At 64.6% G+C, this 57,671-nt stretch carries 49 protein-coding genes, 3 tRNA genes and 2 pseudogenes (1 of these 54 running past the window's edge); 28 read left to right on the top strand and 26 right to left on the bottom strand.

Going from position 1 to position 57,671, the window contains the following annotated elements; translation table 11 throughout:
• Positions 1–182, bottom strand: a pseudogene (locus ACIGKQ_RS13140) (ISL3 family transposase); the annotation flags it as partial.
• 311 nt (positions 183–493) lie between these two features.
• On the opposite strand from ACIGKQ_RS13140, the pseudogene ACIGKQ_RS13145 reads away from it, so the two are divergent.
• Positions 494–1,171: pseudogene (locus ACIGKQ_RS13145) on the top strand (cytochrome P450); the annotation flags it as partial.
• Complete coding sequence (locus tag ACIGKQ_RS13150) at positions 1,096–1,536, top strand: cytochrome P450 (RefSeq protein ID WP_396574054.1); 441 nt, start codon at positions 1,096–1,098, stop codon at positions 1,534–1,536. The pseudogene ACIGKQ_RS13145 and the gene ACIGKQ_RS13150, both read left to right, overlap by 76 nt.
• Positions 1,537–1,811: 275 nt before the next feature.
• Here the strand turns inward: ACIGKQ_RS13150 and ACIGKQ_RS13155 are convergent.
• Positions 1,812–1,897: transfer RNA gene (locus tag ACIGKQ_RS13155), tRNA-Leu, on the bottom strand.
• Positions 1,898–2,361: 464 nt separating this feature from the next.
• Here ACIGKQ_RS13155 and ACIGKQ_RS13160 point away from each other — a divergent pair.
• The 7 genes from ACIGKQ_RS13160 to pknB all read left to right on the top strand — a co-directional run bounded on the left by ACIGKQ_RS13160 (position 2,362) and on the right by pknB (position 12,061).
• Positions 2,362–3,600 carry a DUF3662 and FHA domain-containing protein gene (locus ACIGKQ_RS13160; protein WP_266061916.1) on the top strand — a complete coding sequence of 413 codons (1,239 nt, stop codon included), beginning with the start codon at positions 2,362–2,364 and terminating at the stop codon, positions 3,598–3,600.
• 179 nt (positions 3,601–3,779) lie between these two features.
• Positions 3,780–4,247 carry an FHA domain-containing protein gene (locus ACIGKQ_RS13165; RefSeq protein ID WP_235721503.1) on the top strand — a complete coding sequence of 156 codons (468 nt, stop codon included), beginning with the start codon at positions 3,780–3,782 and terminating at the stop codon, positions 4,245–4,247.
• A complete protein-coding gene (locus ACIGKQ_RS13170) occupies positions 4,244–5,707 on the top strand; it encodes a PP2C family serine/threonine-protein phosphatase (protein ID WP_235721502.1) in 1,464 nt (487 codons plus the stop codon). The genes ACIGKQ_RS13165 and ACIGKQ_RS13170 overlap by 4 nt, the downstream gene beginning before the upstream one ends.
• Complete coding sequence (locus ACIGKQ_RS13175; protein ID WP_235721501.1) at positions 5,708–7,138, top strand: FtsW/RodA/SpoVE family cell cycle protein; 1,431 nt, start codon at positions 5,708–5,710, stop codon at positions 7,136–7,138. It begins immediately after the preceding gene.
• A complete protein-coding gene (locus ACIGKQ_RS13180) occupies positions 7,135–8,640 on the top strand; it encodes a penicillin-binding transpeptidase domain-containing protein (RefSeq protein ID WP_235721500.1) in 1,506 nt (501 codons plus the stop codon). Before ACIGKQ_RS13175 ends, ACIGKQ_RS13180 begins: the two co-directional genes overlap by 4 nt.
• Positions 8,640–10,028 carry a protein kinase gene (locus tag ACIGKQ_RS13185; RefSeq protein ID WP_396573983.1) on the top strand — a complete coding sequence of 463 codons (1,389 nt, stop codon included), beginning with the start codon at positions 8,640–8,642 and terminating at the stop codon, positions 10,026–10,028. Before ACIGKQ_RS13180 ends, ACIGKQ_RS13185 begins: the two co-directional genes overlap by 1 nt.
• A gap of 104 nt (positions 10,029–10,132) precedes the next feature.
• Positions 10,133–12,061 carry a Stk1 family PASTA domain-containing Ser/Thr kinase gene (pknB, locus tag ACIGKQ_RS13190; RefSeq protein ID WP_266061911.1) on the top strand — a complete coding sequence of 643 codons (1,929 nt, stop codon included), beginning with the start codon at positions 10,133–10,135 and terminating at the stop codon, positions 12,059–12,061.
• Positions 12,062–12,075: 14 nt separating this feature from the next.
• Here pknB and ACIGKQ_RS13195 read toward each other — a convergent pair whose 3' ends face one another.
• Positions 12,076–12,759: an aminodeoxychorismate/anthranilate synthase component II gene (locus ACIGKQ_RS13195; RefSeq protein ID WP_287016095.1), complete on the bottom strand. Its 684-nt coding sequence runs from the start codon at positions 12,757–12,759 to the stop codon at positions 12,076–12,078.
• A gap of 210 nt (positions 12,760–12,969) precedes the next feature.
• Here ACIGKQ_RS13195 and crgA point away from each other — a divergent pair, with 210 nt between their 5' ends.
• Together crgA and ACIGKQ_RS13205 are read left to right on the top strand one after the other, a co-directional pair.
• Positions 12,970–13,260, top strand: a complete 291-nt coding sequence (crgA, locus tag ACIGKQ_RS13200; RefSeq protein WP_235721496.1) for a cell division protein CrgA — start codon at positions 12,970–12,972, stop codon at positions 13,258–13,260.
• A gap of 114 nt (positions 13,261–13,374) precedes the next feature.
• Positions 13,375–13,884 carry a PH domain-containing protein gene (locus ACIGKQ_RS13205; protein ID WP_396573985.1) on the top strand — a complete coding sequence of 170 codons (510 nt, stop codon included), beginning with the start codon at positions 13,375–13,377 and terminating at the stop codon, positions 13,882–13,884.
• Positions 13,885–13,905: 21 nt separating this feature from the next.
• On the opposite strand, the gene ACIGKQ_RS13210 is transcribed toward ACIGKQ_RS13205, so the two are convergent.
• Positions 13,906–14,850: a rhomboid family intramembrane serine protease gene (locus tag ACIGKQ_RS13210; RefSeq protein ID WP_372474946.1), complete on the bottom strand. Its 945-nt coding sequence runs from the start codon at positions 14,848–14,850 to the stop codon at positions 13,906–13,908.
• On the bottom strand, positions 14,847–15,368 hold the full coding sequence (locus ACIGKQ_RS13215; protein WP_235721493.1) for a peptidylprolyl isomerase: 522 nt from the start codon (positions 15,366–15,368) through the stop codon (positions 14,847–14,849). Before ACIGKQ_RS13215 ends, ACIGKQ_RS13210 begins: the two co-directional genes overlap by 4 nt.
• A gap of 119 nt (positions 15,369–15,487) precedes the next feature.
• Between ACIGKQ_RS13215 and ACIGKQ_RS13220 the strand changes: the two genes are divergently transcribed.
• Positions 15,488–15,670, top strand: a complete 183-nt coding sequence (locus tag ACIGKQ_RS13220) for a hypothetical protein (RefSeq protein WP_235721492.1) — start codon at positions 15,488–15,490, stop codon at positions 15,668–15,670.
• Here ACIGKQ_RS13220 and ACIGKQ_RS13225 read toward each other — a convergent pair whose 3' ends face one another.
• A complete protein-coding gene (locus tag ACIGKQ_RS13225; protein WP_287016093.1) occupies positions 15,671–15,943 on the bottom strand; it encodes a hypothetical protein in 273 nt (90 codons plus the stop codon).
• A gap of 421 nt (positions 15,944–16,364) precedes the next feature.
• Here ACIGKQ_RS13225 and ACIGKQ_RS13230 point away from each other — a divergent pair, with 421 nt between their 5' ends.
• Entirely contained in the window at positions 16,365–16,916 is a 552-nt protein-coding gene (locus tag ACIGKQ_RS13230) for a DUF4190 domain-containing protein (protein WP_287016092.1), read from the top strand.
• A gap of 39 nt (positions 16,917–16,955) precedes the next feature.
• Here ACIGKQ_RS13230 and ACIGKQ_RS13235 read toward each other — a convergent pair whose 3' ends face one another.
• The 3 genes from ACIGKQ_RS13235 to ACIGKQ_RS13245 all read right to left on the bottom strand — a co-directional run bounded on the left by ACIGKQ_RS13235 (position 16,956) and on the right by ACIGKQ_RS13245 (position 19,994).
• Entirely contained in the window at positions 16,956–17,663 is a 708-nt protein-coding gene (locus ACIGKQ_RS13235; RefSeq protein ID WP_287016091.1) for a hypothetical protein, read from the bottom strand.
• A gap of 120 nt (positions 17,664–17,783) precedes the next feature.
• On the bottom strand, positions 17,784–19,046 hold the full coding sequence (locus ACIGKQ_RS13240) for a hypothetical protein (RefSeq protein ID WP_266061900.1): 1,263 nt from the start codon (positions 19,044–19,046) through the stop codon (positions 17,784–17,786).
• A gap of 81 nt (positions 19,047–19,127) precedes the next feature.
• Positions 19,128–19,994, bottom strand: a complete 867-nt coding sequence (locus ACIGKQ_RS13245) for a hypothetical protein (protein ID WP_287016090.1) — start codon at positions 19,992–19,994, stop codon at positions 19,128–19,130.
• 959 nt (positions 19,995–20,953) lie between these two features.
• Here ACIGKQ_RS13245 and ACIGKQ_RS13250 point away from each other — a divergent pair.
• From ACIGKQ_RS13250 to ACIGKQ_RS13260, 3 genes are all read left to right on the top strand, one after another.
• Positions 20,954–21,385, top strand: coding sequence for an ABZJ_00895 family protein (locus tag ACIGKQ_RS13250; RefSeq protein ID WP_396573989.1), 432 nt, complete (start codon positions 20,954–20,956; stop codon positions 21,383–21,385).
• Between the two features lie 255 nt (positions 21,386–21,640).
• On the top strand, positions 21,641–23,287 hold the full coding sequence (locus tag ACIGKQ_RS13255) for an RNA-binding domain-containing protein (RefSeq protein ID WP_235721485.1): 1,647 nt from the start codon (positions 21,641–21,643) through the stop codon (positions 23,285–23,287).
• Positions 23,288–23,703: 416 nt separating this feature from the next.
• Positions 23,704–23,994, top strand: coding sequence for a hypothetical protein (locus tag ACIGKQ_RS13260; protein WP_287016088.1), 291 nt, complete (start codon positions 23,704–23,706; stop codon positions 23,992–23,994).
• Positions 23,995–24,192: 198 nt separating this feature from the next.
• Here the strand turns inward: ACIGKQ_RS13260 and ACIGKQ_RS13265 are convergent, their stop codons facing one another.
• From ACIGKQ_RS13265 to ACIGKQ_RS13290, 6 genes are all read right to left on the bottom strand, one after another.
• Positions 24,193–24,627 carry a DUF488 family protein gene (locus ACIGKQ_RS13265; protein WP_287016087.1) on the bottom strand — a complete coding sequence of 145 codons (435 nt, stop codon included), beginning with the start codon at positions 24,625–24,627 and terminating at the stop codon, positions 24,193–24,195.
• The gene (locus ACIGKQ_RS13270; RefSeq protein WP_350339593.1) at positions 24,624–25,280 is read right to left on the bottom strand and encodes a DUF488 domain-containing protein; all 657 of its coding nucleotides are present in this window, start codon (positions 25,278–25,280) and stop codon (positions 24,624–24,626) included. The genes ACIGKQ_RS13265 and ACIGKQ_RS13270 overlap by 4 nt, the downstream gene beginning before the upstream one ends.
• Positions 25,222–25,935: a dual OB domain-containing protein gene (locus ACIGKQ_RS13275; RefSeq protein WP_287016086.1), complete on the bottom strand. Its 714-nt coding sequence runs from the start codon at positions 25,933–25,935 to the stop codon at positions 25,222–25,224. Before ACIGKQ_RS13275 ends, ACIGKQ_RS13270 begins: the two co-directional genes overlap by 59 nt.
• Positions 25,932–29,381 carry a DEAD/DEAH box helicase family protein gene (locus ACIGKQ_RS13280; protein ID WP_396573993.1) on the bottom strand — a complete coding sequence of 1,150 codons (3,450 nt, stop codon included), beginning with the start codon at positions 29,379–29,381 and terminating at the stop codon, positions 25,932–25,934. Before ACIGKQ_RS13280 ends, ACIGKQ_RS13275 begins: the two co-directional genes overlap by 4 nt.
• A 303-nt stretch (positions 29,382–29,684) precedes the next feature.
• Positions 29,685–30,860: a restriction endonuclease subunit S gene (locus ACIGKQ_RS13285; RefSeq protein WP_287016084.1), complete on the bottom strand. Its 1,176-nt coding sequence runs from the start codon at positions 30,858–30,860 to the stop codon at positions 29,685–29,687.
• A complete protein-coding gene (locus ACIGKQ_RS13290; RefSeq protein ID WP_287016083.1) occupies positions 30,857–32,380 on the bottom strand; it encodes a class I SAM-dependent DNA methyltransferase in 1,524 nt (507 codons plus the stop codon). The genes ACIGKQ_RS13285 and ACIGKQ_RS13290 overlap by 4 nt, the downstream gene beginning before the upstream one ends.
• Before the next feature lie 385 nt (positions 32,381–32,765).
• Here ACIGKQ_RS13290 and ACIGKQ_RS13295 point away from each other — a divergent pair, with 385 nt between their 5' ends.
• The 3 genes from ACIGKQ_RS13295 (at position 32,766) to ACIGKQ_RS13305 (ending at position 35,739) form a co-directional block, all read left to right on the top strand.
• Positions 32,766–32,960: a hypothetical protein gene (locus ACIGKQ_RS13295; RefSeq protein ID WP_287016082.1), complete on the top strand. Its 195-nt coding sequence runs from the start codon at positions 32,766–32,768 to the stop codon at positions 32,958–32,960.
• A gap of 211 nt (positions 32,961–33,171) precedes the next feature.
• Positions 33,172–34,092 (top strand): hypothetical protein, encoded by a 921-nt coding sequence (locus tag ACIGKQ_RS13300; RefSeq protein WP_287016081.1) that lies wholly within the window; start codon positions 33,172–33,174, stop codon positions 34,090–34,092.
• 141 nt (positions 34,093–34,233) lie between these two features.
• Positions 34,234–35,739, top strand: a complete 1,506-nt coding sequence (locus ACIGKQ_RS13305; RefSeq protein ID WP_287016079.1) for a hypothetical protein — start codon at positions 34,234–34,236, stop codon at positions 35,737–35,739.
• A gap of 245 nt (positions 35,740–35,984) precedes the next feature.
• Here the strand turns inward: ACIGKQ_RS13305 and ACIGKQ_RS13310 are convergent.
• From ACIGKQ_RS13310 to dnaA, 10 genes are all read right to left on the bottom strand, one after another.
• Positions 35,985–36,060: transfer RNA gene (locus ACIGKQ_RS13310), tRNA-Ala, on the bottom strand.
• 59 nt (positions 36,061–36,119) lie between these two features.
• Positions 36,120–36,193, bottom strand: a tRNA-Ile gene (locus ACIGKQ_RS13315).
• Positions 36,194–36,421: 228 nt separating this feature from the next.
• Positions 36,422–37,267, bottom strand: a complete 846-nt coding sequence (locus tag ACIGKQ_RS13320) for a DUF3566 domain-containing protein (protein WP_266061892.1) — start codon at positions 37,265–37,267, stop codon at positions 36,422–36,424.
• Between the two features lie 65 nt (positions 37,268–37,332).
• Positions 37,333–39,837 (bottom strand): DNA gyrase subunit A, encoded by a 2,505-nt coding sequence (gene gyrA / locus ACIGKQ_RS13325; RefSeq protein WP_396573997.1) that lies wholly within the window; start codon positions 39,835–39,837, stop codon positions 37,333–37,335.
• A 100-nt stretch (positions 39,838–39,937) separates the two neighbouring features.
• Positions 39,938–42,013, bottom strand: coding sequence for a DNA topoisomerase (ATP-hydrolyzing) subunit B (gene gyrB / locus ACIGKQ_RS13330; protein ID WP_308191626.1), 2,076 nt, complete (start codon positions 42,011–42,013; stop codon positions 39,938–39,940).
• A 325-nt stretch (positions 42,014–42,338) separates the two neighbouring features.
• On the bottom strand, positions 42,339–42,902 hold the full coding sequence (locus ACIGKQ_RS13335; RefSeq protein WP_235721482.1) for a DUF721 family protein: 564 nt from the start codon (positions 42,900–42,902) through the stop codon (positions 42,339–42,341).
• The gene (gene recF / locus ACIGKQ_RS13340) at positions 42,899–44,092 is read right to left on the bottom strand and encodes a DNA replication/repair protein RecF (RefSeq protein WP_328713912.1); all 1,194 of its coding nucleotides are present in this window, start codon (positions 44,090–44,092) and stop codon (positions 42,899–42,901) included. The genes ACIGKQ_RS13335 and recF overlap by 4 nt, the downstream gene beginning before the upstream one ends.
• A 1-nt stretch (position 44,093) precedes the next feature.
• Complete coding sequence (gene gnd, locus ACIGKQ_RS13345; protein WP_396574056.1) at positions 44,094–45,065, bottom strand: phosphogluconate dehydrogenase (NAD(+)-dependent, decarboxylating); 972 nt, start codon at positions 45,063–45,065, stop codon at positions 44,094–44,096.
• On the bottom strand, positions 45,062–46,225 hold the full coding sequence (dnaN, locus tag ACIGKQ_RS13350) for a DNA polymerase III subunit beta (RefSeq protein ID WP_235721479.1): 1,164 nt from the start codon (positions 46,223–46,225) through the stop codon (positions 45,062–45,064). The genes gnd and dnaN overlap by 4 nt, the downstream gene beginning before the upstream one ends.
• 541 nt (positions 46,226–46,766) lie before the next feature.
• A complete protein-coding gene (dnaA, locus tag ACIGKQ_RS13355; RefSeq protein WP_396574000.1) occupies positions 46,767–48,293 on the bottom strand; it encodes a chromosomal replication initiator protein DnaA in 1,527 nt (508 codons plus the stop codon).
• A gap of 508 nt (positions 48,294–48,801) precedes the next feature.
• On the opposite strand from dnaA, the gene rpmH reads away from it, so the two are divergent.
• From rpmH to ACIGKQ_RS13400, 9 genes are all read left to right on the top strand, one after another.
• The gene (gene rpmH / locus ACIGKQ_RS13360) at positions 48,802–48,945 is read left to right on the top strand and encodes a 50S ribosomal protein L34 (RefSeq protein ID WP_006337454.1); all 144 of its coding nucleotides are present in this window, start codon (positions 48,802–48,804) and stop codon (positions 48,943–48,945) included.
• A 53-nt stretch (positions 48,946–48,998) separates the two neighbouring features.
• Positions 48,999–49,436, top strand: a complete 438-nt coding sequence (gene rnpA / locus ACIGKQ_RS13365) for a ribonuclease P protein component (RefSeq protein WP_396574001.1) — start codon at positions 48,999–49,001, stop codon at positions 49,434–49,436.
• The gene (gene yidD / locus ACIGKQ_RS13370) at positions 49,433–49,813 is read left to right on the top strand and encodes a membrane protein insertion efficiency factor YidD (RefSeq protein WP_372474928.1); all 381 of its coding nucleotides are present in this window, start codon (positions 49,433–49,435) and stop codon (positions 49,811–49,813) included. Before rnpA ends, yidD begins: the two co-directional genes overlap by 4 nt.
• Positions 49,814–49,816: 3 nt before the next feature.
• Entirely contained in the window at positions 49,817–51,166 is a 1,350-nt protein-coding gene (gene yidC / locus ACIGKQ_RS13375) for a membrane protein insertase YidC (RefSeq protein ID WP_396574003.1), read from the top strand.
• A 79-nt stretch (positions 51,167–51,245) separates the two neighbouring features.
• The gene (locus ACIGKQ_RS13380; RefSeq protein WP_287016071.1) at positions 51,246–51,953 is read left to right on the top strand and encodes a R3H domain-containing nucleic acid-binding protein; all 708 of its coding nucleotides are present in this window, start codon (positions 51,246–51,248) and stop codon (positions 51,951–51,953) included.
• Between the two features lie 183 nt (positions 51,954–52,136).
• Positions 52,137–52,883, top strand: coding sequence for a 16S rRNA (guanine(527)-N(7))-methyltransferase RsmG (gene rsmG, locus ACIGKQ_RS13385; protein WP_266061881.1), 747 nt, complete (start codon positions 52,137–52,139; stop codon positions 52,881–52,883).
• Between the two features lie 143 nt (positions 52,884–53,026).
• Positions 53,027–53,974 (top strand): ParA family protein, encoded by a 948-nt coding sequence (locus ACIGKQ_RS13390; RefSeq protein ID WP_328713907.1) that lies wholly within the window; start codon positions 53,027–53,029, stop codon positions 53,972–53,974.
• Between the two features lie 413 nt (positions 53,975–54,387).
• Complete coding sequence (locus ACIGKQ_RS13395) at positions 54,388–55,452, top strand: ParB/RepB/Spo0J family partition protein (protein ID WP_235721472.1); 1,065 nt, start codon at positions 54,388–54,390, stop codon at positions 55,450–55,452.
• Between the two features lie 141 nt (positions 55,453–55,593).
• The gene (locus tag ACIGKQ_RS13400) at positions 55,594–56,424 is read left to right on the top strand and encodes a hypothetical protein (RefSeq protein ID WP_266061877.1); all 831 of its coding nucleotides are present in this window, start codon (positions 55,594–55,596) and stop codon (positions 56,422–56,424) included.
• An 81-nt stretch (positions 56,425–56,505) separates the two neighbouring features.
• Here the strand turns inward: ACIGKQ_RS13400 and ACIGKQ_RS13405 are convergent, their stop codons facing one another.
• Positions 56,506–57,671, bottom strand: the 3' portion of a protein-coding gene (locus ACIGKQ_RS13405) for an N-acetylmuramoyl-L-alanine amidase (protein WP_235721978.1). The gene runs 13 nt beyond the window's last position; 1,166 of the gene's 1,179 nt are visible here — the last part of the coding sequence; its start codon lies off the right edge, out of view — the gene reads right to left on this strand; it ends in the stop codon at positions 56,506–56,508.

Here is a 57,671-nt window from a genome sequence, read left to right on the forward strand (position 1 = left end):
TCACGGTCCACGTGATCACGCAGCCGGCCCGACTGCCCGCAGGCCGGGCAGACGTTGCCAGGCGCCAGCAGTTCGCAAAACAGGTGCGTGCGGTCGGCGGCGTCGATAGCGGCGTCGGTGATCGACACCCCCAACTCGATGGTGCGGCAAATCGTGTCAGCAATCGCGCTACGCTGCGTCATGGGTCCTGTCGGTGTGCGGTTGTTTGTGTAGGAGCTTTCACCCTTACACCGCAGGACCCACCTACCTCTCCAGGCACACCGCCCACATCACGCGATCTTCCTCACCCCACATCTTGTGGTCGCCAGAACCTGTTTCACGCACCGTCAATCAGGAAGAGCCAGATTGCTCTATCACGCGGTCTCGCGCGAGTGAAGATCGTGACGGCACGGTACGGCGCAGTTCGCGGCTCTCTGGGACACTGTGCTGTCGTGACGCCACAGCCGCTGAGCAAACGCCACACCCTGCCGGCCGCATCCCCGTCCTCGGCGACGTGACCTCGGTCGATCGCCACAAGCCCACCCAGCACGAGACCGAATTGACCCGCGAACTGGGACCGATCTTTCAACGCCTGCTGTTGGGTGAGCGGCTGATCGTGGTCGGCGGCGCGAAACTCGCCAATCAGACCCTCGACGAACGAAACTGGGGCCGAGCACTCGTCGGGCCTCTGGCAAAGCTGCGGGAGGTGGCCGGCGCCGGCCTGTTCACGGCGAAGACGAAGGACCCGCTGTGGGGTCAGGCCCGGCGCATCCTCACACCGGGTTTCTCCCAGACTGCGATGCGGACCTATCACGATGCGATGGCCAGCGTTGCAGTCGACCTGTCGGCCCAATGGGAGAAGGAACCTACGGTCGATGTGCATCAGGACATGACCGCCACCACTCTCGAGGTGATCGGCCGAGCCGGGTTCTCCCAACGGATGGGCTTGCTGGGCGACACCGGCCAGGCAGTGACGGGCACAGAGGAGTTCCTCGAGGCGCTCGGCCGCGCACTAACTTGGGCGAGCGAGTCGACCAACGATCTACCCATCATCGGCCCGATCCGGGAGATGCTCAGTGCCCCCGGCCGCCACCGCGACGTGGCGACCGCCCGCCGATATGTGGAAACCATCATCGAGGACAGGCAGCGGGCGGGCGACATCGACACCACCGACCTGCTCGGGCTCATGCTGAGCACTCCCGACCCGAAGACCGGTGCCAGCCTGCCGCTGGACAACGTGCGCGATCAGGTGTCCTATCCCTTGCCGCGCAACGGGACCCGGAGGTATGGGGCGACGACGCCGACACCTTCCGAGCCGACCGGTTCGTCGGCGAGCGGCTCACCGCCAGCTCGGACAAGTACTTCGCGCCATGGGGAACCGGCCCGCGCTCGTGTATCGGCCGCCAATTCGCGTTGCACGAGACGACGTTGCTCATCGCTGCGCTCATCTCGCGGTTCCGGCTGCACCTGGCGGACCCCGCCACGCAACTGTCCATGCGTGAACGGGCCACGCTGCGACCCGAGCCGTTCACCATCGTCGCGACGCGGCGGCGGTGACGGGAAGTACGCGGTTTGACCTGGCTTCTGTTCGGCCGCGTGCAACGTTGGCGTCGAAGCGTAAGCGCTGCAGTTCTTCTCGGGCAATGTGCCGGGGCGGATTCTGCTGTTCGAGTCGTTCACCCGACGCACGAGCAGCGCTTGGGAGCACGCTTGTCACGTTCGGCGGGCTGGTCCGCCCTTTGGCCGTCTCGGACCGGTGGGGCACAGCCAAGGACAAAGCCGCAGTCCCAAGGAACTGCGGCTTCGTATTCTTACTTGCGGTTTCCCGCTCGTGGTGGGCGAAGGGGGACTTGAACCCCCACGTCCCGAAGGACACTGGCACCTGAAGCCAGCGCGTCTGCCATTCCGCCACTCGCCCGTGGCTGTCTGCGTGAGACCCGAGAACGATAGCAAGGTGGGCGGGGCGGAAGCAAAACGCGTCGCGTGAGGACCCAGCCGACGGAAACCAGCGCCCAGTCGACGGGGCGCCCTTCGTGTCACTCGCAAGCTCGCTCCTCAGGGACCAACGACCGCTCGCGAGCTCGCCGGCGCGTACCCACTCAACGGAAAACAGCGCCCAGTCGACGGGAAATGGCGCCCACTCGACGGGGTTTGTGGACGTGGATGTATCGGTTCGTGATCGGAAATACACCCGTATGCGCTGGTCAGCGACGGTACGGCAGGTAGGGTGAACAGCACGACGTCGCTGTTGCTGATGTTGCGAACGTTGCTGCATTGACGTCGACCCAGGCTAAATGGTCAGAATCGGTATCATCTATCAAGGCCATACGCACGGCGACACGCCACGACCGTGTGCAGCAAGCCGCGAAGGGAGGGTCGCCGGTGGGTATTTTGCAGCGTATCGAACGCAAGCTGGAGGGCGCGGTCGACGACAGCTTCGCGCGTGTCTTCGGCGGTCAGGTCGCACCGCAGGAGATCGAGAACGGACTACAGCGCGAGGCGCAGGAGGGTCTGCGCGATCTCGGTGACGGCGCGATCCTGGCCCCCAACAGCTATCGATTGCAGTTCAGTTCCACCGACTTCAAGCACGTGGCGGCCGAGTACGAACTGAACCGCAAGACCTTCTCCAAGCACCTCGAGAACTTCATCTCCGACAACGGCTGGCAAACCTACGGCCGGGTCGTCGTAGAGTTCGACGAGTCCCCGTCATTGCATACCGGTATCTTCCGTGCCCACGGATCGGTGAATCCGGATGCCCGACCCAGACCGATGTCGCCCGGCCGACAAGATCCACCCGCAGCGCAGGCACCGTCGGCGCCGCACGCACCCCAGGCAGAGCAGCACCCCGAAAGTGCACATCGACAAGTAGGAGCCCCACAGATGACCAACAACCCCGGATATGACCAGCGCAGGGGGACCGACCCGGCGTATGACCAGGGTGGCCAGCAGGGTGGCTACGACTACCAGCAGGCCGGCGGCTACCCCCAGGGTTACGGCCAGCAAGGCTACGCCGACCAGGGATACGCACAGCAGGGCTACGGACAGCCCGGATATGACCAGGGCTATCAGCAGGGCTACGACCCGGCCTACGCCCAGCAGGGCGGCTACGACCAGGCCTACGCCGACCAGAACTACGGCCAGGGCTACGCCGACCAGGCCTACGCCCAGCCCGGCTACGAGCAGGGCTACCAGCAGGGTGGTTACGACCAGGGTGGCTACCAGCAGGCCTACGACTACCAGCCGGGTGACTACCAGCAGCAGGGCTACGGTCAGCCCGCCTACGGCTACGGCCAGGGCGGTTACGACCAGGGCTACGGCCGGCCGGGGTACGCGCCCGCGGCGATCACCCTGCTTCTCGAGGACGGCAGCAACCGCACCTTCCAGCTGCGGGAGGGCTCCAACATCATCGGTCGCGGCCAGGACGCCCAGTTCCGGCTGCCCGACACCGGCGTGTCGCGCCGGCATGTGGAGATCCGCTGGGACGGCTCCGTGGCGATGCTGACGGATCTGAACTCCACCAACGGCACCACGGTCAACGACCTGCAGGTCAGCAGCTGGGAACTCGCCGACGGTGACCGTATCCGCGTGGGCCACTCCGACATCACTGTCCGGTTCCAGTAGTCACCACGCATTCACCCGGTCGCTCACCAGGCGACCGGGCGTTGATACTGAACTGTCACATCTCAATGCAGGCGAAAACTCAGTCTGCCCATAAGATGCAGTCGGGTCCGTTTGTACGACCGGCGCCCGGGGTGGAACGCGTGGGCCGAGAAGTGATGGCGCTGGAGGTGAACACTTAGATGCAGGGCTTGGTGCTGCAGCTGACCCGAATCGGGTTCTTGCTGCTGCTCTGGCTGTTCGTGTACGCCGTCATCCGAACCCTGCGCGCCGACATCGCGTCTGCCGGCGGCAGCCGCTTGGCGCGTTACACGCGCGGCGACAAAAGGGATCGGTCGAGCGCGCGCACGGCCCGCGGCTCCGCGCGGTACCTGGTGGTGACCCAGGGCGCGCTGGCCAACACCCGGATCACGCTGGGCACCCAACCGGTGCTGCTCGGACGCGCCGACGACTCGACGCTGGTCCTCACCGACGACTACGCATCCGAACGGCACGCGCGCCTGTCGCGACGCGGCGACGACTGGTACGTCGAAGACCTCGGCTCCACCAACGGCACCTACCTGGACCGCTCCAAGGTCACCACCGCGGTGCGGGTTCCGCTGAGCACGCCGATCAGGATCGGCAAGACCGTGATCGAGTTGCGCCCGTGACCCTGGTACTCCGCTACATCGCGCGAAGCGACCGTGGGCTGGTCCGCTCGAACAACGAGGACTCCGTGTACGCCGGTGCCCGGCTGCTGGCGCTCGCCGACGGCATGGGCGGTCACGCGGCCGGGGAGGTCGCCAGCCAGCTGGTGATCCAGGCGCTGCGCAGCCTCGACGACGACGAGCCCGGCGGCGATCTGCTGGCCCAGCTCGATCGCGCCACCCACAACGGCAACGCGGCCATCGCCGCCCAAGTGGAGCACTCCCCCGAACTCGAGGGCATGGGCACCACCCTCACCGCGATCCTGTTCGCGGGCAGCCGTATCGGCCTGTGCCACATCGGTGACTCCCGCGGCTACCTGTACCGCGACGACCAGCTCACCCAAATCACCCGCGACGACACGTTCGTGCAGACCCTCGTCGACGAGGGCCGCATCACCGCCGAACAGGCCCACACTCACCCGCAGCGTTCGCTGATCATGCGGGCGCTCACCGGTCAGGAGGTGGAGCCGACGCTGACCATCCGGGAAGCCCGCGCCGGCGACCGCTACCTGCTGTGCAGCGACGGCCTGTCCGACGTGGTGAGCGAGGAGACCCTCGCCGACACCCTCGGATCCATCACCGACTACAAGGAGTGCGCCGACCGGCTCATCGAACTGGCGCTGCGTGGTGGCGGTCCCGACAATGTGACCGTCATCGTCGCCGACGTCGTCGACACCGAGTACGGCGATTCGCGACCCATCGTCGGCGGCGCCGCCGGTGGCGACGACGAGGGCTACACGCCCAACCCGGCAACCGCGGCCGGACGCGCAGCCGCCCTGCGACCACCGGCCGAGAAACCGCAACGTCCCACCATCATGGCCGACGACGATCAAGCACCGCCGCACCGACCGTGGCGCCGTTGGGTGTTCGCCGGGACCGCGGTGGCCGTGATCGCACTCATCATTGTGGGTGCGTTCATCACCCGGGCGATGGTGCGCAACAGCTACTACGTGGGCGCCGAGAACAACGAGGTGGTGATCTTCCAGGGCTCGCCGGACAAGGTGCTGTTCCTCGACCTCAGTTCAGCCAACCAATCAGTGTGCGTGACCGGTCTCGACCAGGAACAGCCGCAGGTGGAGTTCGTCGAATACGACACCTCCGACACCTGCACGCCGTTGCAGACATCGGATCTGGCCGAACTCGATCGCAACGCCGTCGAGGGCAAGTCGATCCGCAACATGCCGCTGTCCGACGCCGAGGACCGCGTCGAGGCGCTCAACTTCCTGCCGCTGTGCCCGGAACCGCTGCCCGAGCCCACCCCGACACCCGCGCCGGTGCCCGGTCAGCCGGCCCCTCGGCCCTCCCCGACACCCGCCACCCCACCGGCCCCATCGCCGGCGTCGTCCACGCCCGCCTCGACCACGTCGTCGTCGCTGGCACCCCAATACGACAATGACGGCAACAAGATCTGCCGGGGCCACTAGATGAGTCAACCGTCCGCGACCGTTCACGCTCCGCCGCGCCAACCTCCCGAACAGACCGGCCGCACCGCCGAGATGCTGCTCCTCGGATTCGCCATCGGCCTGGTGACCGTGGCGCTGCTCATCGTGCAGTCCGCCCAGGAACAGAGCCTCACCTGGGATCTGGCCAAATACGTGGCCGCCTACACGGTGCTGTTCGGCGTCGCGCACCTGGTGGTGCGGCGCTACGCCCCGCACGCCGATCCGCTGCTACTGCCGGTGGTCGCGGTGCTCAACGGCCTCGGGCTGGTGCTGATCCACCGAGTCGACCTGGGGACCGGACCCACCGGTGAATCCATCAACGACTCCGACGTCACCCACAACGCCGACCAGCAATTGCTGTGGGCGGTGCTGGGCATCATCGCGTTCTCGGCGGTGCTGATCCTGGTGCGCGACCACCGCACCCTGTCGCGCTACGCCTATACGCTGGGCCTGGGTGGCCTTGTGCTGCTGATCATCCCGGCGATCCTGCCGTCGTCGATGTCGGAGATCAACGGGTCGAAGAACTGGATCATCCTGCCGTTCTTCTCGATTCAGCCCAGCGAGTTCGCGAAGATCCTGATCATCATCTTCACCGCGGCGTTCCTGGTGTCCAAGCGTGATCTGTTCACCACCGCGGGAAAGCACTTCCTCGGTATGGATTTCCCCCGCGCCCGCGATCTGGGACCGCTGCTGGCGGCGTGGTTCGTGTCGATCGCGGTGCTGGCCTATTCGTCGGATCTGGGCAGCTCGCTGCTGATCTTCTCCACCGTGCTGACGATGGTGTACGTGGCCACCGAGCGTGCCAGCTGGCTGGTGCTGGGCATCACGCTGTTCGTGATCGGCGCGTTGATCGCCTACCAGCTCTTCGGCCATCTGCAGGTGCGGGTGGAGGTCTGGCGGGATCCGTTCAGCGACTTCGACGGCTCCGGCTACCAGATCGGGCAGAGCCTGTTCGGTCTGGCCACCGGCGGCCTGTTCGGGACCGGCCTCGGCTCGGGCCGGCCCAACATCGTGCCGTTCGCCAACACCGACTTCATCATCGCCACCGTCGGTGAGGAACTCGGACTCACCGGGCTGGCCGCGATCCTGATGCTGTATCTCATCTTCGTGATGCGCGGCCTGCGCACCGGCATCGCGGTGCGCGACAGCTTCGGCAAGCTGCTCGCGACCGGCCTGTCGTTCACCATCGCGGTGCAGATCTTCGTGGTGGTCGGCGGCGTCACCAAGCTGATCCCGCTGACCGGTCTGACCACCCCGTTCCTGTCCTATGGCGGGTCGTCGCTGCTGGCCAATTACATTCTGGTGGCGTTGCTCATCCGGATCTCCAACGCCGCCCGCGAACCCGACCCGACGCGTCGGCGCCCGCCACCCAAGAGCATCGACTCGCTGCCCACCCAGGCGGTGCGCCGATGAACAAACCGATCCAACGGGTGTCCATCGCGGTGATCGTGATGGTGGTGGCCCTGCTGGCCAATGCCACCTACGTGCAGGTGTTCAAGGCCGACGCGCTGCGGTCGGACCCGCGCAACAACCGAGTGCTGCTCGACGAGTACTCGCGGCAACGCGGCGCGATCACCGCCGACGGAGGTTCGGTGGTCGCGGTCTCGGTGCCCACCGACAGCCGACTGAAGTTCCTGCGCACCTACCCGCCCAACGGCGCCGACGCGTTCGCGCCGGTGACCGGTTATTACTCGTTCCAGTACGGCAGTTCCGGGCTCGAGTTGTACGAGAACTCGATCCTCAACGGCAACGACGACCGGCTGTTCGGGCAGCGGTTCATGGACATGTTCTCCGGCCGCGACCCGCGCGGCGGCAACGTCGTCAGCACCGTGATGCCACGCCTGCAGCGGGTGGCCTACGACGGCCTGCGCAACGGCTGCCAGGGCGGCTGCCGTGGCGCGGTGGTGGCGTTGCAGCCCAACACCGGCAAGATCCTCGCGATGGCGTCGTCGCCGAGCTACGACCCCAACAAGCTGGCCAGCCACGACCAGGATGTGCGCGAACGCAGCTGGGCAGCATGGAACCAGCCCGGCGACATCAACAACCCGATGCTCAACCGCGCCGTCAACCAGCTCTACCCGCCGGGTTCGACGTTCAAGGTGATCACCAGTGCCGCCGCGTTGCGCGACGGGGTGACCCCCGATGTGCGGCTGACCGCGGCTCCCCAGATCACCCTGCCCGACACGGCGACGTCGCTGAGCAACTACGGCGGCCAGACGTGCCCCGGGTCGTCGGGCGGAACCGTGTCGCTCACGCAGGCGTTCGAGTACTCCTGCAACACGGCATTCGTCGACCTGACGACGACCAAGATGAAGGATCCGATCACCGTGTTCACTGAGACGGCGAATCGTTTCGGCCTCGATGAGGAACAGCCCGACACCCCACTGCCGGTATCGGAGTCCACCGTCGGCGCGATTCCCGACCTGGCCGCGCTCGGCCAGGCGTCGATCGGGCAGCGCGACGTGCGGGTGACGCCGATGCAGATGGCGATGGTCGCCGCGACGGTCGCCAATGGCGGCGTCCGGATGCAGCCCTACCTGGTGGACAAGCTCCAGGCCGCCGATCTGCGTACTCTGCAGACGACACAACCGACCACGATCAACGAGCCGATCAGCTCCGATCAGGCGGCGACGCTGACATCGATGATGATCGACTCCGAACGCAACACCGCCGGCGCCGGCGGTCCGGTGTCGATCGCATCGAAGACCGGTACGGCCGAGCACTCCGCGACCTCCGACGTGGAATCGGAGACGCCGTACTCCTGGTACATCGCCTTCGGGCCGTCGGCGAACGCACAGGTCGCGGTGGCGGTTGTGGTGGAGAACGGTGACCTCGGTCCCGCCTCCACCGGCGGCGCGGTGGCCGCGCCGATCGGACGAGCTGTGATCAACGCGCTGGTGGGAGGTGCAAGCTGATGACATTGCAGAGCGGCACCACCATCGCCGACCGCTACCGGCTGATGCGTCTCATCGCCACCGGTGGCATGGGCCAGGTCTGGGAGGCTCTCGACGCCCGGCTCAATCGGCGGGTGGCGGTGAAGGTACTCAAGGCCGAGTACACCCACGACCCCGAGTTCACCGCACGGTTTCGGACAGAGGCACAGACCACCGCCAAGCTGAACCACCCGGGCATCGCCAACGTCTTCGACTACGGCGAGACACCCGATCGTGGCGGCGGTGAACCGCTGGCGTACCTGGTGATGGAGCTGGTCGACGGCGAACCACTCAACTCGGTGATCTCGCGGATGGGCCGCTTGTCGCTGAACAACACCCTGGACATGCTCGAGCAGACCGGTCGGGCGTTGCAGGCCGCGCACACGCAGAATCTGGTACACCGCGACGTCAAGCCTGGGAACATCCTCATCACCCCGACCGGGCAGGTGAAGATCACCGACTTCGGTATCGCCAAGGCCGTCGATTCGGCGCCGGTCACCCAGACGGGCATGGTGATGGGCACCGCCCAGTACATCTCGCCCGAGCAGGCCACCGGCGACGAAGCGACCGCCGCGTCGGACGTCTACTCGCTCGGTGTGGTCGGCTACGAGGCGCTGACCGGCCGCCGACCGTTCCTCGGTGACGGCGCGATCACCGTCGCCATGAAACACATCCGCGAGACGCCGCCGCCGCTGCCCAACGCGGTACCGGCCAATGTGCGCGAGCTGATCGACACCACGATGGCCAAGGACCCGAGGCAGCGGTATGCCAACGGTGGCGAGTTCGCCGACGCGGTGGCCGCGGTACGTGCCGGGCATCGTCCGCCGCGACCGGGTGCCATCGCCGGTGCTGCCGCGGCCGGAGCGGCCGGTGGGGCCGCTGCTGCGGCGGCCATGCGGCCGTCGGCGACCCGCGCGATGACCGGGTCGTCGACGCAACCGGCGACGGCGCGGACCTCGAGCCGCCCGCCCAGTCGACCGATGCCACCGGCCGACGACAACGGTTGGACGACCGGGCAGAAGGTGCTCGCCGGGGTGGCCGGCGCGTTGCTGGTCGCCGCGCTGGTGTTGATCGGCTACTGGCTGTTGAACATGAACTCGTCGTCGCCAGGGGTGCCCGCGACGTCGTCGACAACCACGGTGACCGAGACCACCACGGCGGTCCCGGAGACCACCGAAGAGCAGGTGGAGCCCGAACCGACCACTACGACACGTGAGCGGCCCACCACAACCGCCGAGACCACCACCGAGGAGACCACCACCGAGCCACCGCCCGCGCCGGACACCGCAGACACCACGGACCCGGGCGCGCCGACCGCAGAGAACCCGGTGTTTCCGACCTTCACGATCCCCGGCCTGTCGGGTCGATGAGGTGACGATAATGGTTGGGGTGTCGATGGGGATGGCAGCACACGAGCGGGTACCGCTCGGCCGCGGCCGGACTGTGAGCTGCGAAAGATGGTGAGCGCAACGTGATGTCGACGCCGCACCATCTGTCTGATCGGTACGAACTCGGCGAGACGCTCGGGTTCGGTGGCATGTCGGAGGTGCATTTCGCGCGGGATCTCCGTTTGCATCGCGATGTCGCGATCAAAGTGCTACGCGCCGACCTGGCACGTGATCCCACGTTCTATCTGCGGTTCCGACGTGAGGCGCAGAACGCGGCGAAACTGAACCATCCGACGATCGTGCAGGTCTTCGACACCGGTGAGGCCGAGACCGAAGACGGTCCGCTGCCGTTCATCGTGATGGAGTACGTTGACGGCGACACGCTGCGCGACGTCCTGCGGTCCAACGGGCCGGTCTCGCCCCGCCAGGCGATGACGTGGATGGCCGATGTGGCCGCGGCGATGGATTTCTCGCACCGCAACGGCATCGTGCACCGCGACATGAAGCCGGCGAACGTGATGATCGACAAGGCCGGCGCGGTGAAGGTGATGGACTTCGGCATCGCCCGCGCGATGAGCGACACCACCTCGACGATGACGCAGACGTCGGCGGTGATGGGCACCGCGCAGTACCTGTCCCCCGAACAGGCCCGCGGCATCAAGGTCGATCCGCGCAGCGACATCTACTCGATGGGCTGCGTGCTGTTCGAACTGCTCACCGGCGAACCTCCGTTCACCGGTGACTCCCCGGTCGCCGTCGCCCACCAGCACGTACACGAGGACCCGGCGTGGCCGTCGTCGATTCGCGAGGAGATCCCGCCGGCACTCGACTCGGTGGTGCTCAAGGCGATGAGCAAGAACCCGGCGAACCGGTATCAGTCGGCCGCCGACCTGCGATCGGATCTGATCAAGGTGCTCGCCGGGGGTCGGCCGTCGGCGCCGATGCTGATGTCGGATGCCGACCGCACCGAGTTCATCGACAGCACCGCGCGACGGTCCCTGACCGACTCCGGACCCCGTCGTGCGGTCAGCGGCGGCTCGCATCGCCGTGAGGACGACACCGGCGACGTCGATCCGCCGGTGCGACGACGGCGCCTCGGGCTGATCGTCGGGACGGCGGTGGCCGCGGTGATCGCACTGGTGGCCGGTCTGCTGCTGTGGTCCCCGTGGGGTTCGGACACCGCCGCCCAGATCCCGGTGCCCGCGGTGGTCGGCAAGACGTCGGCGGAGGCCCGCGACAGTCTCGAGGCCGCCGGGTTCACCGTTCAAGAACTCGAAGAGCCGAGCCTGGAGGTGGCGGCCGGTTCGGCCACCCGATCCACGCCCGCAGAGAACGTGCTGGCCGCCGAGGGCTCCGAGATCACCCTTTACATCTCGACCGGTCCGCAGCGTCACCAGATGCCCGACCTGCGTGGACAGACCCCCGACGAGGCGACCGAGGCCTTGCGGGTGCTCGGATTCTCCAACGTCAGGACCGACCGGGTGGATTCGACCGGCGAACTGAAAGACAAGGTCGTCGGCACCACCCCGCCGGTGGGGGCCGAGGCGCCCGTCAACGGCGCGGTCGTGGTGCACGTGGGTAACGGTCCCAAGGAGATCACCGTGCCCGATGTGACCGGGCAAACCGAAGACGAAGCGCGCACCGTGCTCGAACAGGTCGGTCTGCAGGTGGTCAGTGTGGCCGGCGATTCCGAACTCCCGGCCGGGCAGGTGGTGAGCAGTTCGCCGTCGGCCGGTGAGACGGTGGAGCAGGGCACGACCGTGCAGATCGTGGTGTCGCGCGGCAATATGTTCGTGATGCCCAACCTGCGCGGTCAGACCCTACAGCAGGTCCGCGCCAGCCTGGCCGACGCCGGTTGGGGGGACGGGACGCTGAACCGGACCGATCGCAATGTGCCCATCACCAGCCCCGACAACGACAAGGTGCTCAGCCAGACCCCCGCTCCCGGCTCGCGGGTGCGCAAGGGCGGCTCAGTTTCGGTGGTGATCGGTCAGGCGAGTCTGCTGCCGGGCTGAGCCGCAGCGGAGCCTCAGCCGATCGCGGCGGCCATCTCCGATTCCAGAACGGCGACGCGAGATTCGGGGATGTCGATGCCGCAGACGGCCAACCAGTTGGCCAGCATGCGGTGTCCGCCCTGGGTGAGCACACTCTCCGGGTGGAATTGCACGCCGTGGATGGGGAGCTCGCGGTGGGCCATCGCCATCACGATGCCCGACTCGGTCCGGCCGGTGACGATCAGTTCGTCGGGAATCGTGTCGGGCACCACGGTCAGCGAGTGATACCGGGTCGCGGTGAACGGGCTGGGGAGTCCGGCCAGTACGCCCACGTCGTCATGGATCACCTGCGAGGTCTTGCCGTGCAGGAGTTCGGGAGCGCGGTCCACGGTGCCGCCGAACGCCGCTCCGATGGCCTGGTGACCCAGGCAGACACCCAGCAGCGGCATCCCGGACTTCCGGGCCACACCGACCAGTGGGATGGTGGCCCCGGCGCGCTGCGGGGTGCCTGGGCCCGGGCTCAGCAACACGCCGTCGAAACCCTCGACCGCGGCCGCCGGATCGGCCAACTGTGGATCGTCGTTGCGCCACACGACGGCTTCCACACCAAGCTGGCCCAGATACTGGACGAGGTTGTAGACGAAGCTGTCGTAGTTGTCGATGACGAGGATGCGACCGGCTGACGACCCCGACCCCTCGTGCACAGGCGGCTGATTCACTCCGTCAGGCTACCTTGGGCGACCCGGCGGCAGTCCATCGGATTTGCGCCGCCCCGCGGTGGCCGTACGCGACGTTGCCGGGTCGGCGACCTGGTGAGATACCGTAGAGACACACCTTTGCGAGCGGCGGACCCACTGTCAGGGAGTCATCCCGGTACCGTCGCGACCGACCGACAGCCCGATGAGCTGTTCAGCACTACAGAGGAAGTCATGCCGAAGTCAAAAGTCCGGAAGAAGACCGATTACACCATCAACCCGGCAAGTCGGACGCCGGTGAAGGTGAAGGCGGGTCCCTCCAGCAACATCTACGTCTGGATCATGCTCGGCCTCATGTTGATCGGGCTCGCCTGGCTGATCGTGTTCTATCTCGTCGCCACCCCATCGGCGCTGGGCGCCGAAGGCAAGGCACTGCACTGGATGTACGAGCTGGGTCCGTGGAACTTTCTGATCGGATTCGCCCTGATGGTGGTGGGTTTGCTGATGACCATGCGGTGGCGTTGACGCGTGCGGGAAACGGACGCTCGATCCGTCCACAGCACCTACTCACATGTGTGTAATTCATCCACACTGTGGAAACCACATGTGTGTAAGTCATCCCCACTGTGAGTAAAGCCTGTGGATAACTCGGCCCATCTATCCACACATCAATGGGCCACCCCTCGGCCGGCCGCGGTCGCGCTGGGCATCGGTGGTGTGATCCTGTTGGTGGCGGCGGTCTGGGCAGCCGGAGACCCGGCCGGTCTGGTGCTGATGGGCACCGCCGGACTACTGCTGTTGGGATTCTCCGGCTACGCGCTGCTCATCCGCCCGCGGCTGGCGGTGATCACCGCGCCCGACGGCCGACCGGCGATTCTGGTGCGCACCATCGGCGGCGCGCACACCTATCCGCGAGACCGGATCGATCGGATTCGGTTGCTCGACTTCCGCCGTATCGGCCGTCGGACCGGCCAACTGGAGTTCGATTTCCTGCAGCACGATGCGCCGACAACCGCCTCGGCGGATGACGCGCTGCGCGACGACACCCGCCTGGTGGTATTCAGCCGGTGGGATCTGGGTGCCGACCTCGGCGCGGTCGCCGAGGACCTGCGCCGGGCCGGCTTCGTGGTCGACGACCAACGCGCCTGATCCCCGGCCGCCGCGGCAAGTTCAGCCGACGAAGACGCGGATCCCGGTGTATGACATCGCGACCACGACACTGACGGCCAACGCCAGTACCAACAGGGCGGCGATGACGATCCACCCGATCCGGGAGGCAGCGGCCGCCGATCGACGCTCGGGCGACAGCAACCATCGGGGTGCGAAGATGATGCCCGCGGTGGCGGCCGCGCCGAACAGCAGACCACCGACGTGGGCCAGCAACGAAATGCCCGGAATGGTGATCGACAGGACCAGGTTCAGCACGATGATGGAGATGACCGGTGTCGGGGACACCCGGGCTCTGAGGACCACGATGAGGACCGCACCCATCAGGCCGTAGATGGCTCCCGACGCCCCGGCGTTGATCGAGATGTCGGGCCCGAACGCCATCACCGCGGCACTACCGCCCAGCAGCGAGGTGACATACACCCCGAGATAGCGCGGGATGCCGATGGCGATCTCGAGGTCACGGCCGAGAATGAACAGCGAGATCATGTTCACCGCGACATGGGTGATCGAGAAATGCAGGAACCCTGCGGTGAACAGTCGCCAGTACTCGCCGTCGGCGACCAAGGGTTTCACCAGCGCGAGGTCGACGAACAGCCGCGAGTTCAGCATGTCGAAACCGCCGGCCTGCAGCGCACACAGCGCGAAGATGACCAGGTTGATCGCGATCAGCGTGTAGGTCGCGTACGGCCGGGAGGCCACCGGACCGGCCACCATGGGTCGGATGCCGCGATCACCGAACGTCGGGGCGGCCACGTTGCGTTGGACACCGTCGTTGCGCAGACATTCCACGCAGTGCTGTCCGACGGCGGCCGGTCGGAGGCATTCGGGGCAAGCCGGTCGCCCGCACCTGCTACACGACAGGCCGGTGGGACGATCGGGGTGCCGAAAGCACACCGCAGGCGGACCTGCGGTGTACTGCGGACCGGGGTACTGCGGGCCGGTCAGTTGATTTCGATCTTCTCGATGACGACCTCGTCGAGCGGGCGGTCGGCACGATCGGTCGACGTGGTGGCGATGGCGTCGACGACCTGCTGCGACGCCGGGTCGCTGACCTCACCGAAGATGGTGTGGCGACGGTTGAGGTGCGGGGTGGGGCCCACGGTGATGAAGAACTGCGAGCCGTTGGTGCCCGGTCCGGCGTTGGCCATGGCCAGCAGATATGGGCGATCGAACTGCAGCTCGGGGTGGAATTCGTCGGCGAACTGGTAGCCGGGCCCGCCGCGGCCGGTGCCGGTGGGATCGCCGCCCTGGATCATGAAGCCCTCGATGACGCGGTGGAACACCGAGCCGTCGTAGAACGGGCCGCTGTCGCCGCCGGAGGCGTTCGGCTGGCTGTAGTCCTTGGAGCCGTCGGCGAGGCCGGTGAAGTTCGCGACCGTCTTGGGTGCGTGATTGCCGAACAGTTCGACAACGATGTCGCCGCGATTGGTGTGCAGGGTCGCGGTCTGCTTCTGAGTAGTCACATCACCATCCAACCACTTTCCGCGACGAGGGGTTCCCGGCCGGTTACCGCGGGTCACACGCCCCGATCGCAACACACCCGAGATGACAGGCGACCCGAGCGACTGGCACGCTGGTGGGCATGTCGAACAAGTACGTGTGGGCGGGCGTGTCGAGTGCTGCTGCGCTGATCGCCACAGCGGTCACCGTCGGCGTCGTGCGCCGCTCCCGCCGGGAGCCGCCACCGATTTCGGCCACCGTGCCCCGCGTAGAGGATCTGCGCACAGTCACCGACGGCGGGGACCCGGATTCCGCGGCATCGTGATCACATGGCGGTCCTGACGAGCGTGCCGGCCGGGCCCCCCGCGGCGCCGATGGGTGTCTGCACGGTCACCGACCGAACAGCGGCGACGCGGAAACGGTAATTTGGAACAGTGACCTCCGACGACACCTCGCGTCCGAACTCTGATCCGGGCGCCCCCCGGAGCAGCGCGGACGCCGACGGCGACGCCTCTGCGAACACCCCGGTGTCGGCGCCCTGGGAGCGGCCGCCGACGGCACCCGTCACGTCGTCGGGATCAGCCCCAGCGCATGTCACGCCGCCACGCGGCCCGAATTCGCCACCGCAGAACCGTCCCAGTCCGCGGCCGCCGCAGTCGGGTGGTCCGCAGTCGGGTGGTCCGCAGTCGGGTGGTCCGCAGTCGGGTGGTCCGCAGGGTCCGGCTCGACCGGCGCCGCCACGCGGTCCGGGCGCACCGGGTCCTGGACCCGGCGGACGTCCGGGACCGCAGCGTGGTCCGGCCAATGGCATCCCGCCGTGGTCCACCGGTCCGGGCGGGCGCAACACTTCGCCTCCGATGCGGGGCGGCCCGCCACCGCCTGGCTATCGCCCGCCGCCCGGTCGACGCCCCCCGCCCCCCGGCGCGCCTGGAGGTCCGCGGCCCGGGCCGCCGAATGCGGGTGCCCCGGCTCGGCCGTACGGAGCCCTGCCGCGTCCCAGCGGCAATTCACCCGGTGTCTTGCCTCCGGGTGATCTGCCCACCCGAACGGTGTCGGTTCCGACCACCGCCGACGACCCGGTCACCGCCCGCGTCACGCGGGACCCGGAATCCGCCGCCGAGACCGAAGTCCGTCCGTCCGCGCCGGCCACGGAGTCCGACGACTTCCGGCCGCTGCACGGACCTGCCGCCGCAACCGCCGCGGCGACGGCGGTCGGCACCGAGGGTTCGGAGCCGACCAAGCCTCCGCAGGCGTACTCCAGCATCAGCATCGACGACGACAAACGCCCGGAGGAACAGGTGCCCACGCGAAATCAGCCGACCCGAACAGGGCGATCGGCGAAGCCGCGTGGCACCAACCGAACAGCGATCTGGGCGCTGGTCCTCTCGATCCTGGGTATCACCTCACCCGTCGGGCTCTACCTCGGTTACCGTGCGCGGACGCAGATCGCGCGAACCCGCGAACTGGGCGAACCGTTTGCGCGCGTGGCGATCTGGATCGGCTGGCTGTACCTGGTGGTGATCGTTCTGGGGCTACTCACGTACTTCTGGATCGCCGGTCAGGGGTCTTAGGACCGCCGTGCGGCTGTTCGCGTTGTCAGCGGGTGTCGCCTATCGACGCACTGTGGCCGCGGCCAGGTCGTGGATCGACTGCCGCGTCGCGGGTGAGAATCCCTGTTGCGCAGCGTTGTCGAGGGCCGTGCCGGCTCCCAGCACGGGTTCGTAGTCGAGGCCGATCACGCCGGCCACCTCACCGGTGACGGCGTCGGTGAGCATTCCGGTCAGCGCCTGGTGGTTCAACGTCGGTACCTGGCAACAGATCACCACGATCGTGCGGCGCAGAACCCCGGCGTGCTCCCACTCCGAGAACACCTCGCGGGAGCGGTTGAGCAGATCGGGTCGCGGGCCGACCACCAGAACGGGTGTGACATCGGCCAGGTCCGGCGAGCACAACTCGGGTAGCGCGGTCAGCGGCCGAGCTCCCGCATCGACCACCGGTACCGCGCCGAAACGCCACGTGTGCAGCACGACGTCGGTGATCGCGGCCTCCGGCGCGGGCAACAGTCCGGTGCCGGCCGCGGTCCGCAGCAGCGCCTCGTCGCCGGTGGCCCGCAACCGCTGATGAACGTCGCCGTCGTTGCCGGCGGCATCCACCCACCACGACGCGCCACTGAGAGTCGTGCTCGCGCGATATTCGGCCAGCAGCGCGGAGATGACCGACGTGCCCACTCCCCCGGCGGTGCCGCAGACGACCACGCTGCGTTCGCTGTTCGACGGTGGCGGGATGGGACCACCGTGTCCCTGCATGTCCTCGGTCATCGTCTCTTCCGAACTGTGTCTGGTCGAATCCGTGTTCCCGGCCGGATCCCTCACCGCGTTCGCGACTGAGGCCCGCCCCGCGGCAGGCCACAGTCAGTGTAGGCATACGCCTGCGACCACTCAGGCCTGCGGCGCGGCCTCCTGCGGCCAGGCGACATACAGATCCGGGTTGGCGTTCTGCGCCTGGTCGGTGCGCTGCTTGGTGGCCTGCTGAGCCGACTTCTCGGCCTGTGGCCCGGCGACACCGAGCAACCCGTACGGTGCCAACGCCTGCTCGACCGTCCAGTTCGCCTCCATACCGTTGATAGACGCATGGACGTCGCCGCGGGAGTTCACCACATACGAGACCGACGGCAGGCCGGCCTTCTGCGCGTCTTCAGGTGCCAATTCCAGCTCGAACTGGTTGGCGTCGGGATTGGGCAGCGGCTCGGCATCCGGGCGGCCCTGCTTCCACGGTTCGTCCGGGTTCGCGCCGGGGTCGCCGGCCCCGAGGGCGTAAGCGAGTGCGCCGCCGGCGGTTCCGCCGATGAGGGCGCCGGTGGCCGCACCTGCGGCCGCGCCCGCGGCGGCACCCACTCCGAGACCGATGCCGGCGCCGGCGGCTGCGCCGAGGCCGACGATGCCGCCGCCTGTAGGACCGATGAGGTATGGAAAGACCACCGCGTTGTAGATCGCGCCGACCGCTGCACCCACCGGAAGTCCCACGGCTGCACCGGCAATGCCTCCCGGAACCGCGCCGACCGCAGCACCCGCGGTACCACCCAGCGCCACACCGATAATGGTCGATGCCGCCTGCCGGGTGGCCTCGTCCTCGGGTACACCGATCGAGATGAGCCCCTGCGCGATCTTCGCCTCACCGTAGGCGGCCCACGCGTTGATGGAGTTGACGTCCTTATCCGACATGCCTTCCGGGATGTCGGTGATGTAATTGCCGACACGGATCTTGTCCGGTGGCGGTGCGATCGGGCGGACCGGCGCAACGGGTTTCGGCGCGGTCAACGGTCCCTGCGGCACCGGGTTGTAGGCGTCCTCGTACGTCGGGGCCGTGTAGGTGCTGGGCTCGACGTAGGGCTGGTACGGCGCCTCCTGCGGCGGCCCAGGGATGGTGCCGGGTCCGGGCACGTTGACCGGGGCGACGTCGGGCGTCGGCGTGGTGCCGCCCTGTTGCGGAGCCGGCTCGGCTTCGGGGGTGGTGCCGCCCTGCTGCGGGGCGGTGTCGCTCGGGCTGGTGCCACCCTGGTGCGGAACGGCGTTGGCCATACCTGCGGCGAAGCCGGTCGCGATCGACGCGGCCAGTGCGGCCGAGGTCATCGTCATCAGCACCGGGGACCGTCGGTCTTCTTCGGCGCGGTGTCGGCCCCTCCGCTTGGGTGGATTCGCCATCGTCGTGTGAGTCCTCTCGTGTTTCGTGGGCTGGTGGTGTGTGGCCGCGTGGTCACGCGCTGCGGCGATGTCTGTTGCGGGCTATTCCTCGCTGGTGATCGACGCGATGAACACCTTGCCGTCGGTGCGGATGGTCTTGATCGTCTGGCGGTAGACGATGGGTTCGGCATCGGGGCCGGGTGGCGTCTCGGTCAACACCACCGCGTAGGTCCCGGCACCTTCGTCGGTGATCGACAGGCAGTGCGTCGTTCCCTCGGGCACCTCGTCGATGAAGGTCTGCAGTGCATCCTCACGTGCGACCGCGTTGGGTGCCGCGACAGCACGTGCCTGGCGAGCTGAGCGATCAACGTAATAGGCGTGATTGAAGGCCTTGATCGCGCCCGCGCCGGTCTGCTGATCGCCCGCGTCATCACCTGTGGTGACCGCCCCATCCGACAGCGACGGGCAGGGGTCTGCGGCGGTTGCATCCGAGACGTCCGCAGGCGAACTGGCGGTGGCGTCGGCCTGCGTCGCGGTCGAGTCATCACCGCCCTGACCGGCCAGCAGTCCGATCGACACCGCAGCCACCACGACCAGCCCGACCACCGTGGCAGCCGCACCGATCAGCGCGGTCCGGTGCGTGCGCACGAAACCAGGCTGTCCGTCCTTGGTCTTGGCCCTCGTGGAGCGCACCCGCATCTGTTCGAAGGGATCGTCGTCGTCCGATGCGGTCGGAATGAATTCGGGCTCGGAGAAGTCGGCGGCGGTGTCAGCAGGGGCGTCGAACCCGTAGGTGGCCGCCGCGGGTCGATATGAGTCCGGCTCCGGTGACGTGTGCTGCGGGATAGGAGCGCCGGCGCCCACCAGCCGAGCCTCTGCAAGATGACGAGCCAGCTCACGTGCCGGAGCGCCTCCGCCCGCCGGCCAGGCCGGGACATCGTCAAACCAATCCGATCGATCGCCCGTCATCGGCGACTCCCGAAGCCTGCCGGGTGCTGGATGCGAGATCCACGTAGCGTAGATGGCGCGCGGTGGCACCGCGCCACCACATTACGACGTGCATTGCTGCTGACACCGCGCATCCAGAATTCACCCCCCGACGAAACTGTGCAGCACCTTACCGAATGGCGAACCGTTCGCCGCCGTGCGCATCACTTCTCGCGCGGATTGTGCCACGGCTTAGCTGCCGGTTTGGCTTCGAAAAGTCGTTCTTGGCAACGGACACACCAATATTCATTCGTCTGGAGGACACCTAACGCACGTCAGTGTGATACGGGTCACGGCCGGAGGGTACCGGTGATCAGGGAACCCACATACGAGCTTCTGACCCGTACGACTGAACCTGACCGGACTGGCGTCCGACGCCGTACGTGCCGACTCCGATGATCGCCGGGCCTGAACCGGGCTCGAGGATTCGGCTCACACGTTGACCGGGTTTGCGGCCGAAAGACATCGGAATGCGTGTCGTCTTGTAGAAGTGTTTAGGACTGATCTCCGTCATCACGAGAGTGACGCGACAGTGCGGATTTCGAGCCCAGCCCGGACCGTCACCGGTGAATCCATGGGACGTCACGGTCGTGCGTACGTGCCCGGGCTTCCCGGCGGGAGCACTGAAGCTGACGTGCAACGCTCCTCGACAGTAGGCGTGGTCACCGAATGTCCCGAAGTGTCTCCAGCGATGGTCCAGAACATCGGAATCGGTGTATCGGCCGATGCCGTCCCCGCACCGGCAAATGACAGCACCCCGAACGCGGCGACCAGAACGGAGACAAGAGCTTTACGCATGACCAAACGACCCCCATCGAATTGACTGCAACCTGTCGAACTTAATACACGCTGAGCACGTGCCCACAATTGAGTCGGCTACGTGAACGACAGACAGGCACTGGCACAAGGGATTCGGCCCGCGCACCCGGATCATCGTCAGCATGTCGCTCAACAGATACCTGGGGTGGTTCGCGCTCACTTATCTCGGCGCGGGCCTCGTCTTGGCGTTCATCGGAACGTTTCTCGACATCGGGTCCGGAGCGTCGGCGATCGTCCCGATGATCGCCGCGATGAGTGCCGGCGATCGATTCGTTCGCGACCACGGTCGTATTCCGACGAGCTCTGAGAAGTGGGCTCTCGTCAACGCATCGTTCGCGATCGCGGTCGTGCTCACCGCCGTCACGATCCTGGCCATGGTGCTCACGGCGCCTGATGCGCCGCTGGCGATCGTCGACGCCGTGGGATGGGTGCTCACCGTTGTCTTGCTGATCGCCGGTCTGCTGGTGACCTACGGGCTCATCTGGTTCGGATATGGCTGGTTGACCTCGCGCACGCTGCGCAATCGCACCAAGCGCGTTCAGCAGCCGTCGTGACGAGCGGGTCGGGCAGATGCCCCGACTCGCAGACTTTGGAGGTGGATGACTTCGAGTGATCACTACACGATGAGTGAGATGGGGCATGTTTGGAATTGGTCCTCACCAGCAATGGGCACAGGCCTCCTGGCCGGCGGCACACTCCTTTGCCATCTCTGGCGCACCCCTGCAGCCGTGGGCGCGTCAAACTTCTTAAAAGTTATGACTCCATGAGTACTCTGGCTAGTCTATTCCATACTTATGCATAATTGGTCCATGGAGTCACGCGCACTGATCGCAGGCGGAGAGACCTTCACGACCGAGTTCAAACGCTCCGACATCAGCGCCAAGGACCTCACCAAGGCGGTCGCGTGCTTGGCGAATGGAGAGGGAGGAGTGCTGCTGATCGGAGTTGACGACGACGGCACCGTTGTCGGCGCTTCACCTCGCCATGGACAGGTGACCAATCCTGAACGCGTCGCGGCATACATCCAAGCCAACACCGAACCCGCCCTCGCCGTCGGTGTCCACCTCGAGACAATCGACGGCCACGAGGTCATACGCATCGACGTGCCCCGCGCAGACCCGGGACCCGTCGGGACGAAGTTGGGCGTCTTCACCAAACGGGTATTGAAGTCGACAGGTCAACCCGAGTGCGCACCAATGACGGCTCACGAGATCGTCAGCATGGGCATGGTGACCCGCGGACAGGACTTCGCGGCGTCCATCGCAAGAGACGCCAGCATGGATGATCTCGATCCCCTCGAGTTCGACCGCTTCCGGCGGCTGTGCCAAGAAGCCGGCGACGAGCTCGCTGACCTATCGGATGATGACGTGTTGCGCGCTCTTGGCCTCGTGCCGATCGCCGCGCCGGTGAGTATCGGTGCCGTCCTGCTGTTCGGAACCGACGCAGCACTGCAACGGTGGGTCCCCAACGCAGAAGTGCTCTTCCAGGATGCTCGATCCGGACACCAATCGACAAACATCAGAATCGCCGAGCCCCTCCTCGGTACAGCCGAGCGTCTTCGTGAACTGATCGACGCCCGCAACACAGTCACCGAACTGATGGCCGGGCTCTATCGAATTGAGATTCCACTCATCCCCTCGATCACGCGCCGGGAAGCAGTGGCCAACGCACTTGTACACCGTGACTATGCGGCCGTGGGTCCCATACGCGTCCAACTGAACGACAGCTCATTTGTGGTCGCCAACCCCGGAGGGTTTCCTCCCGGCGTCACCACCCAGAACATCCTTGACCAGTCACGGCCCCGCAGCCCCATTCTCGCCGCCGCATTCAAGCGTGCGGGCTTGGTCGAGCGACGAGGCAAGGGAGTCAACGACATGTTCGAACAGCAACTGCGCGCAGGCCGCGACGCACCTGACTACTCGCACAGCACCAGCGAATCAGTAGTCGTCACCGTCCCTCTCGGCAACGCCGACCTCGATCTCGTCCGGTTCCTCCTCACCTGGGAGAGCGATCACCAGGAGCCACTCAGTCTCGACGAACTGCGGATCGTTCACGAAGTGAAGACTTCCGGTTCGGCGACAAGTTTCGAAGTGGCAGGCGACCTGAATCTCATCTCGGCCATTGTGAAATCGAGTCTTGGCCATTTGGTCGAATGCGGGATTCTCGAATCTCGTGGAGTCGGTCGAAGTCGCAAATACCATCTCACCGCGCGGTTCTATGATCTCGCCCAAGATCGCAACGCCTACGTGCGTGTCAAGGGAATTGATCCCCTCCAGCAGGAGCGAATGATCCTCGACTACGCAGACGCCTACGGTTCCATCACCCGCGGCCAAGCCGCCGAGTTATGCCAGACGACCCCGACCCAGGCGAGATCAGTCCTGAAACGCTTGGTGGAGGACGGCCGACTACGCCTGACAGGGGAACGCCGCGGCGCGCGATACGTGCCTAGAGAATAGACCCGAGAGAAGGGTCGTTGGTCAATCGATCGATTGAGTGGGTGGAATGGGTGGATGGATGGAGATGGGGCATGTTTGGATATGAGTCCAGCCAGGACGCCAGGCTACGGAATCACAGGTCTGGCACAGTAGACTTCCATTTCTGGCACAGCATCGCGCCAACGTGTTCCCCCATACCTGGCCAACGACTCTCACGGGCCGGTTTCCGGGTTGATGCGCAACTCGACGGCATATGGCCTCTTCCCCATGAACGATGCTTGGAAGCTTCCACCAATTTCGCCGCCTCTATATGTTGGGATCACCACAACCTGTTCTACGCACCGTCAATCGGGAAGAGCCGGCTTACTGGCCTCACCACACGCTGGCGCCGAGCACGAAAGGCGGCTCGGTTGCATGCCTCGTGCCATGATAGGCGCGTGACCTCAGAACGGGCAGCCATCTACTACGCCAACCTGCTCCGCGAGCTATTCGTTCTGGAACAGATCGTGGAGGGTCAGGACGACGACCCGCCATCGTTTGAAGATCTGAAGGCGCAGGCGATGCAACTTCCGCAGGGTGAGGTTTCCGCTGTCATTGACAAGGTGCAGTACACCGAGATCCCGCTGATTCGGAAGGCTCACCGCATCACTAGGTGGATTGATGCCGATGGCAGGCATCGCTCAACACCCCGCGACTGGCCATCGCCCGACAACGAGGTGAGGCGTTGACCGGCTATACCGAGGATGCGCTCCGTATGGCCGCTGACGTCATCGAGGAATACAACCGTCGGCAGGATAACCAGACCGAGAATCAACCAGTCCGACCCTCGACCCTCCGAAATGAAGCCGATCGCATCGCTGGTAGTGAATCACAGAACAACTGACGACCTGGGTGCGCAACCTCTCGACGCAACGGCTCAGAGCTAGCTAGAGGTGAACGACTTCAATACCGCCCCAAGCCTCGGCGAGATATTCTGCCGCGATGCGGCGATGGCAATGCTCAGGCGTCGCCTCCGAGCAGAGGAGGACAGCGTCCTCAAATGCGGCTGGCTCGAGCACCCGTTCGATGCGCCGCTCGTTGATGAGATCGATGTACTCGCGCTCATATTGTGACCAGGACCACCCGCCCTTCTTGTAAGCTGTTAGGAACTCGCTGGTGGGCGCGAGCAAGAGCTCGTGACGGTAGGTCATTCCACAGAGTTCGTGCACGAAGTATCGCAGGTCGTCGCGCTTTGTGAATCCCGCGAGTTGGGAAACATTGTTGAGGCGGGTGTCGACGAGAGCGACTGCACCGCTATTCCGAAGCAAACCGAAGAACTGTTCGGCACTCTTCTTTGTAAAGCCGATCGTATAGAGAGTCATTTGCCTGCCGCTGCCTCTTTGTCGATATAGGCTATATCCGACTCTTGCAGTTCGAGGGCCTTCGCAAGTAATTCTTCCTCCGACTCGAAAAGGGACGGCTCGTCTAGGTGATGCTTCCGACGGAGGCGGTTCATCGCTGCGCTATGTCGTTCAACACTTCCATCTCGATGGATATGTGTGATTTGCATATCACGGTCGGCCAGAACACGCGAGATGAGTATGGTCCGGTGGCAATCGAGTGGGTCTTGCTCCGTGCACGTTAGAGCTATTCGCTCGAGTGTTGCACCATTAATGAGGCGTTCGATTCCGGAGACGAACAAAGGGCTATGCGCTAGGCGGCTGTACTGCACCTTTCCATCGATATAGCAGGTCGGATCCGGTGATCTTGCTCCAAGCTCCTTGCCCAAGAATACATAGCTAACTCCTGCGGCTTCGAGAGCCGAACGTATGGCCTCCCGATTGAATTGCGGTGTGTACCGGCTAGCCGGTATGGATCGCACGTCGGCAACAGCGGTAATTCGGTGCAGACTAAGTAGTTCGACGAAGTCCTCAATAGAATGGTTGGAGTGACCAATGGTGTACAACTGGTTCAATTCACCGATCACCTCCTGCTTCGGCGATAACTGCAGCAACCAGCCTGTAACAGTAGTCATTGTACGGCTCTCCCAGACTCACAGTCAGAAATGCCGCCCCGATGTCGTGGAACCCACGACCGTGTGCCAAATAGTCACGCTCGACAATTGGATCGGTAACGAAGACCCTGTAATCGTGTCCACACCACGAGAAGATTGCCTGTACTCTCAGGTTTTCGTTTCCGTAGTCCTCGCCGGGAGCAAACACTCGGTAACGCAAGGAGTCGACATGAATCAAACGCAAAGAGTCTCGGAGCTTATCTGCATCGCTCTTTGGAATACGGTCATTTAATCCATATCGCGTGCTCGAAGATGATGCGGCCCAAAGATCCCTAGAATCGACGAGAGGGCTGAGTTCGGTTATGCCGAAGCCCCACACGAACTCCCAATAGGCGCCCTTATCAATCAGCCAGTTCTCTGATTGATAAGTCTCTGGAACGTGCTTGACGAGGGGCACCTGCGCTACATCGAGCACGTCGGGATGTGATCCATCTGAGTACTGACGCTCGTACTCTGAGACTTCGCCGTGTTCACGCCCACTTACAGGCCGTACCCAACCCAGTGGGCGCCAGTCTTCGTCCAGCTCGACGCCCGCAATGCATCGGCCACTCAACTTGCGGGAGTTTGCCAGGACAAGAATCGTCTTGAACAATGGCGGCGACTTATCGGCGATCACGCGGTCTCCTGGTCGGCAGACGAAGTCAGTCTCTCGATCGTCTCCAGCAGGCGGGTCACCTTGTCCACCGCGAAGACTTGCGTCGGCCCCTGCGGGGCGTTGTCGATGAACGGCGGATCGAACAGCTGGTTGGCGTCCATCCTCCCGTTCCGCGTAAGGTGCTCGACGACAAGTCCGATGAAATGGATCTGGTCAGCGGTGGCGTTAGTGTCGTTCACGAATTCCGCGAACGCTTCGTTCACCGCCTGCTGGTCGAGCCCGACAAGCGCACGAATGAAGCGTCCGAGGCCGTGAGCGTCATCGATCGCCTGCTGCAGTTCCTCCGGTGAACCAGCACCGCTTCGGGCGAGGAGTTCCTGGAGCGAGTCGATGTCGGCTAGGGTCAATGGCTTCCCGGTCCTCAGCTTCTGCAGCGCTAGGTTGTCCGGCTGTCGACGCAAGTAGTCACGGACCTTGGCGTTGAAGCGCTCCTTGTCGGTACCAGTCGCCAGATGTGGCATGGCGACCTCGGTGACGTCGCCGGTGAACGTGTCTCGCAGATCGGTGTAGACGATCGGCTGCTTCGTCTTCTCAAGGAGCCCAACGAGGGAACGCAGCTCTTTGCGCGCGTCTTCGAGCATCTCCGGGGTGACGTCTTCCCACCACGCCTCGGAGGCGACCTCGCGTAGGAGTTCTTCCTTGGCCTTGATCTTGGGGATGGTGAGTTGCTCGAGGAGGCCGTCGGCGATGGTGCGGACTTTGTCTTGCTGGCGTTCGAGGGTGGTGTCGTCGGCTTCGATGACGGCGAGTTGTCCGCGCAGGACGATGAGGTCGAAGCGTTTCGCCATCTCGTCCGTGTCGCGGACGCTGGTTGGGAGGTCGGCGAGGTTGTCGACTATCTCGCGAATCTTCTGTTCGGTCAGCGACTCCCATTCGCCGCGGTCGCGGTAGACCTCGACCTGTTTGCGGCGCGGCCGGACGAGGAAGTTGTCGAGGTTCATGCCCGCGACCTGGGTGTGCAGGACGTCGGTGATCTGTTCGCGCAGTTCCGCGTTCGTGTGGGTTCGGTCGAGCGCCCACACGACGTCGGTACGGGCCGTAAACAATCGCTCCGACAGTGAGGCCGGCAGGTGTGCTTCGGCGGGTGCGGGGTGGGCGTTGAAGAACTCGACGTTGCCGCAGAGGTCGAAGATGAAGAAGTCGGTCTTGTCTACTCCTGGTCCGTAGAGGTCGGGGCGTAGGCGGGTGCCGCGGCCGACCATTTGCCAGAACTTGGTCTTGGACCGCACGGGTTTGAAGAACACCAGATTGACGACATCGGGGACGTCGATGCCGGTGTCGAGCATGTCGACGGAGATCGCGATGTGCGGGCTCGTATCCGGTTGGGAGAACAGGTCGATCAGGTCTTGGCCGTGGGACACGGCGTGGGTAATGACGGCGGCGAACTGGCCGTTGTACTGCGGGTAATTGCGGTCGAAGCGCTGTGCGATGAAGTCGGCGTGTTTCTGGTTCTTCGCGAAGATGATCGTCTTGCCGAGCCGGTCACCGCCGGCGACGCGGTGGCCGCGAGTCATCAGGACTTCGAGAGCTTTGTCGACGGTGTCGGTGTTGAACAGCCATTTGTTGACCGCTTCGGAGGACACTTCGTCGGGGTACTCATCCGGGTCGACGTCTTCGCCCCAGTCCTCGCCTTCCCACCGCTTCTTCTCCTCGTCGGACAGGTCGTCGTACTTGATGCCCTGGCGTGGGAAGGACAGCGGTACCGTCACGGCTCGTGGTGGTACGAGGTAGCCGTCTTTGATCGCTTCTTCGAGGCTGTAATCGTCTGTGGGGACACCGGTTTCGAGGTTGAACAGCTGGTAAGTGTTGTAGTCGACTTCGTCTTTGGGAGTGGCGGTCAGCCCGAGGAGGTAGGAATCGAAGTATTCGAAGATCCGCCGATACTTTTGGTACACCGAGCGGTGGGCTTCGTCGATGACGACGAGATCGAAGTGCCCGGGGCCGAAGCGGCGCCGGCCGTTATCGAGGTCGTTGATCAGCCCCATCATCGTCGGATAAGTGGACACGTAGACACGGCCGTCGGTGTTCTTCTCGGTCAGCAGGTTGACCGGTGAGGTATCCGGCAGGAACGTCTTGTAGGCGTTGACCGCCTGCTTGACCAGAGCCTTGCGGTCGGCAAGGAACAGGATGCGTTTGGCCCAGTTCGCTCGCATCAGCATGTCCGACAGGGCGATCACCGTACGGGTCTTACCGGACCCGGTGGCCATCACCAGCAGGGCGGCGCGTTGACGGTTAATCTCGAAGCCCTCAGTGACGTTGCGGATCGCCCGCGTCTGGTAGGGGCGTTCCACGATCGAGGTGTTGATGTCGACGTCGGCGAGTTTCTTTCGAGTGGTGCGGCGCTGGATCTCCAGGGCGAGCTCGTCGCGGGTGTAGAAGCCCTCGACTTCCCGTGGTGGGTAGTTCTCGTCGTCCCACAGCCAGGTAGCGAAACCGTTGGTGTAGAAGATGATCGGGCGCTGGCCGTGCATCTGCTGGAGGCAGTCGGCATAGAGCCTGGCCTGGTGTTGTCCGACGGTCGCGTCCTTGGAGGTGCGTTTGGCTTCCACCACCGCCAGGGGGCGTCCGTCGGTGCCCCACAGCACATAGTCGACGAAACCGGTCTTGCCGTCGGGCATCCCGGTCACCGGGTACTCCCGCACCCGCAGGGCGTCGACATCCCACCCGGCTTCACGCAGCAGCAGGTCGATGATGTCGGTGCGGGTGCGAGCTTCGTCGTAGTCGTGGGTGTCGGCATGCTGGGCTGCAGCGGCTTGTGCGGCGGTGACCTGGGCGCGCAGCTGGGCGATGAGCTCCTCGAGGCTGGCGTGGGCGGCGTCGGCTGCTTTGAGTTGTTCGTCGCGCGCCAGTAGCTGCTCGGTGAGGTCAGCACGCGCATTGGCGGCTTCTTCGAGTTGGGCGTCCTTGGCCTCCAGCTTGGCACCGAGTTTCTGCAGCTGGGCCATCGTCTTGGCGACTGCGGCCCCGCCACCCGGCTTGGGTAGATTCGCGCGGTCGAGTTTCTGCTCCGGGGTTGGCTTCGAGTCGGCCTGGGTTGCATAGGTACGGTCGAGCCACGACAGGACGTGGAACAGTTCCTCGAGCAGGCGGATGCCGGATTCCTGCCCGATCGGACGGTCGTCGTGGACGGCGTGGTTGCCCGCGCGCCGAATCAGGTCCAGTTTCGTCTGCACCGGACCCGGCACGAGCGCCTGAAACGCCGGGTCATGGATGCGGGCCGACAGATCGTCCTTGTACGGCTTGTCCAGGCCATTGACGGTGTAGAGCCACTTGACGGCGGCCTCGGCCGTCCGCCGCGCGTAGAAGCAAGTGGAACGGCTGTCGAACAGCGCATCGCGTTCGGCGTTCTTCGCCGACGCATGAATCTGCGGCCACTCACCCTGCAGAAAGTCGAAGTTCCCAGCCACCATCCCTCCTCCCTAACGTCTCCGATCTTGGCACACGGCCTGTGTTGATTGACGTAAGCCGGCAAGACTACATCGATCTTCTGACAGCTCGACCCGAGCCAACTTGGCAGGAGTGTAACGGTCCCGCCGGGCACGATTGACTCGCTCAATCACAGCCCCGCCGGAGAACCGGTGTCGCTTGGGACTCGAGACGAGCAGAACGTGCTCGGTGACGAAAGCGGGCGATAGCGGTGTTGGTGAGACCTCAGCAACCGGCGCGAGAAGCCTTATCCGACAAAACACTCGGTACCGGCTGCAGTGACTTCACAATTCACCGCGGAAGGCGCGGGATTGAATGGAAGCGAACAGCGCTTCACAGGTATCCAGGCCCGAGGTTACGTTTGTCGCGAGACTCCGAATACTTACTACCCTTCTCCCGAATTCCCTTTGTTCCGCAAGATCAGGTAGGTCGATGGCGAGCGGCGCAAGATCCCTCTTGTTGAGCTGGGGTACTGAACTACCGGACTGAATAGAGGCGAGATCAAGAAACTGAAACCATCCGAACAGGAAATCAGAGGTAAGGAACTCGTCAATTGGCGCTATTCCCATTAGATTCGGGTCGAGCACAGCTGAACGAACTGTTAAGCGCTTCTTATTGGTGCCGATCGCTCCACCTCGTTTCGGTATCACCACGGACCCAGTTGGGCAGGTAGCAGCTCTCGCTCCCCCCTTTGCACTCCACAACACCGAATTCTTGAGAAAGGTCTCGTTTCCTGACAAGTTCAGATCAGATACCTTCAGGAGCTGATACCCACCTGCCTGGCCAGCGAAGGCCTCGCCGTCGGGGAGCGTGCCTCCCGCGTAGAATTCGGCTACGTCGCCAAGCAGCGTGTTTGACTCCGACTTGCGTGGGTCACCGAACATCTGAACAAAGACTGCCCGCGACAGTGTGTCCAAGAGTCCGAGACTTTGCTTCCGCTTGGCGCGGAGGGTGTCAGCGTGGTCGAGGATGGCTGCGATGCGGCGTTGTTCGGCGAGGGGAGGGAGAGGGATCTCAAGATTGTCGAGGTCCTCGTTGCGGAGGTTGTTGATATTCGCGCCCGCCGCAAGGCTCGAAACACGCCGACGGTAGTCGGTAGTTCTAAAGTAGTGAGAGAAGTAGAGGGGATCGACTCCGCTACCTGGCCTTAGTACCTTACAGAAGGCGCCAAAGGTTGCCCCAGTTTCACCTTCGACGCGTGCGGATTTGCCAACGATGTCGATGGAGCCACTTGATGCGGCAACAAGAACGTCTCCTGCACACAGCATCTGGCGTGGATTGACTTTCTCATGAGGGACATAGAGAAGGTCTCTGATCACCAATCCTGAATCTGTAATGTTGCCCGCGCGCAGAATAGGAACGAGGCCGTCTGCAGGAGAATCACTCGCGTCGGATTTCGCATAGGTTACTCCGCGAATCTGTTCACTGATATCGCCAACAGTCGTCACAGTGCGCGTCATTCGGCACCGCCTGCCAGCATCTGGCGTAGCTCGGCGAGGCCGGATTGAATGTCGAGTTCGAGTTTGTCGAGTTCGTCGAGGATCTCTTTGGGTGCGCGGTGTTCGACCTCCTCATGGACGATCTCTTTGTATCTGTTGAGGCTGAGGTCGTAGCCCTGCTCTTCGATGGCGTTCCGCGGAACGCAGAAAGACTGCTCGGTGCGCTCACGCTTGAGCTCGGCACCATCGCGTTCGGCCCAGCGGGCGAGGACGTCGGGCAGGTTGTTCTTGGCGTGCTGGTCGTCCGCGAGCTCGGCCAGCGGACCGAGCTTGTCGCCATCGAGCAACGCGATTCGCTTGTCGTCGAGCGAGAATCCATCGGCCTGGACGTCGTAGAACCAGACGTTGTCGGTTCCGCCCGAGTTGGTTTTGGTGAAGAACAGGATCGCGGTCGAAACACCTGCGTAGGGCTTGAAGACACCCGATGGGAGCTTCACGACGGCGTCTAGTTTGTGGTCGTCGACGAGCATCTTGCGCAGGGTCTTGTGCGCCTTTGAGGAGCCGAACAGGACGCCGTCGGGCACGATGACGGCTGCGCGGCCACCTGGCTTAAGGAGTCGTAGGAACAAGGCAAGGAACAGTAGTTCGGTCTTCTTCGTCTTGACAATCTGCTGCAGGTCTTTCGCGGTGTTCTCGTAATCCAGGCTCCCAGCGAAAGGCGGATTGGCGAGCACCAGTGAATACGCGCCGGCATCCCCGGTGTTGGCTTCGGCGAGAGAGTCCCGGTAGCGGATGTCGGGTTGTTCGACGCCGTGCAGCAGCATGTTCATCGAACCGATGCGCAGCATGGTGTTGTCGAAGTCGAACCCATGGAACATGTCGTGGTGGAAGTGCTTGGCACCTGTGCCAGAGTTGATGTCGGCGGCGTGGTGGTCGCGCATGTATTCGGTGGCCGCGACCAGGAAGCCGCACGTGCCCGAGGCCGGGTCGACGATGGTGTCTCCGGGTTCGGGGGCCATCATTTCGACCATCAGCTTGATGATGTGGCGGGGTGTGCGGAATTGGCCGTTCTGTCCGGAGCTTGCGATCTTGGCGAGCATGTACTCGTACACGTCGCCTTTCGTGTCGAGGTCACGCATCTCGATCTTGTCCAATAGATCGACGACCTTGGTGAGCATGCCCGCGTTGGGGATCGACAGTCGGGCGTCCTTCATGAAGTGGGCGTAGGTGGAGTCCTCGTCGCGCATGGTGCGTATGAACGGGAACACATCCTCGTCCACAGTTCGGAACATGTCGTCGGGTGCGTAGTTCTTGAACTCCGACCAGCACAGTTCGGTGCGCTCGACAGGGAATGGGTTGCCAGTCATTGGCTTCTTGGTGAGGCTGGCGCGGTTAAGGGCGAGTTGCTGTTCGTCATCGAGGCGGCGGATGAACAGCAGGTACGTGATCTGCTCCATCACCTCCAAAGGGTTAGAGATGCCGCCGGACCAGAATGCGTCCCAGACGGCGTCGACCTTGCTCTTCTGTTCTCCCGTGATCACTCTCGCGTACTCCCAAACAGTCGTGGTGAACCCGAACAGAACTGTATAGCGCACCAATCGGACAGTTCGCGGACAGCGATGGCGCGACACGCCCGACGGCAAAGGCAATATTCGGTGTGTGATGTGCGTCTTGAGGACGTACATCGGCGTCCTTCGTTTGCTGGCAACGCTCCACGAGAGCGAACCGGCAGGTAGCTGCACCGCCTCTACCTGGGATTTCGGTCGCCCTCAATGCGCATAGTGCGCGCTGTGCGCGCACCGCGTGGTGTGCGCACTACGCGCGCTTTGCAGCCAGGATGCGACCGGAAAGCATCTCAGACCAGTGCCTCCGGGTGTGGTGGCATTGATTCCGGAAGTCCCCGGAACTACCCGGTAGGAGGCACTCATGAAGGACCCCGATGTTCCGGCCGCACACTTCGGTTCGCCGCGTATCAACAAGCCCGGCGACGTAACGCGGGTTGAGCTGCGCCTGCCGACTCCACTTGCTGCCCGCCTTTACCGGCTCGCCCAGGCGAATGGGCAGTCTGTATCGCGTGTCGGCGCCGACGCGATCGAACGTGGATTGGGAGGTGCTGAGTGACGTAGCACCACTCGGGCCGACAGGCCCGTACACGACATCAGGCGCCGACCTGCACGATCAGCGCCCGACATCTCACAGCGGCTGGCACCGCTGCTTTCATCTAACCCCTGCATGGAGTCCCCTTGATGCTACCCGCTGTAATTCCGAACGCCCACGCTCGCGACGTGCCCGTGTCGATCTGGACACGCTCCCGCCAGGCGGTGACCAAGCCGTGAGGAATCTGCCGATCGACGTCGCGATCGACGGCTACGTGCCTCGACAGATTCCGGAAGCAACGTGGCGCGTCATTGAGGACGAAGTGCGTCAGATCGTCCGCGACTCTCAGCCGGCGACGGGAACGTCCGCCGATCACCACATGCTGGCAGTCACCCATTTCCTCGCTTGGGCGGTCGACCAGCAACGCTCCCGTGAGCGCGAGCGGCTCTTCGTACCCGAGGTCGTCGAACAATACGTGGCTACGGCGTGCGGACATCTCTCGCCCGTCAGCCGTGGAACGCGTCGATCAGTGTTGCGGACAATCGGACGGCGCGTCACTCGGAAAGCTCGATGGGACTCACCCGCACCGGTCTATCCAACCTCCAAGAGCCGGCCACCTTACACCGATGAACAATGTCGATGGCTGGTCAAATGCGTTGACTCTCAATCCAGCCCTTTTCGACGCCGGGTTCTCCAATCACTCCTCGGCCTGGGTCTTGGGGCTGGGCTGACACCCGACGAGATCGCCTTTCTCACCACCGACAGCGTCATCAACGCAGCGCCGGGAAGAGTCGCGATTGAATTGCCAGCTCGCGTGGTCCCCGTCCGCACTCGCTACGCACCTCTCCTCGAAACGCTCGTGCGTTCCTTGCCCACAGGTGCTTTCCTCATTCGTGATAAGCCGGTCCCGCGGGTCGAGACGATCTCCCAGCTGATCGGGAATTGCGACCTCCCCACCAGCCTGCGCCCGCTGACGATGTCGCGATTGCGCCTTACCTGGGCACTCGACGCGCTGGCTTCATCAGCTCCGCTGCCCGCCGTGATGGCCGCCTACGGCTGCAGATCGCTGAAATTCACCGAGCCGCTGCTCCCGCACTTGATTGACCTTGCCGCGTCCGCGGACATCACCTCGGACCCGCGCCTCTACGACTTCTGACTCATGGCCAGTGCGAAGAGCGTCCCGCGTCACCGGACCAAGGAGCGTGGTGATGGACCTGGCTGCAGCGCAAAGACTTTCAGGGTCGCCTTCGACGGCGCACTGAGCGCGCCCGCACGCCACCTCCTCCACACGGTCATGGTGGAGGACAACAATGGTCGCCCCCGGGAGTTCACTCCCTTCCAGTTCTTCACCCTGGCCCTCATCAATGCGCTCGAAAAGCGGCCGATGCTGTTCACCAAGATCCACGAGACCTACCTCGGCCTCACAACCAATCAGCTCCGCCAACTCGGCCTCACAACGCTCTCCTACGACCAGACAACTGGCTTTGCCGCACGCGTGAAGACTCTCGTCGAAGCCGACAAAGTCGACGTCGTCGAGCTCATGAACGGCGTCTTCCAGCACACGATGCCGCAGCTACCGGCCATGTCCCTGGCCGTCGACTCCACCGACTACGAGTCATTCGCCAGGATCCGCGGCTTCTGGAATCGCACCAGCGACCAAGCACCCACCAGCCACGAAACCGACAGCGAGCCCGACGCGGATCCCAAAGCAGGCCGCAAGGGCGGCATCTGGCCGGTGGTTTGCTCGGATAACCGGCTACAACGAACCGTGGACCCCGATGCGCGCGATGGACACCGGTCGGCCCACAACAACAAGCCTGCCGGAGCATTCGTAGGCTACGACCTCACACTCGCCGTCAACTCGCGGCCATGGCGCGGCGAAGACGAACTCCCCGGATTCATCGCGGCCGCCAACCTCACACCCGCTGGCAGTCATCACGCCCGAGCGGCCATCGGGCTCATCGAGAAGCTCCATGCCACCGGCCAGAGCATCACCGACGTCACCGCCGACCGCGCCTACAACAACGCCAAAACAGAATTCTGGACAAGCCCGCTGCGCAAGCTCGGCATCGCGCCCGTCTTCGACCTCACCGAGAAGCAACGCCGCCAACGCCCAGGCCCCGAGCCCGGCACCATTATCCTCGACGGCACCCTATTCACTGACGCGCTACCCAAGCACCTCTGGGAACTCCCCACCTACACCGTGGGCATGACTTCCGAGGCCCGCGCCGCCCTGATGTCGCTCTACGACGATCGCAAGCCCTACGCGTTCCGGTCAATGGGAAAGAAGGCCGACGGCAAGCAGCGGTTCCGCGGCCCTGTCAGAACCGATGCTCCGTCAAAGATCTGCTGCCCCAACAATCAAGTCTCAATGCAGGAGAGACTGACCCGACCCGTCACCGAATGCAACGACGAGAAATGCGGATGCTCCCTGTCGGTCACCCTGCACGACGACTTCCTTCCCAACATCCGCCAACGCAACATCTACGGCACCACCGACTGGAACAAGGACTATCACCGCCGGAACGCGGTCGAAGCAGCGAACAGCGCCCTACGTACCGAGTTCCGAATGGACCGCGGATACACACGGGTCTTCGGTCTGGTGAAGAACGCCTTCCTGCTCGGCTTCACGCTGTTTGCGTACAACTACGAGTGCATCACTGACCACTTCCGCACTCGCGGACTGGCCGTTCCGCCCGAGTACCCGATCGCGAAGGTACCGCCGCTGAAATCACCGGCACCCAAGACCTCGACGAAGCACGCAAAGGCCACAGAGGGTGACCGACCATCACCAGGCGGTTGATCCGCCGCTCGGGGCAATCTTTCAGACGCACATTCTTCTCCACAGCAGCAACCGTGGGGTTCACTGCTGAGCGGAGATCGCAATCCTGAGCTAATCGGACCGTCGGCGGGTCTTGTGAGCCGATCGGATCTCGAGTTCAGAAGCGCTATCGCAAATTGATGTCATTAGTAGGCCGCTGTCCGGAATTTCGTCGTATTTCTACGACTTATCCAAACTAGAGACTATGACATAGGCAAACATGCCGATGGTGGAGCCTAGGAGATTCGAACTCCTGACATCCGCCTTGCAAAGGCGGCGCTCTACCAACTGAGCTAAGGCCCCGTGCCGACTGAAAACAACCGGACTTGGGTGTGCGAATGGGTGTCTGACACCTCTCGCAGTGGGCCTAGGAGGACTTGAACCTCCGACCTCTTCGTTATCAGCGAAGCGCTCTAACCGCCTGAGCTATAGGCCCGTGAACCGAAGACAGAGATTACCCGACGGGGTGGCGAAGGAGCAAAACGGGTGGTCAGGGAGGGTAGGGGTCGATGTTGGAGGCCCGCGGTGGTGGTTTCGATACGCCTGCTCGCCTAGCGGCTCGCACGCTACTCAACCACCGGAAGGGAACCGCCTATGCGCATCCAGAACCGGAAGGGCAACGTTTCTGCACATGACGAAGGGAACCGGGCGTACCCGAGGACGGTCAGTCCAGATCGCCCAGTGTCACCTCGGCGCCGCCGACGAGATCGGCGCACAGGTTGTAGATGTAGGCACCGATGGTCGCCAGGGCGGTCAGTAGGATCGCGTTGATCGCACCGAGCAGCGTGGCCCAGCCGAACACTGCACCCGCACCGATGATGTCGCCCTCACTGGTGGAACCGTCGGCGGTCACCAGGGTGCCGAACGAGCTGTTCACCTGCTCCCAGACGCCCATGCCGTCGAGCACCAGGTACAGCACGGCCACCGAGATCATCCAGATCAGGAAGCCGACGACCGACAGCACCGCCGCGATCTTGAAGGTGGCCCACGGATCGATGCGACGTACTTGCACCGCCGCACGCAACGGGCGCGCGCCGATCTCGGCCGGGGCCGACCGCGTCGGAGTGGGTGCCTGCGGTGCCGCCGGCTTCGGCTCGTTCACGTGATGGATGGCGTCGAGGTTCGGCAGCTTCTCGGCCGGCAGGTTCTCGCGGTCGATGTGCCGGGTCGGCGACTCCACGAACTTCTCACCGGGGTCGTCGGTCTTGGTGGCCGACGAACCGTACGACGAACTGGCTTCCCGCGGATCGTCGAGCTTCGTGATCGGCGCCTGCTGACCGGCCATGCTCGCCGCCGCGGTGGCACTGACGATGCCCCGCGGCGGCGGGCCGGGCTGACGCGAATTGCCGTTGGGTGCCTCCGACTGGTGACCGGTGCCGTTGGGGCCACGCTGCCACGGCGGCACGAGGCCACCCGGAGCGGTCCCCTGCGGCCCCGAACCAGAGGCCGCGTGGGGACCCGAATCCCCGTTGGTCGGCTTCTTGTCGTCCGGTGTGTTCGGTGAGCTCACTGGCATTCCCTCATTCGGTGGTCGTAGGACCCACACTAACCGCTACCGGTGGCCGTACCCGGCCACTACTTGCCGGGACCCGCCGATGCGCCTGCTTCTTCTTCCGGCTCGTCGGCATTGCGTGCTATTGCGATGACGGTGGTGCCCTCCTCGAGGTTCATCAGGCGCACACCCTTGGTCTGGCGACCGGCCTTACGCACCTGCTTGGCCCCCGTCCGGATGACACCGCCACCGGAGGTGATCGCATACAGCTCCGAGTCGTCGTCGACGATCAGCGCACCGATCAGTTCTCCGCGCTTGCGGTCGTGCTGGATCGTGAGCACACCCTTGCCGCCACGACCCTGTACCGGGTAGTCATCCATCCCGGTGCGCTTGGCGTAGCCGCCCGACGTGGCGACCAACAGGTACGTGCCCTCGCGGACCACGTTCAGCGACAGCAACAGATCGTCGCCGTTGAAGCGCATACCCTGCACGCCGGAGGTCTGGCGACCCATCGGCCGCAGCGCCTCGTCGTCGGCATGGAACCGGATGGACTGGCCCTTGGCCGACACCAGCAACAGATCGTCGTCGGCGCTGCACAGCTGCGCACCCACCAGTTCGTCCTCGCCCCGCAGGTTGATCGCGGCGATGCCGCCGGACCGATTGGAGTCGAAGTCGACCAGCTTGGACTTCTTCACCAGACCGTTGCGGGTGGCCAGCACCAGGTATGGCGCGTCCTCGTAGGTCTTGAGCTGGATGACCTGGGCGATGCGTTCTTCGGGCTGGAAGGCGAGCAGATTCGCCACGTGCTGACCGCGGGCGGTCCGGTTGGCCTCGGGCAGCTCGTACGCCTTGGCCCGGTAGACGCGACCCTTGGTGGTGAAGAACAGGATCCAGTCGTGTGTCGAGCTGACGAAGAAGTGTTTGACGATGTCGTCCTGCTTGAGGCCGGCACCCTGCACACCCTTGCCGCCGCGGCGCTGGCTGCGATACAGATCCGAGCGGGTCCGCTTGGCGTAACCGGTCTCGGTGATCGTGACGACCACTTCTTCACGCGCGATCAGGTCTTCGTCGCTGACGTCGCCGTCGGCGGCGATGATCTGGGTGCGCCGGTCGTCGCCGTACTTCTCGACGACCTCTGTCAGCTCGTCTCTCACGATCGCGCGCTGACGCTCGGGCTTGTCGAGGATGTCCTTGTAATCGGCGATCTCACGCTCGATCTCGGCCAACTCGTCGATGATCTTCTGCCGCTCCAACGCCGACAGACGACGCAGCTGCATCGTCAGGATCGCGTCGGCCTGGATCTCGTCGATGTCGAGCAGATCCATCAGGCCGGTGCGGGCGGCCTCGGTGTTCGCCGAGGCGCGGATCAGTGCGATCACCTCGTCGAGGGCGTCGAGCGCCTTGACCAGACCGCGCAGCACGTGGGCGCGCTCCTCGGCCTTGCGCAGCAAGTACCGGGTACGACGCACGATCACGTCGATCTGGTGCTCGACGTAGAGCCGGATCATCTGATTCAGGCGGAGCGTACGCGGCACACCGTCGACGATGGAGAGCATGTTGGCGCCGAAGCTGGTCTGCAGCTGGCTGTGCTTGTACAGGTTGTTCAGCACCACCTTCGCCACCGCGTCGCGGCGCAGGGTGATGACGATGCGCATACCGTCGCGATCGGAGGACTGATCCTCGATTCGGCTGATGCCCTTGAGTTTTCCCTCGTTGACCTGCTCGGCGATCGACTGGATCAGGTTGTCCGGGTTCACCTGATACGGCAATTCGGTGACCAGCAGCTGGGTGGTGCCCTTGTTCTCCTGGATCTCCACCACACTGCGCATCCGGATGCTGCCACGGCCGGTCGTGTAAGCATCCTTGATGCCCTGACTGCCGACAATCAGTCCAGCAGTGGGGAAATCAGGACCCTTGATGGCGTCCATACACGCGGCGAGTAACGCCTCGTCGTCGGCGTCGGGATGCTCAAGCGCCCAGAACACCGCATTGGCAACCTCATTGAGGTTGTGCGGCGGAATGTTGGTGGCCATGCCGACCGCGATACCGCCGGATCCGTTGATCAGCAGGTTCGGGATGCGCGAGGGCAGCACCGTCGGCTCGTTGGTCTTGCCGTCATAGTTCGGAATGAAATCGACGGTCTCCTTGTCGATATCCCGCAGCATCTCCATCGCCAACGGCGTGAGACGGGCCTCGGTGTAACGCATGGCGGCCGCGCCGTCGTTGCCCCGGGAACCGAAGTTGCCCTGCCCGTCGATCAGCGGATAGCGCATCGACCACGGCTGCGCCAGGCGCACCAGGGCGTCGTAGATCGCGGAGTCGCCGTGCGGATGGTAGTTACCCATCGTCTCCGCAACGGGTTTCGCCGACTTCACGTAGCTGCGGTCGGGCCGGAAACCGGCATCGAAGGACGCATACAGCAGGCGGCGATGCACCGGCTTGAGACCGTCGCGCACCTCCGGCAACGCACGGCCCACGATCACACTCATCGCGTAATCGATGTAGCTGTTCTGCATCTCCTGGCCGAGATCGACCGGCTCGATGCGGTCGCCCTCTCCCCCGGCCGGGGGCAGTGTGGTGTCAGTCATGGGAATCTCTTTCGTTCAGACTGTCGGTGGCGGTGGTTTCGAGGCTCGTCGCAGGCTCCTCGCACCTCAACCACCAGCGAGATCGACCATCGGACGGATCTCAGACGTCCAGGAAGCGAACATCTTTCGCGTTGCGAGCGATGAAGCTGCGGCGGGCGGCCACGTCCTCACCCATCAGGATCGAGAACAGCTCGTCGGCAGCGGCCGCGTCGTCGAGGGTGACCTGGCGCAGCACCCGCACCGCCGGATCCATGGTGGTCTCCCACAGTTCCTTGGCATTCATCTCGCCGAGACCCTTGTAACGCTGGATGCCGTCGTCGGTGTTGATCTTCTTGCCGGCGGCGCGGCCGGCCTCGAGCAGGCCATCGCGTTCCCGATCGGAGTAGGCGAATTCCGGCTCGGTCTTCTGCCATTTCAGTTTGTACAGCGGCGGCTGCGCCAGATAGACGTGGCCGTGCTCGATGAGCGGACGCATGAACCGGAACAACAGCGTGAGCAGCAGGGTTGCGATGTGCTGGCCGTCGACGTCGGCGTCGGCCATCAGCACGATCTTGTGATAGCGCAGCTTGGCGATGTCGAACTCGTCGTGGATGCCGGTGCCGAAGGCGGTGATGATCGACTGCACCTCGGTGTTCTTGAGCACCCGGTCGATCCGTGCCTTCTCGACGTTGATGATCTTGCCGCGGATGGGCAGGATCGCCTGATACATCGAGTCGCGCCCCGATTTGGCGCTGCCACCGGCGGAGTCACCCTCCACGATGTACACCTCACACTTGGTGGGGTCGTTGCTGCGGCAGTCGGCGAGCTTGCCGGGCAGACCGCCGATGTCGGTGGCCGTCTTGCGACGCACCAACTCTCGCGCCTTGCGGGCAGCCAGCCGCGCCTGCGCGGAATCCACCGCCTTCTTGATGATGATCTTGGCCTCGGCCGGATTGGCCTCGAACCAGTGTGCGAGATGCTCGTTGCAGGTCTTCTGCACAAAGCTCTTCACCTCGGTGTTACCGAGCTTGGTCTTGGTCTGTCCCTCGAACTGCGGGTCGCCGACCTTCACCGAGATGACTGCGGCCAACCCCTCACGGATGTCGTCTCCGGTGAGTTTGCCGTCCTTCTCCTTGAGCAGCTTCTTGTCGTAGGCGTACTTGTTGACGGTGCTGGTCAACGCGGCACGGAAGCCCTCTTCGTGCGTGCCGCCCTCATGGGTGTTGATGGTGTTGGCGAAGGTGTGCACCGACTCGGAGTAGCCGGCGTTCCACTGCATCGCGATCTCCACCTCGTGACCGGTCCCCTTGGCGGTGAAGCCGACCACAGAGGTGTGGATGGCGTTCTTGGTCCGGTTGAGGTGCTTGATGTAGTCGACGAGACCATCCGGGTAGTGATAGGTGCGGGTGCGCACCTTGGCCGCCTTCTGCGCCTTTTCCGCCTCGGACTTGATGGTCTCGGCACCCTCTTCGGCGTCCGGATCCATCTCGGCTTCGGCCACCGCGGCCTCATCACTGAGCCGGTTGTCGGTGAGCGTGATGGTCAGTCCCTTGTTCAGGAACGCCATCTCCTGTAGGCGCCGCGCCACGGTCTCGGCACTGAACGTGGTGGTCTCGAAGATGTCGGCGTCCGGCCAGAACCGCACCGTGGTGCCGGTCTTGCGGGTGGCATCGCCCTTTTCCAGCTTGCTGGGTTTGGCGTGGTCATAGTGCTGTTCCCAGTGGAAACCGCCGTAATTGATCTCCAGCTCGACACGGGTCGACAGGGCGTTGACCACCGAGATACCCACACCGTGCAGGCCGCCGGACACCGCATAGGCGTCGGAGTCGAACTTGCCGCCGGCGTGCAGCTGGGTCATGACAACCTCGACGGTCGGCACGCCGGTCTTGTGCATGTCGGTGGGGATGCCGCGGCCGTCGTCGACGACCTCGACGCCGCCGTTCTCCAGCAGGGTGACCTCCACCTTGCTGGCGTATCCGGCCATCGCCTCGTCGACCGAGTTGTCGACGACTTCCCAGATCAGATGGTGCAGGCCACGCTCACCGGTGGAACCGATGTACATGCCGGGCCGTTTGCGAACGGCCTCGAGACCTTCCAGGATGCTGATCGAATCGGCGCTGTACTCGCCCGGCTTCTTGGACTTGCGGTTCTTCTTCGCCGCAGCGTCGTCGGAACCGGTGGTGTTGGTGTCGGCCACGAGGTGCGTCCGCTCCTTCTGTCTCGGTGAAACCCGGCGGGGGTGAAGCCTGGACGCACGACGACCTCATCCGCACTCCGCGCACGGACGAGATCGGTATGCAGTCCGGGCACTCTGCCCAGGTGGCTCCACCCCTGTCGGGACAACTGCCTACATACTACTGCCTGACCCGACCAGGAACGGGTATCCGGGGCCGCTAACAACCGCGTAGATCGATTTTTTTCGTGAGATGCCGGTCCGATCGTGGATGAGGCCGGATTCTTCCGTCTGACGAACGCTGACTCGCCCCTCGGCCGCTACGGCTCGCGGCGGGCGGTCCGTAGGGTCACCCGTAGGTGTCGCGGGGTCCACGGCCGGCGATGTGTTTGGGCCCCTTGCGCCACGACGGCTGCTTGGGTCCGGTGATCCGCAGGCTGGTGACCATCCCGTCGCCGACGGCACCGGCGATCTTCGCGAGGATCTGTCCCTGCATGTAGCGCAGTTGGGTGGCCCAGGCAGTGGACTCGGCGGAGATGTGTAAGACGTTGTCCTGCAACGATGTCGGTTGAGCATGTGCGGCCACGTCGGGTCCGACGATCTGCTCCCAGAGACCGAAGACGGTGCCCTGCCCGATCTGCGGCTCCCACCCACGTTCCCGGGCCAGACTGCCGGCGAGGCGACCCAGGGGCTGCGGATCCCGCGCATCCGGACCCGATCCGGACCAGCGACGTCGGCGGCCGGCCGGTCGGCGACGTTCGGTCACCGGGGAGGACCTGCCCTGGCCGACGGATTTGCCCTGGGCGCGGGCCGCGGCCCGCGCCTCCTCCAATGCTCGCCGGGCGAGTTCATACCCCGACGAATGTGACGGGCCTGTCTGGGGTGACGCTCCGTCCGGCCTCGACTCGCTCATGCACCGCCCTCCCCTGCAGTCGGCTCGGTCAGCACCGAATGTCGAGTGCCATTGTCCTCCACGACCCCGACAGAAACCCGGCGACCGCCGATGGTGTCGGGAATGTCCTCGCCAACCGCCGCGGTGATCAGCAACTGTTCGGCGGTTTCGGTGAACGCGACGAGTTGCGCGCGACGCTGGGCGTCGAGTTCGGCGAAGACGTCGTCGAGCATGATCACCGGTTCGATGCCGTCGGCCCGGACCAGTTCCACCGAACCCAGCCGCAGCGCCAGCGCCAGTGACCAGGACTCACCGTGGCTGGCGAAGCCTTTGGCCACCTCGTCGCCGAGGACGATGTCGAGGTCGTCGCGATGCGGACCCACCAGGCTCACCCCGCGGTCGATCTCCTTGTCGCGCAGTTCGCGCAACCGGGTCAACAGGATCTCGGTGATGTCATCGGCGGAGACCGGGGCATCGTCGGCGGCGACCACCTCCGGCCCGGCCGCGGCCCGATACCGCATCGTCGCCGGCCGCGAATGCGGTGCGATCGATGCATATGATTCGGTGACGTGCGGACGGAGTTGCCGTAGCACCTCGATCCGTGCGGCGGTGACCTGGCCGCCCAGATCGGCGAGTTGGCCGTCCCACACGTCGAGCGTGCTGATCACCGATTCGGCGTCCGAACCGCCTCGTCGCAGCGCGGATCCTGCGGTCTTCAGCAGTGCCGATCGTTGGCGAAGCACCCGGTCGTAGTCGGAACGTGTTGCAGCCCAACGGGGTCCACGTTGGGCGACGAGTTCGTCGATGAATCGCCGGCGGTCGGACGGATCACCGCGCACCAGCAACAGATCCTCCGGCGCGAACATCACCGAGCGCAGGATGCCGAGGATGTCTCGGCTCCGGCGCGACGGCGCACCGTTGACAGTCGCCTTGTTGGCGCCCTCGGCGTTGATCTGCAGCTGCACGGTGAGTTCGCGGCCCAAGTTCTCGACCGTTCCGGTGACCGTGGCCGACGACGATCCGCTGTGCACCAGCGGTGCGTCGGTGCTGACCCGGTGTGAGCGCAGGGTACCCAGATAACCCACTGCCTCGAGCAGGTTGGTCTTACCGAACCCGTTGCGGCCCACAAAGATCGTCGGTTCTGGACGCAACGTCAGATCGATTTCTCGCCAGGACCGGAACTCGCGCAGGGACAGTTCGCGGACGAACACGTCAGGTCGGGGTGCCGGTTTCGCCGACCGAACGTCCCGAGCTGTCCTTGACCGAGTGTCCACCGAACTGATTGCGCAGTGCCGACACCGCTTTGAGCGCCGGGGACCCCTGATCCTGCCGTGAGGCGAAGCGCGCGAACAGGGCCGCGGAGATCACGTTGGCCGGCACCGAATGCCGGATCGCCTCCTCCACAGTCCACCGGCCTTCCCCGGAATCGGTTGTGTAGTCGGAGATCTCGGCGAGACCAGGATCTTCTTCGAGGGCCCGGACCAGCAATTCGAGCAGCCAGGACCGCACGACGGTCCCGGTGGTCCAGGCGCGCAGGGTGCCTTCGACGTCCGTGATCAACGGCTCGGCGCTGAGCAGCTCGTAGCCTTCTCCGTAGGCGTGCATCAACCCGTACTCGACACCGTTGTGCACCATCTTGGCGTAGTGACCGGCACCGACCGGACCGGCATGGACGAAACCGTCGGCCCGCTCACCCGGCGGCCGCAGCGCGTCGAAGATCGGCATCAGCCGGGTCACGTCGTCGTCGGAACCGCCCACCATCAGCCCGTATCCGTTGCGCAATCCCCACACACCACCGGAGACACCGCAGTCCACGTAGCCGACCCCGTTGCCGCCCAACAGTTCTGAATTCGGAAGGTCGTCGCTGTACTTGGAGTTGCCGCCGTCGACCACCACGTCACCGGGCTCGAGCAACTCGGCGAGCTGCGCGATGGTGGTGCGGGTCGGATCCCCCGACGGCACCATCACCCACACCGCGCGCGGCGCGTCGAGCGCGGCGACCATGTCCGCGAGGGTCCCCACGTCGGAGACCTCCGGCCGCGGATCGTAACCGACAACCTGATGCCCGGCCTCTTGGATGCGGGTGCGCATATTGGCACCCATCTTGCCGAGGCCCACGAGCCCGAGCTGCATTGACGTCCCTTCGGTCGGTGCGGATCTGCGAACGGCGCGGCCGGAACTCAGCCCGGCAGACGCACCGGCATCAGCAGGTAGGTGAACACGCTGTCCGGGGCCACGAAGGCGCCGGACTCGTCGGCGACGGGCTCCTCACCGGTGGAGGGCCGCAAAACCGCCGGACGGCTGGGGGTGGTGAACCCGAAGTCCACGGTCGGCACGCCGATGGCCGAGAGGCCATCCTGCAGATAGCCGGGGTTGAACGCGATGGTCAGCGGCTCGCCGTGGAACTGCACCGGCAACTCTTCCTCCGCCTTGCCGGCCTCGTCGCCACCGGCGGTGAGCACCAGCAGGCCGTCGCTGAACTCCATCCGGACCTGCGCACCACGCTCGGCGACCAGGGCCACACGTTTGATCGCGTCGAGCAACGGCGCGCTGTCGATGGTGGCGATGGCCGTGTGGCTGGCGGGCAGCAGCTGACGGAACTTGGGGAACTCGGCGTCGAGCAGCCGGGTCGTGTTGCGCTTGGTCTCGCCGAGAATGCCCATGATGCCCTCGCCGCCGATACTCGAGCCGGTCCCGAAGGCCAGTGAGATCTCGCCGGTGCCGGATCCGGCGGTGCGGGCGCTTTCCGAGAGGGTCTTGGCCGGAACCAGCACGGCCCCGGTGGCCTCGGCGCCGGTCGGCTGCCATTCGAGTTCACGGACGGCGAGTCGGAAACGGTCGGTGGCCGCGAGGACGACGCGGTTGCCGTCGATCTCGACCCGGACGCCGGTGAGCATCGGCAGGGTGTCGTCCTTGCCGGCGGCCACCGCAACCTGTCCGATGGCCTCGGCGAATACCTGGGCGGGGATGGTGCCGGTGACCGCGGGCGGTGTGGGCAACTCCGGATAGTCCTCGACCGGCATGGTCGGCAGCGAGAACTTGGCGCTCCCGCAGCTGATCGCGACCCGTGACCCGTCAAGGCTCACATCGACCGGTTTGTTCGGCAGCGCCTTGGTGATGTCGGCGAGCAGACGACCCGACACCAGTACCTTGCCCGGCTCGGCGATCTCGGCGCCGATGGACTGCTGGGCGGACACCTCGTAGTCGAAACCGGAGACCTCCAGGCCGTCCTCGGCGGTCAGCACCACACAACCGAGCACCGGAACCGGCGGGCGGGCCGGCAGGCTGCGGGCCACCCAGGCAACGGAATCTGCGAACTCGTCACGCGCGACACGGAACTTCATGCTGGGTGGTTGCCCTTCTCTGTTCAGCTGCTCTCGCCACACCCACCGTCGTCCGCCGAGCACGCTGAGGCTGTCGGTGGGATTTCCAGATGGGATTCCAACTGTAGAACGAGCCTGCCAGACGGGGAGGCAATGGGGGCGAACTGCCGGGGTGTCCGGAGCTCGGACGAATCACACGTTCGCGCCGTCTGTGCACAAGACCTTCTTTTGAAAGATTCTCTTTAGAGAGGGATCCATCTCAGTCATAGGGCCTGTGGATCTGTGCACCAGTGCGATCTCATGCAGGTCATCGGGCATGCGTGCGTGTGGATGTCTGGTGGACAACTCGTGAGGGGATCGGATGCCCTGTGGGCGCGCAGACAATCGTTCCATCACTGTCCACGTTCGGTACACATGTGATCCACGGTTATCCCGAGCTTTGTCCACAGCTGGTGATGAACCGATTCCGGGTACGACGATGCCGGGATCCGTGGGATCCCGGCATCACAAAGTCTGTGGTTCGAGTCGAGAGTTGGCGACTGGAGAGTTTGGCGGCGAGCCGTCAGTTCGCGCGCTGCTTGATACGCGCGGTGAGTTCCTGGACGTGGTCGTACACCTTGCGGCGTTCGGCCATCTCCTTGCGGATCTTGCGTTCGGCGTACATCACCGTCGTGTGGTCACGGTCGAACGTCTCGCCGATCTTCGGCAGCGAGAGGTCGGTCAGCTCGCGGCAGAGATACATCGAGATCTGTCGGGCCTGAGCGATCGAGCGGGTCTTGCCGGGCCCACGCAGTTCCTCCACCGAGATGTCGAAGTACTCGGCGGTGATGGCCAGGATGCTGGCCGCACTGACCTCCAGGGTCCCGGAGTTGGGCAGCAGCGCCTGCAACACCACTTCGGCGAGCGCCTTGTCGAGTTCGGCGTTGTTGAGCGAGGCGAACGCGGTGACGCGGATGAGTGCCCCCTCGAGTTCACGGATGTTGCGTTCGATCTTCGACGCGATGAGTTCGAGCACGTCGTCGGGAACCGCGATGTTGTCCATCTGCGCCTTCTTGCGCAGAATGGCGATCCGGGTTTCCAGGTCAGGCGGCTGGACGTCGGTGATCAGACCCCACTCGAAGCGGGTGCGGAGCCGATCCTCAAGTGTCGCAAGCTGTTTGGGCGGCCGATCGGAGGATACGACGATCTGCTTGCTGGCGTTGTGCAAGGTGTTGAAGGTGTGGAAGAACTCTTCCTGGATACCTTCCTTGCCGATCAGGAACTGGATGTCGTCGACGAGCAGCACGTCGACGTCGCGGTAGCGCCGTTTGAACGCGACCCGGCGGTCATCACGCAGCGAGTTGATGAAGTCGTTGGTGAACTCCTCGGTGGAGACGTACTTCACCCGCATCCCGGGGAACAGTCGCTGGGCGTAATGGCCGGCGGCGTGCAGCAGGTGGGTCTTGCCGAGGCCGGACTCGCCCCAGATGAACAGCGGATTGTAGGCGCGCGCCGGCGCCTCGGCCACCGCCACCGCCGACGCATGGGCAAAACGGTTGGAAGCGCCGATCACGAACGTGTCGAAGGTGTACTTCGGGCTGAGATTGGCACTCGACGGGGACTGGCCGGTGGTGGGTCGTTCGGCGAAGTAGGTGGACCAATCCGACGTCTCGGGACCAGTCGCGGTTCTATCCGGACGGCCGTCGAACCCGGTCGGGGCCGTCGACGGCGCGAGCGGGCCGGCGGTGTGCGGGATGACGGTGTGAGCGGCCGTGGGGTCGTGATGGTCGGTGAGCGGCGGCGGATCGGTTACCGCCTCCTCGACCATCGGGGTGGCGATCCGGACGCCGAGGTCGACCGGTTGTCCGAGGTGGCGGCTCAGCGCCGAGCGGATGGTGTCGCGCAGATTGCGCTCGATCTGCTCCTGCACCAACGGGGTCGGCACGGTCAGGAGCGCGAAACCCTCGGCGAGGGTCAGCGGTTGGACCAGCGACAGCCACGCCTTCTGTTGGCGGGTCAGCGGCTCATGATGATGGGCGGAGGCGTCGTCGTTGAGCTCGGCGACGACGCTCTGCCACACTTCGCCGAACGAATCACGATCACTCACCACGGTGCTGCGCCCCTCCTACCGGAACTACGACCAGCGTCGGTCATGAGCATGTCACCATGCCGCACCCCAACGCGAGTTGTCCACATAGTTGTCCACAGCTGTGTACAGATCTGGGGGTATCTCGAAGTCTCAAGCCGGCCAGGAGGGAGTTCACTGAATCGTCTCTTTGTTGAGCCTGCGCCGAAGTTAACAGAGTGCAGCGCGCCCGACAAAGTGAATGAGGCAATCGATCGGACGAATCGTGCAACTGGTGAGCGCCCCTCTCAGCATGATCGATCTCATGGTGTGGGCGGCGTCACCGGCGTGGGTGCTTGCCATCGGTTCGTTTGATTTGCGGTGCCGTACTCAGTAGTCTCGACTGGTCATCCAGGTGACGGATTTGCGTGATGGCCACCGGTCATCCATCCGGCGTCAGTTCGGCACCGCACCGGGATCAGCAGACCACCAACCAGGGATGTGGTTCGCGCGTGCTGTCGGCGCGATCACACAAGAGCACAAGGAGTCACCCATGGCCAAGGGCAAGCGGACTTTCCAGCCCAACAACCGTCGTCGCGCACGCGTGCACGGTTTCCGTCTCCGTATGCGCACCCGCGCCGGACGGGCCATCGTCAACGGTCGCCGCAGCAAGGGCCGCGCGAAGCTCACGGCCTGAGTCGACGTCGATGTCACCGGCGGTGGCGTTCCCACCGCCGGTTACTCGTATCGATGGTGGCTGCCGCTCATCGGATCTCACGTGGATCCGACTTCGATCGCACGCTGAAGAGCGGTGTGCGGGTGACGACGCGTGATCTCGTCATCCATGTGCTCCCGCTGAACACCTCACCCCCAGCCGACCCCGACGAACGACCCGCCATGGTTGCCACGGTCGGTGGTCCATGGCTGGGGCTGATCGTCAGCAAGGCCGTGGGGAACGCGGTGACCCGGCATCGGGTGGCGCGTCGATTGCGGGCCGCGTTCGCCCGCGTGCACGATCAATTCTCCGTGCCCGAGACGATGATGGTGATCCGCGCACGTCCTTCTACGGCACAACTCGGCAGCGCCGAGCTGTCCGAGCAGATCACCGCGGCGCTGTCACGACGCCGGATCCGTGAGGCGTTCGATGAGCGCCTCTCCACGAGTCATTCGCGTCGGGTCCGATCGTGACCGAGGACCCCGCAGCGCCGGATCCGGGCGCGCCCCGCACCACGTCGCCGCTGCGCTGGATCCATCGCCTGCCCCGGCAGGTGGTCATCTTCGTAATCGAGCTCTACCGCACGTGGGTCTCCCCGATGCGGTTGCCGACATGCCGCTTCGAACCGACGTGCTCCGGCTACGCCGTCGAGGCACTCTCCCGACACGGATTTCTCTACGGAGGATGGTTGTCGGTGGTGCGGCTGCTGAAATGCGGTCCCTGGCACAAGCCGGGCTACGACCCGGTTCCCGAACGCGGTCTCCGCGAACTCTTCACCACCAGTGAACGACCAGTCACCAGTGAACGATCTGTCGAGGAATCGACACCGTCAGAGGTTAGGGGTAACTGACCCGTGCTGAACTTCATCTACTATCCGGTCTCCTGGATCATGTGGGTCTGGCATTGGCTGTTTAGCCATGTGACGCCGGACTCGCCGGGCGGCGACGGTGTGGCATGGGCGCTGTCGGTGGTGTTCCTCGTGTTCACGCTGCGCGCGATCCTCTACAAGCCCTTCGTGCGGCAGATTCGCACCACGAAGAAGATGCAGGAGATCAACCCGCAGTTGCAGGCGATCCGCAAGAAGTTCGCCAAGGATCGCGTGAAGATGACCGAGGAGATGCAGAAGCTGCAGCGCGAGCACGGATTCAATCCGCTGCTCGGCTGTCTCCCGATGCTGCTGCAGATCCCGGTCTTCATCGGTTTGTTCCACGTGTTGCGGTCGTTCAACCGGATGGCGACCGGTCTCGGCCAGCCCGGTATGTCCGCCGAGGAGACGCGGTCACTCGGCAACTACGCGTTCAGCCCGGAGCTGGTGCAGAACTTCCTCGACGCCCGCCTGTTCGGGGTGCCGCTGTCGTCCTACATCACCGAGCCGGTCTCGGAATTCCAGGCCTTCGTCGAGCCGGGCTCAGCCATCGACTTCACCCGCACCCAGATCGCCATCGTGGTGATCCCCATGATGATCATCGCGTCGATCGCCACGCACATGAACTCCCGTGCGTCGGTCGCCCGCCAGCCGGAAGCGGCGCTGGAGAACCCGCAGACCCGCATGATGAATATGCTGGCGCTCTACATCTTCCCGCTGGGCATTCTGGTCACCGGTGCGTTCTTCCCGGTGGCGATTCTCCTCTACTGGATGAGTAACAACCTCTGGACTTACGGTCAGCAGCACATCGTGTTCGGTCGTATCGAACGTGAAGAAGAGGAAGCACGGCGGCTCAAACAGGAGAAGCTGAAAGCGAACGCGCCCAAGCCGGGTGCGCGTCCGGACCGTGCCAAGAAACCCGCGACGGTCGACGGTGACGTGGTGGCGCCCGAGGAAGATGCGACGACGTCGACGACCACGACGACCACGTCGGCGGGTCCGCTGGCCGGTCTGCAGCGCATGCTGGGGCTCGATAAATCGAAGTCCACGGCAGCCGGCTCGTCCGACTCATCTGCTGACACGTCGGCGGCCGCGCAGGGGGGCGACGATGACGCGGCCACCGGCACCGACGCTGACACCGAGTCGGAGAAGGACGGTGCTTCCACGACTTCGTCGGGTCCGGATGCCGGCGCGGCACAGCGACCATCCGGTGGCAGATCCGCCGGCCAGGGGCAGAAGTCCGGACCGCAGAAGTCGGGCACCGCTCACGTGGCGGCCAAGAACCGCAAGGGTGGTTCGCGCCGTCGAAAGGGAGGCCGGCCCGGAGGGCGGCACTGACCCGATCGGGTGACCACTCCCCTCCCCTTCGAGTGGAACGCAGACGTTTGGTTGAGAAGCAGAGTTAGGTGGAAGTGAGATGACAGCAGAGACTGCTGCACACGACGAACAGGTTCGCGAGATCGAGGACTCGGTGAGCGACGACGCCGGTGCATCGCCGGCGGCCACGGATGCGGCCTCGCAAGCCGACGAAGCGACCGGCCCGGGCTCCTCGGGTGCCGACGCCGAGACCGAATCCGACGCAGCCGCATCGCAGGATGCCGATGATGCCGCTTCGCACGGAGAGTCCGATGACTCAGCCGATGAGGAGGAGATCGACGAAGAGGATCGGCTGGTCGAAGAGGGCGAGATCGCCGGCGACTACCTCGAGCAGTTGCTCGACGTGCTGGACTTCGATGGCGACATCGACCTGGACGTCGACGGTGATCGCGCGGTCGTGAGTATCGACGGCGGTGACGACCTCGACAAGTTGGTGGGCCGCAAGGGCGAAGTACTCGATGCCCTGCAGGAGCTGACGCGACTGGCGGTTCAGCAGTCCACCGGAGTGCGCAGCCGGTTGATGCTCGATATCGCCCGCTGGCGGGCCGACCGGCGCGATCGCCTGGCGAGACTCGGAACCGACGTGGCCGAGCGAGTGCGCAAGTCTGGTGAGCGTGAGGCACTGGACCCGATGACTCCGTTCGAACGCAAGATCGTCCACGACGCCGTTGCGGCAGTGGACGGCGTCGTCAGTGAAAGTGAGGGTGCCGAGCCTAGGCGCCGCGTGGTGGTGTTGCCGTCCGCGTGACGGTCCCCCGAACTCCGACATTGACGAAAGTCCCGGTCCAGGCCGGGACTTTCGGCGTCTCTGGGTATGAGAATTACACGCTTGTGGTTTGGGTCGCTGGCGTTGTTTCACGTGAAACGCTTCGGCCGCGGTTTCACGTGAAACTGTCGGCAGCAGGTTCTAGCAGCCCAATGCAGTGAGAGGATGTTTCACGTGAAACGCGACGAAGAAGTGGAGATCCCACATGCGCCCGAGGCATCGATCTCAGTCTTCGGTAATAACCAAACCAGGGCCGACCGCTACTGCGCCGCGTTGGCGACGGACGGTGTGCTGCTCGGCCTCATCGGTCCGCGCGAGGTACCGCGATTGTGGGAGCGGCACATTCTCAATTGTGCCGTCCTGGGCGATGTAATCGAAGACGCCGAGACCGTCGTCGACATCGGCAGCGGGGCGGGTTTGCCGGGTATCCCCCTTGCCATGGCTCGTCCCGACCTCTCGATCACTTTGGTGGAACCGCTGCTGCGTAGAAGTGAGTTCCTGGAGCGCATCGTGGACGAGCTGGAACTGAATGTGCGAGTGATCCGTGGACGTGCCGAGGAGAAAGCTGTGCGATCCGACATCGGTGGCGCCGATGTGGTGACCTCGCGTGCAGTGGCACCGCTGGAGCGCCTGTCGAAGTGGTCCGCGCCGTTGGTCCGGGATGGCGGTCGAATGGTTGCGATCAAGGGTTCGTCAGCGGCCGAAGAGATCGAGCGCGACGGTGAGGTCGCACACCGGCAGGGCATCGTCGATCTCCACGTGGAACAGTGCGGTGCCGGCGTGCTGGACGTCGCAACCACTGTCGTGATCGGACACAAGCGTGCCGTCGGCGGTGCCCGCACAACGACGGGTACACAGGGTGCCAGGAGTGCGGCGAAGCGACGCGGGCGTCGTCGCGATCGGAAGGGGTGACCAGATTGGTGTGGAGTTCACGGAGGGCGCAGAATAGACGGCAGACCGGTGATCAGTCGGGTGCCGCCGAAGTCGCCGAGATCTCCGGCGGTGATACCGACCAGGGTGCCAACGGATACGAAGTGGGGCGAAGGAGTCCAGGCGTGGTCGAACAGGACCGAAGTGTTTCACGTGAAACAAGTGCCGATGGAGGCTCCTCCCCTAGGTCGGTTCCCGGATTCGATGACACCCCGATTGCTGCCGCGGCAGCTCGTGCCAGTCAGGTGCTGACGCCCGGTGGCGCCGGGGAACTCCCCCACCCGCCGTCCCCTCGCGTCATCACCATTGCGAACCAGAAGGGTGGTGTCGGGAAAACCACCACCACGGTGAACATCGCCGCGGGTCTCGCGCTGCATGGACTCGGGGTTCTCGTGATCGATCTCGATCCGCAGGGCAACGCGAGCACGGCATTGGGTATCGACCATCGCGCCCCCGACATCGCGTCGGTCTACGAGTTGCTCCTCGGCGACGTCTCGTTGCGTGAGGCCACCCAGCAGAGTCCGAACAACGATCATCTCTTTTGTGTCCCGGCGACTCTTGATCTTGCCGGTGCCGAGATCGAGCTGGTGTCGCTCGTGGCTCGGGAGAACCGTCTGCGAAACGCACTCGATGAGAATCTGCTGTCCGAACTCGGCATCGACTATGTCTTGATCGACTGCCCGCCATCGTTGGGTCTGCTGACGGTGAATGCGATGGTGGCCGCCAAGGAAGTCCTGATCCCGATCCAGTGTGAGTACTACGCACTCGAGGGTGTCGGTCAGTTGCTGCGCAACATCGAACTCGTGCAGGCCCACCTCAATCCGGGGCTGCACGTCTCGACCGTGGTGCTGACGATGTACGACGGACGCACCAAGCTCGCCGACCAGGTGGCCGAGGAAGTGCGTCGCCACTTCGGGGAGACGGTGCTCAACACGATCATCCCCCGAAGTGTGAAGGTGTCCGAGGCTCCCGGATTCGGGATGACCATCATCGAGTACGACCCGGGTTCACGTGGAGCCATGAGCTACCTCGACGCGTCTCGTGAGATCGCCCTGCGAAGCGCGCGCGCATGAGCGCTCGGGCAGCGAGGTGCAGACCGAGTACGACGGTTGCTGCCGGGTGCACGGCCGTGCGGGGAACGGCCGAGTCGGAGGCGTGGGCTCTGCTGATTTCGATACACCCCTCGCCTAGTGTCCCGCGTCGGAAATTCGATGATGATTTCGACGTCCAGGCGGCGCCTCGCTTCGTTGGCGTCGTCGCAGGTACATCCAGTACCTGCATCCTCCGCCGCCTCGCGATGCATCCACCTGGACCGCCGAACTCATGTAACGAATTTCCGGCGCGGGACACTAGCGGCTCGGGGTTACTCAATCAGCGGGTAGTTCACCGGTCGTTTGGCGGCTCGGGGCTGCTCAATCGGCGACGAATTGACCGGTCGTGATGTCGCCGCGAACGGTTTCACGGTGAACACAGGGAGAGGACAACAGTGAGTCAGCGAGAACCCGCACAACGTCGCGGCGGCCTCGGTCGTGGTCTTGCCGCGCTGATCCCCACCGGACCGCCGGAAGGCGACGCACCGTCGGGACCCCGCCTCGGTTCGGCGGCGGCGGACGTGATCATCGGCAAGGGTGCAGGGGCTCCCCCCTCCACCCCGACGACACCTGCGTCCGGGGCATCCGCCGAGGCAACTGACGGCGCTGCCGTCGTGTCGTCGGAGGTCGGTGCGGTGTACCGCGAGATTCCGCCGGCACAGATCCAGCCGAATCCCAAGCAGCCGCGCACGGTCTTCGACGAAGAGGCATTCGCCGAGCTGGTGCACTCCATCAAGGAGTTCGGGCTCATGCAGCCCATCGTGGTGCGGCCGTTGCCCACACCCACCGATGACGGTGTGACCTATCAGCTCGTGATGGGCGAACGTCGGTGGCGGGCCAGCAAAGAAGCCGGCTTCGACACCATTCCGGCGATCGTGCGGGAGACCGCCGACGCCGAGATGCTGCGTGATGCGCTGCTCGAGAACATCCATCGTGCACAGCTGAACCCACTCGAAGAGGCGGCGGCGTACCAACAGTTGCTCGAGGAGTTCGGGGTCACCCATGAGGAACTGGCCAATCGGCTCGGGCGGTCACGGCCACTGATCACCAACATGATCCGGTTGCTGAAGCTACCGATTCCCGTGCAACGGCGCGTCGCGGCCGGCGTCCTGTCTGCCGGCCATGCTCGCGCACTGCTCTCGATGGAGACCGGCAGCGATGCACAGGAGGCCATGGCGGCGCGCATCGTGGCCGAAGGTATGTCCGTCCGGGCCACCGAGGAAGCGGTCACTCTCGCCAACCGGGGCGACGATCAGCCCTCCTCCCCCGCGGGACCGGCGAAGCGTAAGCCGATGCAGATGCCCGGTCTCCAGGACGTCGCCGAACGGCTCTCGGATCGACTGGACACGAGGGTTACAGTCAGTCTCGGGAAGAGAAAGGGAAAGATCGTGGTCGAGTTCGGCTCGGTGGATGACCTCGAGCGGATCGTCGGCGTAATCGATCCACGAGGAACTTCGTGACCGCGTGATCGGCGCACCTATAGGTACCCGGTTGTTACGTCACAGTGACACTTCAGTAGCGAGGACGATAGTGAAAGTACGAAACATCTTGTCGCACATCACTTTCGGCACTTCGCTGCGGCCGACGTGGAGGCCGGCCGCATGAGTCTCGCAGTCACCCGCCTGGATCTCGAATCCTTCGACACGTTGCCGCTCCACACCCGCCGATGTGTTTTCTGGGAAGTCGATCCGGCGTCGACCCGCGAGGCGGAGAAGAGCATCTTCGGAGATTTCGGTTCGTTCGAGAGCGAGTTCGACAAAGAGGCGTGGATCTCGGGAGTGCTCCTCGAATGGGGAACGTGCGCCCAAGTGGCCATCGACGGCCAGACCGGCAAGGTCGTGGGCAATGCGTTCTACGCACCGCCGCGGCGGGTGCCGCGGTCGACCCTCTTCCCCACCTCTCCGGTCAGCGCGGACGCGGTTCTGCTCACTTCGATCCGCACGGAACCCGGCTTCGACGAGGCGGCACCGATTCTGCTCGACAGCGTGGTCACCGACCTGGTTCGACGTGGTGTGCGTGCCATCGAGGCCTTCGGTCTCGTGCGTACACCTGAGGAAGCTGGTCCATCCTCCGAAGTGCCCACTCCATCGGCGGAACCCGAGGACGTCGCGGAGCTGGGCGCTCTGGAGAGCATGACCGAGGACATGCGGTTGTGGGCCGACGAAGCGATCGTCGAGATCACCCGGGTGATGCACGACAATCCGCAGGCGGGATTGTGTCTGCAGTGCATGATCGATGCCGACTTCCTCAAGGACTCGGGGTTCGACTTGATCGCGTCCCATCCGCGCTTCCCACGGTTCCGGTTGGAACTCGATGAGGGCCTGGGGTGGAAGCATGAGGTGGAGCATGCCCTGGAGAAGTTGGTGGTGATGGCAGCACTGGATCTGGCGGGCCGTGAGCGGACGGCGGTACCGGTCGGTCGCCGCAGCTGACCCTGGAGCGCAGGCCTTCAGCTCAGATCATCCGACGAGGCGTGCGGCCGCTGTGTGTCGCCGGTCGGCACTCCGAGTGCGTCAGCTCGAGAGACGTTCTGCGGCAAGTAGTTCCGCGAAGGTGTAAGTGCCGGTAGGACGATCGTCGTCGCCCAGTAGATAAAGACGCTTGACAGCGACCAAGATGGCCTCGGCGATCACGTCGCGCGTCTGTGCGTCCTCGAGAAGCGCGACGTCGGCGGAGTTGGTGATATACCCGACGTCGATCAGAGCGACGGGCATCCTGGTGAGCCGCAGGACATCCCAGGTTCGTTCATGCGTTCGGCAGTCGGTCAGCGAGGTGCGCGCGACGATCTCCCGTTGGATGAACCCGGCCAGATTCCGGCCGATGGTCGAATAGGATCCGTGCGAGTTGCCGAAGTAGAACGACGCCGCCCCATGGGCCAACTCGCTGGGGTAATGGCCGCAGCGTAGTGACACCATCAGGTCGGCGCCGACCATGTTGGCGACGCGGGCGCGCTCCTCGTCGCCGGGACGCCCGCGACCGTCGTGCGACAGGAAGGTCTCCATGCCGGCCGCAGCCATCCGTCCCTCGAGCCGGGAACCGAGGTCCCACAGCACCGCCGACTCGGTCTCGGCCCGAGCACCGGTCGAAAGTTTGTGTAGCCCACCGGAACCCGGATCGATCAAGATCCGCTTGCCGGACAGCTGGGGTCCGGAACGGCGCACGTGCTCTTCCTCGCGGATGGCGTGCGGCGAACCACCCGTGACGCGCGTGCCGAGACGTTCCAGCGAGCGCAGGGTGGAGGGCCCGCAGATGCCGTCCGATGACAGGCCGAACTCGCTCTGATACAGACACACCGCGTTGTGTGTGGTCTCGCCGAAGGTGCCATCGACCAGGCCGGTGTAGTAGCCCAGGTTCTGCAGCCGTCCCTGCAGGGTGGCCACATCGTCACCGACCATCGGAGCCGACAGCCGATAAAGCAGGACGCGCGCACCGAGTTGGTAGGAAGCCTCGCGCAGAACGCGGTAGGTGGCCGGGCCGACGATGCCGTCGACGATGAGGCCGCGTTGCTGCTGGAATGCGCGCACAGCGCGGTCGCACGAATCGTCGAAGACGGCTTCGGGCGGTGTCCAGCCGCTGATGGTGCCGGACAAACTCTCCGGTGCGGGTGTTGCAGTGAGCAGCCCGAGACCGACGAGGATGTTGCGGATCTCGGCCACAGCCGAGCCATGATCCCCGAGGC

It is taken from the genome of Gordonia sp. NPDC062954 (genome assembly GCF_044543825.1).
Lineage (GTDB): Bacteria > Actinomycetota > Actinomycetes > Mycobacteriales > Mycobacteriaceae > Gordonia > Gordonia tangerina.

Coding starts and splice junctions, on each gene's coding strand:
- ACIGKQ_RS13165 (WP_235721503.1), top strand. CDS start 3,780: ATGCAGGGCTTGGTGCTGCAGCTGACCCGAATCGGGTTCTTGCTGCTG.
- ACIGKQ_RS13175 (WP_235721501.1), top strand. CDS start 5,708: ATGAGTCAACCGTCCGCGACCGTTCACGCTCCGCCGCGCCAACCTCCC.
- ACIGKQ_RS13180 (WP_235721500.1), top strand. CDS start 7,135: ATGAACAAACCGATCCAACGGGTGTCCATCGCGGTGATCGTGATGGTG.
- ACIGKQ_RS13185 (WP_396573983.1), top strand. CDS start 8,640: ATGACATTGCAGAGCGGCACCACCATCGCCGACCGCTACCGGCTGATG.
- pknB (WP_266061911.1), top strand. CDS start 10,133: ATGTCGACGCCGCACCATCTGTCTGATCGGTACGAACTCGGCGAGACG.
- crgA (WP_235721496.1), top strand. CDS start 12,970: ATGCCGAAGTCAAAAGTCCGGAAGAAGACCGATTACACCATCAACCCG.
- ACIGKQ_RS13220 (WP_235721492.1), top strand. CDS start 15,488: ATGTCGAACAAGTACGTGTGGGCGGGCGTGTCGAGTGCTGCTGCGCTG.
- ACIGKQ_RS13235 (WP_287016091.1), bottom strand. CDS start 17,663: ATGACCGAGGACATGCAGGGACACGGTGGTCCCATCCCGCCACCGTCG.
- ACIGKQ_RS13240 (WP_266061900.1), bottom strand. CDS start 19,046: ATGGCGAATCCACCCAAGCGGAGGGGCCGACACCGCGCCGAAGAAGAC.
- ACIGKQ_RS13245 (WP_287016090.1), bottom strand. CDS start 19,994: ATGACGGGCGATCGATCGGATTGGTTTGACGATGTCCCGGCCTGGCCG.
- ACIGKQ_RS13250 (WP_396573989.1), top strand. CDS start 20,954: ATGTCGCTCAACAGATACCTGGGGTGGTTCGCGCTCACTTATCTCGGC.
- ACIGKQ_RS13255 (WP_235721485.1), top strand. CDS start 21,641: ATGGAGTCACGCGCACTGATCGCAGGCGGAGAGACCTTCACGACCGAG.
- ACIGKQ_RS13265 (WP_287016087.1), bottom strand. CDS start 24,627: ATGACTCTCTATACGATCGGCTTTACAAAGAAGAGTGCCGAACAGTTC.
- ACIGKQ_RS13270 (WP_350339593.1), bottom strand. CDS start 25,280: ATGACTACTGTTACAGGCTGGTTGCTGCAGTTATCGCCGAAGCAGGAG.
- ACIGKQ_RS13285 (WP_287016084.1), bottom strand. CDS start 30,860: ATGACGCGCACTGTGACGACTGTTGGCGATATCAGTGAACAGATTCGC.
- ACIGKQ_RS13295 (WP_287016082.1), top strand. CDS start 32,766: ATGAAGGACCCCGATGTTCCGGCCGCACACTTCGGTTCGCCGCGTATC.
- gyrA (WP_396573997.1), bottom strand. CDS start 39,837: ATGACTGACACCACACTGCCCCCGGCCGGGGGAGAGGGCGACCGCATC.
- ACIGKQ_RS13335 (WP_235721482.1), bottom strand. CDS start 42,902: ATGAGCGAGTCGAGGCCGGACGGAGCGTCACCCCAGACAGGCCCGTCA.
- dnaN (WP_235721479.1), bottom strand. CDS start 46,225: ATGAAGTTCCGTGTCGCGCGTGACGAGTTCGCAGATTCCGTTGCCTGG.
- rpmH (WP_006337454.1), top strand. CDS start 48,802: ATGGCCAAGGGCAAGCGGACTTTCCAGCCCAACAACCGTCGTCGCGCA.
- rnpA (WP_396574001.1), top strand. CDS start 48,999: ATGGTGGCTGCCGCTCATCGGATCTCACGTGGATCCGACTTCGATCGC.
- ACIGKQ_RS13380 (WP_287016071.1), top strand. CDS start 51,246: ATGACAGCAGAGACTGCTGCACACGACGAACAGGTTCGCGAGATCGAG.
- rsmG (WP_266061881.1), top strand. CDS start 52,137: ATGTTTCACGTGAAACGCGACGAAGAAGTGGAGATCCCACATGCGCCC.
- ACIGKQ_RS13400 (WP_266061877.1), top strand. CDS start 55,594: ATGAGTCTCGCAGTCACCCGCCTGGATCTCGAATCCTTCGACACGTTG.